We start from the raw sequence: 57671 nt of genomic DNA on the forward strand, positions 1-57671 counted from the left end.
AACAGGGAAAGGGCTTACACGTGCAGCACTCAACGCATTTCTCCCAACGCTCAAAAAAGCCGAAGATACAAAGTGGTTGGCTGATTGTTATAGCCAAGTTTTACAAGCTACCACACTGAATCTGACTACTGCGTACAAAAACTTTTTTGAGAAACGTGCAGGTTTTCCTTCCTTCAAATCCAAGCATGGTAAACAGTCAATTCAATATCCTCAACACGTCAAAATTGTTGATGGCAATATCAAATTACCAGGTAATATTGGGACAGTCAAAGCCAAAATACATAGGCTAATTGAGGGGAAAATCAAGACTGTAACTGTATGTAAAACTCCATCAGGTAAATACCTTGCATCTATTCTGACCGAGATAGAAGGTGAACACCCTACTATTACAGATGGCAAGATTTATGGTGTTGACTTAGGGATAAAACATTTCGCTGTTGTAACTGATGGTGAAAGAGTTTCTAAATACGACAATCCTAAACACCTTGCTAAACATGAGAAAAATCTCAAGCGTAAACAGAAGAAATTAGCCCGTAAACAAAAAGGGAGTAATTCAAGAAATAGATATAGAAAAGTTGTTGCCAAAGTGTACGAACGAGTTAGTAATTCCAGGCAAGATTTTCTACATAAACTTAGTTATAAGTTGGTCAGCGATAGCCAAGCTGTCATAGTAGAGAATCTTCATGTCAAGGGCATGGTTCGTAACCACAAATTAGCAAAATCAATCTCTGATGCAGGATGGGGAATGTTCACCAATTTTTTAGCCTATAAGCTAGAACGCAAGGGTGGAAAGTTGGTTGAGATTGATAGATGGTTTCCCAGTTCCAAACTCTGCTCTAATTGTTTCTATCAGATTGGTGAGATGCCGTTGGATGTCCGTGAATGGATTTGTCCTCATTGTGGCACTCATCATGACAGAGATGGAAATGCAGCGATAAATATTAGAGCCGAAGGCATCAGAATGATAAAGGCGGAAGGTTCAGCCGTCTCTGCTGTAGGAGGGGAGGTAAGTCCCACTCTTGGACGAAAGTCTAAGTTTAGGCACTCCCCTGTGATTACAGAAGCCGACACTGTACTTGGTACTCCAAGTCAGTGTGGGTAGTTCACCTAGCTAAGGCTGTAGTGATAGTCCAGCAATCAATCAACAATAACAACAGAGTAAATCCTAATAAAATCAAATACATCCACGGTTGAGCCAAAGGGCGAACATCTGTGGTATCTATACCTGTTTTAGCTTGAACTATATTTACTAAACGGGCAAATCCAGCTACTCGCATCGGTAGTAGATAAGCTTTGTCATCTTGACACAGAAAATAATAAACTAACCCACCTTGACCCGTAGAGCGCGGTTTAAGCTGTTTTATCTCTGACCAAGGTAAAGACCAACCTTTACGCCAGAACCGAGAAACCCAAGCTGGGTAAGTTACTTGAATTGCTTGGTCATCTACAATTACTCTTTCAGTCAAAACCGCATACAAGCCAAAGAAACCAATGCAAATTCCCACCCATAACAAAGCAGGGGGAGTGGGTGCATTTGTTGCTTGAGCTAAAAAAGGTAAGGGTAGAGTCAGTGCTATATAAAGACTCAACAGCGTGATCCGAATTAGCGGAGATAGACGAAAAATAGACGCTGAAGTATTAGCTGAGTTTACTGTCACGGCTCAATCATCAAATTATGGGCTTTTGATTTTAGTCTAACTAAAGATGGGCATGGGGCATTGGGATCAAATCTACCTTCTAGTCCCCAATCCCCAGTCCCCAACTAAGGTAAATATTTTTGCACCACACTCCAACCAGTGAGTGATACCCAAGTAAAACCAAAAAACAAAACAATATTCAGACTAATATGTAAAGGTCTAGCCCAAGGTCGTCGGTGACTGATTTGTGTGGCACTAAAAGCTGATATTAAAACTAATCCTACTACTATCAACCCAGCCCATAAGTGTGATGAGTGTCCCAAAGAACCGAAGTGACCGAAAGTGCCGACTATACCAATAGCCAAAAGTAACAGCACTAAACTAACCATGCTGATGCCCATTGTATAGTGGAGCGATCGCCACAAACGAGGGGTAGCCCAATTGAGCAACAAAAAATCAGGAACGTCCTGATAATTTCTCACTCGCCACATCCAAAAGCCTGTAACCGCTAAGAGTAAATACGCCAGTATCGATAATCCCATCGACCAAGCAGCTATTTTCCACAACCAGATAAAAGAAGGTAGGTGCATAAGGTTTATTTTATAGGTGACAGGGGACAGGTGACAGGTGACAGGTGACAGGTGACAGGTGACAGGTGACAGGTGACAGGTGACAGGTGACAGGCTTCCCTGCGGGACGCTAGCGCGAACGCCGTGAGCGTCAGCCGAACGGTGACAGGTGACAGGTGACAGGGTAAATCATACCCAATCCCCAATCCCCAGGAGTTATTTAATTTTGACTTTTGGCTTTTGACTTTTGACTTGATTTGTCCCCAATCCCCATTAACTAAAAATAAAAATAAAAAAGGCTGCTGACTTCAGCAACCCTCAGAGATTTAAAAATTATTTTTTTAATCAATTGATGCTTAACCAGCAACTGTTAAAGGTTTTGTTGTATCACTAGATTTTGTATTATTTGGCTGAACAATTGCTTTTGTACTAATAGGGTCTGCACCGACTGAGTTTGTATCTAATTCGCTACTGCTTGGCTCGCTAATCATCAGGCGATCGCACGGAATTGTATCAGACAAAATCGCACTTGCCATCATACCTGTATGAATCTCCATCTGGGCCTCTAGAGGAGCTTCAAACACGAGGCGTTGTCCAGGAAAAACCACCCTTTCAAAATACCAATTGGGAATATTGGAGATGCGAGCCACCTGGATTTTGCTCGTGGCATTAACGTAGCAGCAGAGAACTTTTCCCAATTGCTCAGGTGGTAGAGGATCTAATATTTGAGCCATAACTGCCGAGGAGCTTTACGCCACAATTTTACATTACACCAGCAAAATTAACACTTGCTGATCCCTCTATGTTGTAACTCCGACTACCAACTGAAATTTTCTACGTTATTTCTATCTAAAGGTATGTTCAAGTTATGAATTTTTAATAAAACTTTTTTATTCTATATAATTCTACACTATGCAAGAATTTTTGGGGATTTTTCACTAGATTAATTAACTTATTGCGCCAAATATCATAGATATTTACCATAGTTAATCATTACAATTCCTTTAATTTCTTACGTTGTGAATATTTTATGGCTTCCTCTATCGTAGGAAATAGCCGCAGGGATCATCGCTTAATGATTCACACTCCCCGTAGCTTAAGCCTAGTCTGTAGTTTTTATTCTCATTGCTCAAATCACAAGGTTTTGCAGCTACTTTCTTATAAACTCAATGTTATGGTAAAGATATATGAAAATTTTCTTCATAAAACCTTACTCATACTCCTCGATATTGAGCAAATCTAATTATCAAGAATCTGCTTCAATGTCAAGTATGATTGCCAATAAAGTGCTAAACCAACCAGCACATTAAAAATTGATACTTTCTTGGACTTTTCCCAAAAAACGGCAAGATGATGGAAAATCGAATTCTTTACGTTCGCCTTCCTTGTAACCCTATCTTCCCCATAGGGGTTGTTTATCTGAGTGATCATGTCCACAAGGTTTTTCCCAGCATCGAACAACGCATTTTTGATTTGGGAACTGTTCCACCTTTAGACTATGCTTCAGCTTTAGATCGTTGTATCGACGAATTCCAGCCAACACTACTTGTATTTTCGTGGCGGGATATTCAAATTTATGCCCCAGTCGGTGGGCGTGGTGGCAACCCGCTACAAAACGCTTTTGAATTCTACTACGCGAAAAATCCTTTCATTAAATTGCGTGGGGCTTTGGGCGGGTTGCGAATATTCATTGCTTACTATGTAGAGTTGTGGCGCAATCTGGGATTAATTAAACGGGGCTTAAAACGAGCCAAACAGTATCACCAACAAGCCCGTGCAGTTGTAGGTGGTGGTGCAGTCAGCGTATTTTACGAACAGTTGGGTAAAAGCTTACCCCCAGGAACAATTATTTCTGTGGGTGAAGGGGAAACCTTACTAGAAAAATTCCTCCATGGCCGAGAGTTCCGAGATGAACGCTGCTATGTAGTAGGAGAAGCGCAACCACGACAAAGACTAATTCACGAACAACCTACCCCCCTCGAAAAAACCGCCTGTAACTACGAATATATAGAAACTATTTGGCCAGAGTTTAACTATTACCTGCAAGAAGAAGACTTTTACATTGGTGTCCAAACTAAACGAGGTTGTCCCCACAACTGCTGTTACTGTGTCTACACCGTTGTCGAAGGTAAACAGGTACGGATAAACCCAGCCGATGAGGTGGTGGCAGAAATGCGCCAACTATATAATCGTGGTATTCGCAACTTCTGGTTTACTGATGCCCAATTTATTCCTGCACGGAAATTTATCGACGATGCTGTAGAACTATTACAGAAAATCGTAGATTCTGGGATGACAGATATTCATTGGGCAGCATACATCAGAGCCGACAACCTCACACCAGAGTTGTGTGATTTGATGGCGAAGACAGGGATGAATTACTTTGAAATCGGCATCACTAGCGGTTCTCAAGAACTCGTGCGGAAAATGCGGATGGGTTACAATCTGCGAACTGTTCTGCAAAACTGCCGTGACTTAAAAGCAGCTGGTTTCAATGATTTAGTATCCGTCAACTACTCCTTTAATGTGATTGACGAACGTCCCGAAACCATTCGCCAAACCATCGCTTACCATCGTGAACTAGAAAAGATTTTCGGTGCGGATAAAGTCGAACCAGCCATCTTTTTTATTGGCTTGCAACCCCATACCCACTTAGAAGAATATGCCTTCAAAGAAGGTATTCTTAAACCTGGGTATGATCCGATGAGTTTAATGCCGTGGACAGCCAAAAAACTCCTCTGGAATCCTGAACCTCTTGGTTCATTCTTTGGTGAAGTGTGCTTGCAAGCCTGGCGACGAAACCCCAATGATTTCGGTAGGGAAGTGATGAAAATCTTAGAAGAAAAGTTGGGTTGTGCCGATTTGGAAGAAGCACTTTCTGCACCGATTGAAAAGACAGATAAACAGTTAGCCAGTGTATTGTAGGGAGTAGGGAGTGCTAAGTGCTAAGTGCTGAGTGCTGAGTGCTGAGTGCTGTTAGCGGTAGCGGGGCGTTTAGCCCGTGCTGAGTAGTGAGTCAAAAGTAATTCTACCTTGTCTCCCTGGTGTCCCTTATCGTAAATTCAAGGGTTTAAGCCCCCTACGTCTACACGTAGTATCAGTTGAGTTGAGGTTTAAATCCCCAACTCCAACTGTCTTTAATTTTGAATTTTGAATTTTGAATTTTGAATTTTGAATTGTTAACCCGCTCTTCCTCCTCTGCCGTTCCTGCCCCCAAAGCCCTATGTTAGAAGGTTCAATTCTACAACTGCTGGAAACAGCCCATCGTCATAGTAGTAGACCGATTCACTTTGGAGTGTATTACAAAAATACACTTGTTGCTTTGTGTCATGCCTTAGAAGACCACATCTTAACTGATGAAAATAAACCCTTGGTAATTACTGCCTTTCAACGAGGTAAGTGGTATTTAGAAGAGGCGGAAAGATACGCAGACATTGCCAACCACAGCCGCCAAATTGTGATTATGGCCTCACCGGATACAGGCTTTGCTGAACATCCCACGAGCCAACTATCAAATGTAGACTTAGTAGCATTAGATGCAACTGACCCGGTAACTCAGGAATGGCACTTAATCATTCTGTCGCCTAAATACACAGCAATGGTACTTTGTCAAGAGTTATCAATTGCTGATTATGGTTCAGGGGGAATACCAACTTCTGATTTAGAGCGTAAATTCTATGGTTTGTGGACATTTGAGCCGACCTTGGTGAGAGAAACAGCAGAATTAGCGATCGCTCACATTCAAAAATACAACCCAGAATTAGCAGAAAACCTTTTGAGTGATCAACAGGCAATTCCACCTGCTGTCATTACTTCAGAAAACCTGTTAACAGTTGTCTCCCGTGTGGTCGATTACCTCAAAACAGGTCAAGAACAACTATCCATTCCTACTGCACTGCGTCAAAAAGCTCTAGATAGCAACTTGCTTTCTAACGAAGTGCAAGCATTTTTGCGGATGGCGCAACTGATGGATCTGGCTGATATTGACAACCCAATGGCTGCGGAAGAAGTCAGTGCGATCGCCGAAACAATGGGGCAACTTTTAGATTTACCTGCATGGCAAATCAAGAGATTAAAACTAGCAGCGTTATTACACCGCATAGATCCACTCCGCACAGCACAAAGCGTTCTGACTCCTGCTGCATCCACACAACCCCAAGAAATAGCCCCCAGTTGCCCTTTGAGTTGTCCTCTGATTCCAGGAGCGCAAGTATTACGAAAAATGTCAAGATTACGTGCAGTAGCGCAAATTATCACTCACCAGACCGAATACTGGGATGGAACAGGAGAACCAGCCGGGTTAGCAGGTGATGCAATTCCCCTAGAGTCGAGAATTTTGGCATTGGTTGCAGACTTTCAGTGGCGAGTCAATCAACTAAAATCCTCCCAGCAGAATCGGGCAGAGATATTTGCTCAAGCCTTGGTAGAATGCAGACAACAATGCGATCGCTTTGACCCTAAACTATTAGATGCCCTAACTTTGTTAGTTATGGGTTTACAACAGGGACTCGACTTACCCCTAATGACATCTAAAGTTAGTACAGGAATGTGGCTGATTGATTCCCGATGGGATAGCCAGAGCAAGACTAGTGAGGAAATTGGTAGTTACCCCCAATGAATATTGAAGCCATTAGACAAGGAAAACTCAAACAACTCCCAGGGGTAAATTTAGAAGATGAGGAACTCTCTCAACTAGATTTAAGCCACATAAATTTGGCAGGTGCTACCCTTGTTGGTACTAATTTCGCAGGTTCTAAGCTCGAAGGTGGGCATTTAGAAGGCGCAAATTTGATGGGTGCTAACCTCCAAGCAACCGACTTGCGGGCTAACCTCATGGGAGCTAATCTCATGCAAGCAGATTTAACTGGTGCAGACTTACGAGGCAGCAACTTGCGTGGTTCTAGCCTGATGGGGGCTATACTCAGCGACGTGTCATTGGCTGGTGCTTTTTTAAGTGGCGCGAATTTGATGAATGTTAACTTACAAGGTGTTGACTTACGTGGTGCTGACTTGCGTGGTGCTAATCTTACAGGTGCAAATCTCAAAGGTGCGGACTTAACTCGTACAGATTTGGAAGGAGCGTTATTAAGTGAAGCAAATTTAGAAGAAGCCGACTTACGTGGGGCGAATTTGGCAGGGGCGAATTTGACAGGGGCTAACTTGTTGTGTGCTGAGTTAATAGGGGCAAATTTGAATGGTGTGAATTTAGAGAAAGCTTGTTTGGTTGGTACAGTGCTGGAGAAAGGGTTATAAAAATTAAAAAAACATCCTATCTATTGATATTGCTAAACTTTTTATAGGTAAAGTAGGTAGAAATTTGTGACTCTACAGGAAGTTATTGATTTAGCAAAGCAACTCTCTACAGTGGACAAAGTACGCTTAATTCAGCAAATAGTGCCTGACATAGAACGAGAGTTAATTGATGAAATTCCTGCTCCACGTCAATCATTATGGGGTTTGTGTGCGGATTTGGGAAAAGCACCTTCCGCAGATGAAATTGATGCAGCTCGTGTTGAGGAATGGGCAACCTTTGCACGGGAGGATATTTGATGCTACGTGCTGTAGCCGACACCCATACAGTCATTTGGTATATTTTTAGCGATTTGCGACTTTCTACTCTAGCAAAAGATACGATTGAGCAAATAGCATCTGATGGCCATCAAGTGGCATTTTCCTCTATTACACTAGCTGAAATTGTGTATTTGAGCGAAAAAGGGCGGATTTCTCCCCTGACACTTGAACGTCTGTTAGCATCTGTTGATTCCAACAATGCTGTATTAGCTGAAGTTCCCTTTGAGCGTGATATTGCCCAAGCTTTGCGTTTAATAAATCGCGCGCAAATCCCAGATTTACCGGATCGCATTATTGCTGCCACAGCTTTATATTTACAAGTACCTGTAATTAGTAGAGATAGTAAAATACAACTATCTAAAGTCAACACTATTTGGTAAAGCTGAATCGAGCCTACTTGATGCCAAATTTGTCATAAAGCAATTGTCTTAGCGCATCGCTACCGCGTTTCACAAATTCGTCTTCAGATTCAGGATCTAATGGTTCACCAATCTGATTACTCAGTTCGGCTAGGAAAGATTCGTCCTTAACCAGATTAGAAACTTCTTCTGAGAACTTTTGTTGTTCATTGTGAGATATTAAAGATGGTAACAATAGTCCACTAACTGCTGCTGTTAACGCTACCTGAATGGCAGGAAGTGTTAAATCACACTCTGGCAATGATTGAGCAGATGAGTTTTCAATTTCATCCATAAAATCCTTAAAATTGCTCATTATTTATCCTCATTTTTATTACCGATTTTTCCACCATTTATAAAAAGAACGAAGTAACTCTTCAAAAGACTTAACGACTTCCTCTATAATTGCACGTTTCGTTTTCTCATCTAATCGTTCCCATAGCTTCCGAAACCAGTTAAAAATTTCAAATAACCAACTAAACATAGTTATTGTTGATTGTAATTTTTCAAATACGGCTAAATTTAGCACATCATATATTGATTACTCTAAATCTGGCAACAGAAATAATTATGATTACCTATTTCTTAAAAAAACTACAAATTATTTCACCAGGACTATTCTGAGTGAATTGAATTACAGTCCTATCTTTTTGAATTTTAAATTTACCCCGGCAATTGTAAACTTCCACAGGTGTTTTAACTCCATCAACACTTACAGCCGCCTGATATTCCCAATATTTTTTCGCACTACGTTGAATACTGAGAATGCAAATCTGATGCCCTTCATAATTGCGGCATACCATAGCCCAAGCAGGAGATGCTACAGACAAAGAAAATATCAATAATAGTAAAATGACACTATATTTAATCATAATTAACCTTTAACACTCCGCCTCCGCATCCACAACGCCAATATACCCATAAAAACAACCCCCATTAATCCTTGTAAGGGATTATTATTTACCCCAGTTATCCAGTCAGGAACTCGACCAGAGTATTCAATTAATCCCCCGACATTAATAATGTAGTAGCCCCAAACCAAACCACCATGTAAACCTATTGGTAAGCCCAATCTTCCCCGCCGCCAACGCTTACCCCATACCTGCGTTAACCCCAACAATACTAAAGCCGGAAACTGTGGTAATGTGTGAATAATTGCTGTAAGTGGCTTAATAAAGTGTAAAGCAGCAAAGACTAGTGCATCTATCCACAATGCGACAGGCTGACTGTAATCTCTTTCCAATTCGTCTAACAACCAGCCACGAAATAACAATTCTTCTGCAAAACCTACACCTAAACCAACAATAAAGCCTTCTAAAATTACTTTCAGGAGAAAAATCTTTGGTTGTTGCCACACTAGCCAACCCAAAAAACCTTGTATCCCAAATAAAATAAAAATATTAATGATTCCTAAGACTAAGCCACACAGAAGTTCTACACCATTGCGCCGCGTAAATTCCAAGCCATATAGCCTTAGTATTCGGGGTTGTTGGTAGACTTTTTGACCCCATAACCTCAGCAGAAAAATAAACTCTACATATAGTATTACCATTGTCAATATACTTACTAAATTAGAATCATCCACTAGTAAATATATTGGTGCAGCCAGGGGTAGCCACAGCAATAATAATGCCAAAATAAAACAACCCAGCCGGATAGGGGCAGGGCGTTGTGCTAAATTCAGGATTTTGGTTTTCATTTTAGGTACGCCAAAAGTCAGTAATCAAGATTTTGACATCCTCCCACCGCTAACCCTTGCGAGTGTAGCGGGGGATTCCTAAAACTCACGACTTAGGTTTCTGTTTCTTTCCATTACTGGATTTTTGCAACTGCCCTTTAGACTCATGCCTATCAGGTCTTATGTTCGCTCCACAGACTGTAACGGTGTGTCCCACCGCCAAAATATTTTTAGCCGCGTTGATATCTCTGTCATGGTGCGCCCCGCAGTTGGGACAGTCCCACTCTCTGATATTCAACGGCAATTTTTCAACAACGTGACCACAGTTCCCACAGCGTTTAGAACTGGGAAACCATCGGTCAATTTTCACTACTGTTCGACCATACCAAAGAGCTTTATATTCCAGTTGCCTCACCAACTCCGACCATGCAGCGTCACTAATAGCACGGGCGAGTTTGGGATTTCTGACCATGTTATTGACTGCCAAATCCTCAACTACTATCGTTTGGTTTTCACGAATCAGTCGAGTTGTCAGTTTGTGCAAGTGGTCTTTCCTAGAATCAGAAATTTTAGCTTGAAGACGAGCTACTTTGAGTCTTGCTTTATCTCGGTTGCGAGAGGCTTTTTGTTTACGACTCAAAGACTTCTGCGCCTTTCTCAGCTTTTGATAGTGCTTGTCAAACGCTTTGGGGTTAGCAATCTTTTCACCTGTACTCAGGGTTACAAGACTGCTCACTCCAACATCCAGTCCCACAGCAGTGTCAACGGGTTGCAAAGTTTCGTCAGTCAGATCGTTAATTCTCAAGCTGACAAACCAGCGTCCCGAAGGTTCAAGTTTAACTGTGATGGTACTAGGTTCACACACCTTGGGCAGTTGCCTAGACCATTTGATTGGCAATGGCTCAGAACACTTTGCCAAGTAGACCTGCCCGTCTTTCCACCGGAAAGCAGACTTGGTAAACTCTGCACTGCCACCACTGCGTTTCTTTTTGAAATTGGGGTATCTTGCCCTACCAGCAAAGAAATTAGTGAAAGCCGTTTGCAGATGTCTCAAGCCTTGTTGCAGTGGTACACAGCTAACCTCATTCAAAAACTGGAGGTCTTCAAGTTTTTTCCACTGCGTCAGCATAGCAGAAGACTGAACGTAATCAACCTTCTGTTGTCTCTCATACCAAGCTTCTGTTCGGGAAGCCAAAGCCTTGTTAAAAACCAACCGCACACAGCCAATTGTCCGGCGCAATATTTGTTCTTGCTCGGCAGTTGGATACAAACGGTAACGGTAGGCTTTTTCCATACCTCACATTTTACCATTAAATCTGTGAAATACCTACACCTCGCTATGCACCAAAGTTTAATTACTCGCTCATCGCTCAAAGAGTCACCTGTTGTTGCTCTGCAACAATTCGACTCAGGGGTGAAGCTCCTCACTTCCATTCCTCTCACCGCCAAACTTGCGTTGTGACGGGAGTCTCCTGGGGGTGTTAGATGACTAATGACAGACTATTTATTCATTCATAGTTCGCAATTGTAACTCTTAATTACGAATTACGTAAAGCCTGCGGCATAGCTGCGCTTAGAGCGTAGCGGGGCGCAGCACATTACAAATTATTCATCTGGTTCTATTGTGCTGCTGAGACCATGACTCTTGAGAGTTTCACAATAAAACTCTGCGTGTTCTTGAGCGCAGGTAATAACTAAAGCCAGCCCATTTGTATGGGCTTCCATCATGATACTAACAGCCTGGGGCTGACTAAGGCTTGGCACTGTAGTTAGTAGTGTTTGTACTACATGCTCCATAGAGTTGTAGTCGTCATTATGGAGCAAAACTCGATACCGAGGCGCAAGCTTGCGGGTTGTGGAAGGCTTCTCAATGGTTTCGACTGACACAGCTTTTGCTCTTTGATTTTCCAGTTACTACAACAGAGGTTCTGTACTTGCGATCGCTTAACAGTTATTCACTTATTTTATCGCATTTTCACCATAACTTCATGTCAGAAAAAAAATTTGCTGCTTTTAAGTTGGGATACTGGCAAGATAGCTTTACAGCAACGCCTCCTCCCACTCTTAAAATAAAGGTAGAGGAAACCCAGTGCGACTGCCCTACCTAGGTAATTATGGACATGAGTCTCGACTTTCAACCAGGACAAATTCTGTCTTTAGAGCATGGCGACAGGAATCTGTATGCAGAACTGATTCAAGTTGTGGTTTCCCGTCAGCTATGCTGGGTGCGCCCGTTGCTGCTAGTCACTCATACCCCAGAAATGCCTATAATTACTGACCTCCGGGATGGTTCTGACTTGTTGTGGCCTGGTGAGTTGTTTCGACCAGCCCTAGATACAGAAGTTATTACTTTTTTAAGTCAACTTTTGGCGAAAGAACCAAAATCTGAACTAGACAAATTAGCTAAACAGCAACTTCATCAGTTTATCCACCAACTCTGGCAAGCTTATCAAGAGGGAGTAATGAGTAATGAGTAATGAGTAATGAGTTGTGAGCCCAGTCGTTCTCTACGAGAGACTGCGCTAACGCGTAGCGTCCCGTTGCTATAGCCTTCGTAGAGAAGGGAAGGGTCAAAAAAAAGTCAAAAGTTTTGTATATCAAGGCTCTTGCTCTTTTTCGCAGTTATTTACGCCGTACTGAACTAAGTAATAAATAAATAGTAAACATCACTCAAAAGCACTAGCAGTCTTTACTAGATTATTGTCACAATTAAATTTTTCTAGAGAAAAATCCCAAATCCACTAATTTATTAAAATCCGAGACTGGAAACTAGCTGAATGCGCCCAGCATCCATCTCTGCCATCAATAATTCTAGGGCTTCGTAGTCAACATCAGAGATGTAGCCCTGTTCAGTCAGTTCCGAGTTTATTTCATTTTCGATCTCTGGAGTTAATTTTTTAATATCAAGAGCTTTTTCAACTAACTGACGAATTATGTATTTAGTTCTCATAGGTCATGAACCCACTGTACGGTGATACTAAATTATCCAAGATGAAGTTCAGTATAAAATGTGATGCAAATACTACTATTATAGTGATTTATGTCACAGTTAAACTAAGTAGATAGTTCGTGATTAAACTTAACGATTTCCATAAATAGAATGAGCTATCACTGCATCTCAAGCATTGCATTAAAATTGCTCAAGCTGTTGTATTTCATAGACTGATCAGACTTTTCAGCATAATTGTGGATGACGGTTTGGCTGTCTTCTGCTTTGTGGCTATCTATGTTGATTTTTTTTTGAACTCACAGGAAAAAAAGTATACAAGAATACATTTAACCCCAAAATTATGACAATCTTTAAATAGGCCAGGAAAAAAAATAAAGATTTAGCAAAGAGATTTAAGACATCTGGTCGATGTGGCAGCAAAAAGTTTATGTTCAAATAAATTCAAGCTTCATGGTTCAATAACTCTACTTAGGATGTCAATATGCAAGCACTACTAAAAAGTCCGAAAATGGCAGTTATTCGTCCTCACGGTTGCCTGAACGCAACCAATGCCTTGGAATTTGAACGCGAATTATCCACAACTTTGGTTCAAGATGATGTTTCTAGCTTGTTAGTAGACTTAGCAGCAGTAGAATCTTTTGATAGTTCTGGATTAATGTCCCTAGTATCTGCACTAAAATTAGCTCAGAGTCTAGACAAGGGTTTCCAACTTGATTCTTTATCCCCAGCCATCAGGATGATTTTGGAGTTAACCCAACTTGACGAGATTTTTGACCTATCTGAAGGATAATTTTTAGCAAAAGTAGCAACTGAACCTAACAGGCGCAATACTTTCGAGCAAGTGAATGTAAAAGAGTTGTAACTTGCCACCAGAAAAACTACTCAAAGAGCTAATCAATGCTAATGTTGGAGGGGAGTAGCTGTAATTGAAGTAGCTCAAAGTTGGCACAGTGGCTATTGCATTTGAAAAATTAATCACATCTGATATCTTAAAACCAGCCCGTTACTTAGGTAACGAACGGCTGGCAATACACAAGCCTTGGGATAAGGCAGTCATACGGTGGGTATTAACTTATCCAGAAGTATACGAAGTTGGATCATCGAATTTAGGGCATATCATTCTTTATAATATCTTGAATGCCCAACCTCGGCAGTTATGCGATCGCGCTTACTTACCAGGTACAGACCTAGCAGGCAAACTCAGAACAACAAACACCCCCTTGTTTGCTGTCGAGTCGAAGCGAGAACTACAAGAATTCGATATTTTAGGTTTTAGTCTCAGTTATGAACTAGGAGCAACCAACATTCTAGAAATGTTGGACTTGGCAGGAATTCCCCTCACATGGCAAGAAAGATCACAGGGGAATTATCCTCTGATATTCGCCGGGGGACAGACAGCAACATCAAATCCTGAACCCTACGCCGACTTTTTTGACTTTTTCGCCTTGGGAGATGGTGAAGAACTCTTACCAGAAGTCGGCTTGGTATTGGAAGAAGGCAAACAAGCTGGGTTAAGCCGGGAAAATCTGCTACTAGACTTGGCACAAATCCCAGGCGTGTATGTACCTCAGTTTTATGCCCCGGCAAAAGATGGTTCGGTAAAGCCTCTACGCCCAGATGTTCCTCAACGGATTCTGCGGCGAGTCGCTACCCCCATTCCCGCCTATTCCATTGGACTAGTTCCCTACGTAGAAACAGTACACGATCGCTTGACCATTGAAATTCGCCGTGGTTGCACCCGTGGCTGTCGGTTTTGTCAACCAGGGATGCTTACCAGGCCAGCCAGGGATGTAGAACCAGAGCAAGTGGTTGAAGCCATTGAAAAGGGCATGAGAGCCACTGGTTATAATGAATTTTCCCTCTTATCTTTGAGTTGTTCTGATTATTTGTCCCTACCAGCTGTAGGGATGGAAATTAAAAATCGGTTAAGAAATGAAAATATTTCCCTGACACTCCCCAGTCAACGCGTAGATAGATTTGATGAAAACATCGCTAATATCCTCGGTGGTACACGCCAAGGTGGGCTGACCTTCGCCCCCGAAGCCGGAACGCAAAGGATGCGGGATATCGTCAATAAGGGTTTAACCAACGAGGAATTATTACGAGGTGTCAAAACTGCCTGGGAACAAGGCTGGGATAAAATCAAGTTGTATTTCATGATCGGCTTACCCGGTGAGACGGATACCGATGTTTTAGGCATTGAGGAAACAGTTAGCTGGTTGCAAAGGGAATGTCGAGGTAAAGGCAGAAGACCACTCAACTTCAACCTAACAATTTCTAATTTCACTCCTAAACCCCATACACCATTTCAGTGGCACTCAGTTTCCACTGGAGAATTCCGGCGTAAACAAGACCTGTTGCGGCAAGCATTCCGGCGCAGCCGGGGAGTAAAAGTCAATTTTACCGATGTCCGTATTTCCGCAATGGAAGATTTTATTGGGCGGGGCGATCGCAGTTTGGGTAAAGTAGTCCGCCGAGCCTGGGAATTGGGTGCAGGCATGGATTCTTGGTATGACAACCTCAGTAAAGCTTTTGCCGCTTGGGAAGATGCAATCAGAGAAGCTGATTTAGATTGGAAATACCGCCTAGTCGAAAACGGTGAATGGAATTTGTTTGCTGCACAGCAGGAGAGTAGGGTAGCAGGGGAAGCAGGGGAAGCAGGGGGAGCAGGGGAAGCAGGGGAGCAGGGAGAATTACTTATTTTTTCCCATTCAGCACTCAGCACTCAGCACTCAGCACTCAGCACTCAGCACGGGCTAAACGCCCCGCTACCGCTAACAGCACTCACCACTCACCACTCAGCACTCACCACTCACTACTCAGAACTCACTACTCAGAACTCAGCACTCAGCACTCAGAACTCAGCACTCAGCACTCAGCACTCAGCACTCAGCACTCCCCTCCCCTGGGATCATATAGATACCGGCATTGACAAAAAATGGCTGATCGAGGACTTACAACGCGCTCTAGAGGCGGCGGTTGTTCCAGACTGTTCTTTTGAAAGCTGTTCTCACTGTGGGGTATGTGGTACAGATTTTGGTCATAATATTGTCATTGAGCCACCGGCTATCCCCGAATTTGCTGGTGATTTTGTCCCTAACATCACTAAAACCCAACGATTACGCGTTTGGTTTGGTAAACAAGGAGATATGGCGTTACTCAGTCACTTAGATATGATGCGCTTGTTTGACCGAGTAGTGCGACGGGCAAGTTTACCAGTGGCTTATACCAACGGCTTCCATCCCAGTCCCAAAATTGCTGTAGCCAGTGCCTTAGCTTTAGGAGCTACTAGTAGTGGTGAGATTGTCGATTTTGAGTTAACTGAGTCTGTAGAGGTGGACGTATTTCATCAAAAACTGGCTCAAGAATTGCCTCCAGATATCCCTATATATCGTGTCGAACAGGTAGACTTAAAAGCTCCAGCCGCTAATAAATTGTTGGAACAGGTAGAGTATCTGATTACCATAGCCGCCTCCAGCGAAGTCACACCAGCACAATGGCAAACTTGGATAGAAGCAATTAACATTCGAGACGAAATTTTATGGGAGCAAACCACCAAATCAGGCAAGACTCAGATCATAAATCTGCGCTCACGGTTGTTTGAGTTGGAATTAATATCAGCCAACAACAACGAAACGGAATCAACAGCTGTTCTGCGTTATGTGGGTAGCTGTCGCCAAGATGGGTTGTTGTTGCGTCCCGAACAAGTTCTGTCTATGCTAGAAATAGTAGCTGGTGAAGTTGCGGACACAGAGAACCTAGGCATCCTGAAAACAGACTGCACAAAATTTCATCTCTGGCAAATCCACCGCAATCAGCTAATTTTAGCAGTATAATCTCTACAGGGCATCTGGCTAGTAGTTGCCCTGAATAGCACATCATAGGAATTGATTTTTAGCAAGGTTGCGTTAGAATGAGAAGAAGAGAACTTTTCTGGCGCTGCATTGAACGAACTAGTTCACTACTACCCTGGTAATCAGGGAGCAAGAGCAAGATATTAGAGTGAAGCTTCTGGGGTTTTATCCCCGACAAACTAAGGCGGATTAAAGAACACTCTCTCTGTAGCTACCTTGTGAACTAGTAATGAACAGCAGGCTAAGTCAGCTTCTCTACCTATGCTTTTTAAAACAACTGCTGAATACCTAATCTCTAGAGGGTGAGGGTATCGCATAAAAAATCAACCACGGATGGTTGATTTATTTGCTTAAACAGTATGCAGCCGTTCTGGAATAATCAGGCGTGTGAACGCAATTCCTTAGCCAATAGCTCTTTAATTTTGAAGCTCGGCTTCACAATTTTTATTACTAACAGCGTCTTTGGAGGCTGGCAGGGGCGAGAGGCATAACAAACCTCCAAGTCCGTTGGCGCTGCCGATTTTTGAGGAAATTGAATGCCAAAACAAATTATTATCGCAGAGCAGCATCAGATTGCTGCCGTTTTTTCGGAAGATCAAATACAAGAGCTGGTTGTAGCCACAGGGCATCATCAAATCGGTGATATCTACTTAGGCGTAGTAGAAAACGTATTACCAGGAATTGACGCGGCTTTTGTCAATATCGGTGATCCAGAACGTAACGGTTTTATTCATGTAACTGATTTAGGCCCACTGAAGCTAAAGCGCACAGCAGCTGCAATTACAGAACTTTTAGCACCACAGCAAAAAGTTTTGGTGCAGGTGATGAAAGAGCCAACGGGTACAAAGGGTCCAAGGCTCACAGGTAATATCACTTTACCTGGACGGTATGTGGTATTGATGCCCTATGGTAGAGGCGTCAATCTATCACGGCGGATTAAAAGTGAAACTGAGCGTAACCGCTTACGTGCGCTAGCAATTTTAATTAAACCCGCAGGTATGGGTTTGTTGGTGCGTACAGAAGCAGAAGGAAAGCCAGAAGAAGCAATTATCGAAGATTTGGAAGTGCTGCAAAAGCAGTGGGAAGCAATTCAGCAAGAAGCTCAATCTACCCGTGCGCCAGCACTACTAAATAGAGACGATGATTTTATCCAGCGCGTATTGCGGGATATGTACGGTGGGGATGTCAACCGGATCGTAGTAGATTCCAGCACTGGGTTAAAGCGAGTCAAGCAGTATTTGCAAAACTGGAGTGGAGGTCAAACACCGCAGGGATTATTGATTGACCACCATCGCGATCGCTCTCCGATTTTAGAGTATTTCCGCATTAATGCCGCCATTCGCGAAGCCCTGAAACCAAGAGTAGACCTGCCTTCTGGTGGCTATATCATTATTGAGCCAACAGAAGCATTAACTGTAATAGATGTTAACTCTGGTTCTTTCACGCGATCGGCAACAGCCAGAGAAACCGTTTTGTGGACAAACTGCGAAGCAGCCACAGAAATTGCCCGTCAATTACGGTTAAGAAATATTGCTGGGGTAATCGTCGTTGACTTCATTGATATGGAATCACGGCGCGACCAATTGCAAGTTTTAGAACACTTTAACAAAGCCCTCAGAGCAGACAAAGCTCGTCCCCAGATTGCTCAACTCACCGAACTAGGTTTAGTAGAACTGACCCGTAAACGTCAAGGTCAAAATATTTACGAATTGTTTGGTGAAACTTGCTCCGCCTGTGGTGGTTTAGGGCATACAGTCAGGCTACCTGGAGAAAATGAAAGCCGCTTACCTATCCCAGTAGAATTACCAGATAGGTTTGTATCTCTGCCTCAAAGAGAATCCCAAAGAGAACCGCAAAGAGAACCGCGTTTACCCGTCACTCGTGTGACAGATATGCGGGAAACCTACGACGGATTTGGTGAAGGATTCGAGGGAGATTCTGACTCTGGAGCTTTAAATTTAATTAATCATCCCAGCTATCAAGAACTCAACGATCAAAACAAGCGTCGTACCCGCACTCGTCGTAGTCGGATTGGTATCAATGGAGCAAATGGCAAAGATGAAAGCCGCATCATTGCTAACAATCCTATAGGCTATATCAATGAATCAGACTTAGACCTAGATAACGACGTAGAAATCAGTACAACACCAGAAATTCCTTTACCTAATTTGGGTAAATCTGGTTGGGTGGAAAGGGCAGAGCGCACCAAAATCACGAAAGCAGAACCGATTAAACCCGTGGTAGAACCCCCGGAAATTCGGACTGTGGAAATGACACAACCAGAACAGGATATGTTCGCTTTGATGGGAATTTCTCCTCTAATTAAATTAGAACAGGAAGTAAAAAGTTCTAAATCTGTAATTATTAATATTGTTCAGCCAGGACAAGTATCGACAGCACCACCTGAAGAGACTTCTAGATCAACTGTTGCTGAAACAACAAATACAGAATTTAGCCCACCAAAACTGAAGTTAGAACCCAAATCATTCTCGATGCCAGTAACTGAGCCAACAGTAACGGCAGTCAGCACTGAAACTGAAGATAGAGCTAGCACTGAAGATAGAGTTAGCTTGGAAGATAGAGCTAGCATGGAAGATAGTGAAGCAAGCACTACTCCTAACCGTCGTCGTCGCCGTCGTTCTTCTGCCCTCGATTCCGACAGTGAAGATAGTTAACGTGTCTGTATGTTAGAGACGGAGCAAAGTGCTAATGTACCGCGATCGCCTCCGGTGGGCGGAACGCCATCGCCTATGGTGGGGCGTAGCCCATCTCTAGGAGAGGCTACGCCAACGTCCCCACCTTTAAAGGAAACTAATTGGCTAGAGTTTTCCTCGACATTTGCAAATATTCCGGGGTTGATAGCAGGAGTAGATGAAGTTGGGCGGGGCTGTTTGTTCGGCCCTGTCGTTGCAGCAGCCGTTATACTACCAGCCTCTGCTTTGCCAGAACTGACAGCAGCTGAAATTAAAGATAGTAAAAAACTATCTAGTATTCGCAGAATTAAACTGGCGCAACAAATTTATAGCCTAGCAACAGACTGGAAAATTGGTTATGCTTCCACGGCTGAAATTGACCAAATGAATATTTTGCAAGCAACTCTATTGGCTATGAGGCGGGCTGTACACAAGCTAAAAGTACAGCCTGTTCTCTGCTTGATAGATGGGAATCAGTTAGTTAAAGACTTACCTATGCCACAACAAACCATCATCAAGGGAGATGAGCGATCGCTCGCCATTGCTGCTGCTAGTATTGTGGCTAAAGTTTGGCGTGACGATTTAATCATGCGTTTAGCAACCAAATATCCCTTGTATGATTTAGCGAATAACAAGGGTTATGGCAGTAAAAAGCATTTGTTAGCACTGCAAAAATACGGGTCTTCCCAGCTACACCGCAAGTCTTTTCGTCCTTGTCAAATTAGGGGTATGGGGGTATAGGGGTATAGGGGTATGGGGGTATGGGGGTATAGGGGTATAGGTGTTCACAAAATTTAAACTCTTGCACCCTCACACCCTGACAAAAAAAATCACTCTAAATTGAGAAAGGGTAAATTAGCACCATCATTATTTAAACTTTGATTGTGAGTTTGTGATATTACCCATTGGCGATAATCTGCTAACAGTTGATGGGTTAATCGCTGCTTCACTGTTAACAAGACACTCTTGAGTAAACCATTCCCTGTTGTTTCTAAAATTGGTTTGGGAGTGAACGAAAATGGGGGTGGTAAATCCACCTGCACTTCTAAATCTGCTTGACCGTTCAGACGAGTGTCGCCGTTGTGTTGGTATGGAGACAAGTAACCGCGTAAATTTAGAGAGAAACGCTGATTAATATACTCGAAACCTAGAATTTCGCAGCCTAGCGATCGCAGATAAATTGTCCCATTTGACTCTGCCCAGACTCTCATGTCTACAGTAGGTTGAATACTCAGGGACATGAAAGTCAAAGGACGCATTTTGAGGCGGAAGACTTCATCAGAAAGTTGCTGAATGCGCCTTTGATCAACCAAAGCATTAACTAGACGTTGCGGCTGACGCAAGTAGTGCTGAATAGGAATAGTTTGCTGTGGAACAGCAATTTCTACCGATTGGGAGGCAGTAAACCTGGTAGCCATGAGTTAAGAACAGTAATTGTTTAATAACTTTATTATTGATTAATTTACGTTAATTAAGTAAAAGATTATTAAGAAAATTTCATTCAGGAGCAAAGATATATTTTTTTAGAGTTAACCCTAGATATTTCCATGCTTTGCTCGGTAATATCTAATTTCGGAAGAGTATAAATTATGATTTTATTGATGGGAAGTTTTGAGACTTATTTTGCCTAGGTACTATCTCTAAATTAAAAAATAACTGAGGAATCAACGCTGTGACTATATCGATCGCTCATTTAGGTCCTCCAGGTACTTACGCAGAACAAGCAACTATTTTTTATGTTAAATGGCTAACCCAAAATACAGGTATTGAAACTATCTTATGTCCCTATCCTAGTATTGCTCAGTCGTTAAAAGCTGTTGCTCAAGGGCAAACTGATTTGGCTGTTGTCCCGGTAGAAAATTCTATTGAGGGTAGCGTCACGATGACGATGGATACATTATGGCAGTTAGACAGTTTGCGAATTCAATCAGCTTTAGTTATGCCTATTGCCCATGCGTTGATTTCCTGTGCTACTAGTTTAGATGGGATTCAAACTGTTTATTCTCATCCCCAAGCATTAGCACAGTGTCAAAATTGGTTGGGAGAATTTCTTCACAATGTCAAGTTGATTCCCAGCAATTCTACTACTGAGGCACTAGAAGCTTTAGAGCAGGATATCACCACCGCCGCGATCGCTTCTACTAGAGCGGCACAAATTTATAACTTACCGATATTGGCTAATCAGATTAACGATTATCCAGAAAACTGTACACGCTTTTGGGTAATCAGTCAGGCTGCAACAGAGATTACGCACCAGTTACCCTTACAGACTCCCACTCATACATCTGTTGCTTTTAGTGTACCTGCTAATGTCCCTGGAGCATTAGTTAAAGCACTACACATATTTGCTCAATTAGATATTAACCTGAGTCGCATCGAATCTCGTCCGACAAAGCGATCGCTAGGAGAGTATTTATTTTTTATTGATTCAGAAGCTGCTGTCAACACACCACATATGCAATCAGCTTTAGCAGAACTCAATACCTACACAGAAGTTCTGAAAATATTTGGTAGTTACAATGTTCTGCCAGTTATTATGCAGGAGTCATGACTAGTAAAAGGCGGAAGTCAAAAGTCAAGCTGAATTGTTACCAATCTGTGCTATTAGCTGATGGCTTACAACTTGGGATTAAATGTATCTTTTAGCACAGAACGCGCTGCTAAGTGATTACGAGTAGTAGTCAAAATCTCTGCTTCTCGTTCTAAGCGAAGCGCAGTATCTTGCATTTCTAGTAATGATTGTTGCTCCGCCGCCACACCGTAAAGATTACTAGCCACCCAATAAGATAGCTCCGTGGGCAAATCAGGTAACTCTTCCGGGAGTTCGATATTTTGTTCTGTTAACTTAGCTGAAAGTCGAACCACATCACGCAGTAGTTGTTCAACTTCCGCCGCCAAAGGACGTAAATCTTTGCTTGGTGGATGATCTTCTAGCCATTCTACTAAGCCAACGCGATAAGGTTTTTCTCGAACGTATTCTAAAACACGAAACCTTTGCTGTCCCAGGGTCAGCATTTTCATGCGGTCATCTGGTAGACGCTGGTAGTGAATAACTTCTGCACAGCAACCAACATTAGCGATTTGGCCTGTAACTGGGTCAACCATCACTACACCAAACCTGCGATCGCTTGACAAAATCGTGTTCATCATGATTCGGTAGCGAAACTCAAAGATGTGCAGGGGTAATGGTCGAGTGGGAAACAGAACTACTTCGGGTAACGGGAACAGAGGTAGTTCACGAACTGCAATTCTAGAAGAAGATGTCATTGTCACCTGAGTATAAATTTAGCTGGCTGCAATTGGTGTCTGACCCTACAACCCCAAGCACTTCTAGGTGTAGGAGTTAGTCAAATTCTATCATCTGTTTTATGGTTAATAAAAAGCCCTGAAATAAATTTCTTCAGGGCTTTGTAAATATTCATACAATAGTGAATAAATTTTTCACTGTTGACTAATGAACCTTGAGTTTTAACTAATTACAGTTTTACTTCAATGTCTACACCTGATGGTAAGTCCAGTTTCATCAGAGCATCAATGGTTTTAGATGAGGGTTGGTAGATATCGATAATTCGGCGATGGGTGCGAGTTTCAAAGTGTTCGCGGGAATCTTTATCTACGTGGGGCGATCGCAACACGCAGTAGATTTTACGTTTTGTTGGTAAAGGGATAGGGCCTATAGCTGTAGCGTTAGTCCGGTTAGCTGTGTCTACAATCTTCTCGCAAGATGTATCTAATAATCGACGGTCAAAAGCTTTTAAACGAATTCTAATCTTTTGCTGCTGTAGAGTTGCCATCTTTAATTTTCCAGGTTCTGATTAATTTGGGGATTGGGGAATTCAGATAAAAGAGCAGAGAGGATTTTCTCATCTCTGCTCTTAGTTATTAGGGTAAAAGGGTACTATTTAACAATTTTGGAGACAACACCAGCACCGATGGTGCGACCACCTTCACGAATCGCAAAGCGCATACCTTGCTCAATTGCAATAGCGTTGATCAATTCTACTGTCATTTTGATGCGATCGCCTGGCATCACCATTTCCGCTTCGCTACCATCATCGGCGGTGAAAGCGGTGATTGTACCGGTTACATCAGTAGTCCGCACGTAGAACTGAGGACGGTAGCCAGAGAAGAAGGGTGTTTTCCGTCCACCTTCTTTTTCGGTGAGTACGTATACTTCACCTTCAAATTGGGTATGAGGAGTAATAGAACCGGGTTTAGCAATTACCATCCCCCGTTCAATATCAGCTTTTTGGATACCACGTAGTAGTACACCAGCGTTATCACCAGCCATACCTTCATCGAGGCTCTTCTTGAACATCTCGATCCCGGTGACGGTGGTGTTACGGGTGTCTCTAATACCTACTAATTCAACGTTATCGCCGACTTTAACCTTACCGCGTTCAATCCGACCAGTAGCGACAGTACCACGACCTGTGATCGAGAATACGTCTTCTACCGCCATCAAGAAAGGCTTGTCGATATCACGCTCAGGCGTGGGAATGTAGGAATCTACTGCGTCCATTAATTCGTAGATTTTATCTACCCACTTGTCTTCACCCCGTTTAGTTTTGGGGCTGGAGGTCATTTTTTCCAACGCTTGGAGTCCAGAACCTTTAATTACTGGAATATCATCGCCGGGGAAGTCGTAGCTAGAAAGCAATTCCCGAACTTCTAATTCCACCAATTCTAGTAGTTCATCGTCGTCTACCATGTCTTCTTTATTCAAAAAGACAACTAAGTGGGGAACACCTACCTGCTTGGCTAGCAGGATGTGTTCACGAGTTTGGGGCATGGGGCCATCAGCCGCAGAAACCACCAGGATACCGCCATCCATTTGTGCTGCACCAGTGATCATGTTCTTCACATAGTCAGCGTGGCCGGGACAGTCTACGTGAGCATAGTGGCGGTTTTCCGTTTCATACTCTACGTGGGCTGTATTAATTGTGATACCCCGTGCCTTTTCTTCTGGGGCGTTGTCGATTTGGTCATAGCCCTTAGCTTCAGCCTGACCAAGAGCAGATAAGGTCATGGTGATAGCTGCTGTTAACGTTGTTTTACCGTGGTCAACGTGTCCAACAGTACCGATATTGACGTGGGCTTTTTTCCTTTCAAACTTTGCGCGTGCCATGAATGCTCGTTTCCTTTTTTAATTAAGCGTTCCCTTTGCTTTTTGCGATGATAGTTTCAGCCACGCTGCGAGGCACTTCCTCATAGTGGCTAAACTCCATAGAGAAGATACCCCGCCCTTGGGTTTTCGACCGGATATCTGTAGCGTAGCCAAACATAGTCGCCAGTGGTACTTTTGATGCCACTTTAGCGAGTCCCTGTTCAGTGCTTTGGCTTTCAATCTGCCCCCGGCGGGAGATGAGGTCGCCAATGACGTTCCCGATATAGTCTTCAGGAACTTCCACCTCGACTTTCATCATAGGTTCTAACAGAACTGGTGAAGCTTTAAGCACAGCTTCTTTCAGTGCCATTGAACCGGCAATTTTGAAAGCCATTTCCGAAGAGTCCACATCGTGGTAAGAGCCATGAACTAGCGTTGCTTTCACGTCAATTAGTGGATATCCAGCTAAAATACCAGATTCACAGCTTTCTTTCATACCTTGCTCGGCGGGGCCTATGTACTCTTTAGGTACTACGCCGCCGACAATTTTAGAGACGAACTCAAAGCCTGTACCGGGTTCTCCTGGTTCTAAATTGATGACAACGTGACCGTATTGACCTTTACCACCACTTTGACGGATGAACTTACCTTCCACGTTGGTGACAGTTTTACGAATCGTTTCGCGGTAGGCTACTTGTGGCGCACCAACGTTCGCTTCCACTTTGAATTCACGTAACATCCGGTCTACGAGAATTTCTAGGTGGAGTTCTCCCATCCCGGCAATTACAGTTTGGTTGGTTTCTGGGTCAACGTTGACGCGGAAGGTTGGGTCTTCTTCGGAAAGAGATTGCAGAGCTTTGGATAATTTATCCATGTCGTTCTTGGTTTTGGGTTCAACCGCTACCGAGATCACAGGCTCTGGAATAAATAGGGATTCTAGAATTACTGGCGAGCCTTCTTCAGTAATAGTATCGCCTGTTAATGTGTCTTTTAATCCCAGCGCAGCCCCCAAGTCACCCGCTCTTAGTTCATCTACATCTTGACGGTCATCTGCCTTCATCAGAACTAAACGGGAAATCCGTTCTTTTTTGTTCTTAGTAGCATTTAAGACGTAGCTACCTTTTTTCAGCACGCCAGAATAAACACGAACAAAGGTGAGGCGACCGTAGGGGTCAGCCATAATCTTGAATGCCAGAGCCGCTAGGGGTTCGTTATCATCGGCATGACGCTCTACAGTGTCGCCATTGAGGAGTGTGCCTTGAATGGGGGGTACTTCTGTTGGTGCTGGTAGGTAATCTACAACTGCATCCAACATTAGCTGCACGCCTTTGTTTTTAAAGGCAGAACCGCAAAGTACAGGTACGATTGTGCCAGCGATTGTACCTTTCCGCAGGGCAGCCCGGATTTCCTCTTGTGTCAGTGCTTCGCCATCGAAGTACTTAGTCATCAGAGCGTCATCTGTTTCTGATACTGCTTCCACCAGCTTGGTGTAGTACTCTTCGACTTGCTCTTCTAAATCCGCCGGGATATCTGTTTCTTCAATATCTGTACCTTGGTCGTTGTTGTAAATGTATGCACGCTTACTCACCAAGTCTACAATGCCCTTGAAGTCGTTTTCGCTACCAATTGGCAACTGAATGGCAATGGCATTTGCCCGCAGGCGATCGCGCATTTGCTCGTGAACTCTATAGAAGTTCGCTCCTGTGCGATCCATCTTGTTGATGAAGGCAATCCGAGGCACTTTGTAACGGTCTGCTTGCCGCCATACTGTCTCTGATTGGGGTTGTACACCACCCACAGAGCAAAAAACCGCAATTACACCATCCAAAACCCGCATTGAACGTTCAACTTCAATTGTGAAGTCTACGTGACCTGGAGTATCGATAATGTTAATTTGATAATCTTTCCAACTGGTACTTATCGCCGCAGCAGTTATGGTAATTCCCCGCTCCCGCTCTTGATCCATCCAGTCGGTTACAGCAGTTCCTTCGTGAACCTCACCAATTTTATGAATTATTCCAGAGTAAAATAATATTCTCTCTGTCGTCGTGGTTTTGCCCGCATCTATATGCGCCGCAATACCAATATTGCGTACTTTCTCTAGCGGGTTAGTACGTGCCACAATAGCCTCCTATAGTTTTTGCCTCATGATATCTTGTATATTACTCTTTGTTAAGATTCTATACTTTTAGAGAAAACCGTCTTTTTTTTGTAAGGACGCGATATACCGCTTCTGAAGGCAAGATATACCGCTATTTCACTTAGTAACGATAGTGGGCAAAAGCTTTGTTTGCTTCCGCCATCCGGTGTGTTTCTTCCCGTTTGCGAATAGCATTCCCGCTTTCATTGGCTGCATCTAGTAATTCATTAGCTAATCTGCTAGCCATTGTCCGTCCGGGTCTAGACCGAGAAAATTGTACTAACCAGCGCAATGCTAGGGTAGTACCCCGTTCTGTACGCACTTCCATTGGTACTTGATAGGTTGCTCCACCTACTCGGCGAGCTTTAACTTCTACTAGAGGTGTTGCATTCCGCACAGCTCTTTCAAATACTTCTAGTGCATTAGCTCCTGTACGTTCCTCTACAGTTTTTAAGGCTTCATACACAATGCGGGCAGCAAGTGATTTTTTGCCATGACGCATTATCCGTCGGATGATCATACTTACAAGCCGACTGTTGTATACAGAGTCAGGCGGAACTGGCCGCCTTTGAATAACACCACGACGAGACATACTTTACCCTTAATTCGGATTTGGCAACGAAATTATATGCTATCAGACAGAGGCTTTTCTGAGCTTTGGTAGCTACAGATGCGACTCCGCAAAGCCTGGCTTTACGGTTGCAATGACCCTAATTTTATAGACTTGTATCCTAAAAAATTGGGACAACAAAGCGACAACATCTTCTAAATCTGGGTTTGTAATACAAACGCTACTGTCGCTTACAGCGTTTTTAATGTTAACTACACTTGCTCGCTGAGTGTAGATTTGGGGGAGAAGCTGGAGTAATTTCTGGAAACAGAGGCTTAATAAATAATTATTTCTGTTTCAGAACAAGCGAATAATCAGTTGTTATGCAATCTGGACGCTTTTGATTCAAGGGACTAATCGCAATGGATTACGATTAATCACTTGTTTTATTTTTTCGCTTCTTTTGGTCGCTTAGTTCCATATTTGGAACGACCTTGCTTGCGATCTTTCACTCCGGCTGTGTCCAAAGTGCCGCGAATGATGTGGTATCTCACACCAGGTAGATCCTTAACCCGACCACCACGAAGCATTACAACTGAGTGTTCTTGTAAATTGTGACCGATTCCGGGAATATAAGCTGTTACTTCAAACCCAGAGGTTAGTCTTACTCTTGCTACTTTCCGTAGAGCCGAGTTAGGTTTTTTAGGTGTGGTCGTGTATACTCTAGTACAAACACCCCGACGTTGAGGGCATTGTTTGAGAGCAGGAGACTTGGTTTTCTGACGCGCTTTTTCGCGTTCACTACGTATTAATTGCTGTATTGTTGGCATGAGTTACAGCGCGTGAAGCTGCTTGCTAGTCTAAGTTTTAACAAATCCTGATTATAGCTTTTTTTCTGTTTTTATGTCAAACTTTTCATATTATTTTTAATTTTTTTTGTTAAAACACAGATGGTGTAGTGGTGGAAAAGGAGTTACCACAGCCACAGGTAGCAACGGATTGAGGATTATGGAAGCGAAAACCACCCCCCATTAGATCCTCTGAATAGTCTATGACTAGACCATCAACGTAGTTACAACTTTCAGCATCTATGACCACTTGAAAACTGTCAATGTCAAAAAGGCGATCGCCTACTCCCATTTGTTTATCAAAAGACAGATCGTAAAACCAACCAGAACAGCCACCTGGTTTAACGGATAACCTAAAATGTGTGTTTGGTTGCTGTTTTGCCTGTAAGCGACTGATTTCACTGACTGCGGCTGGGCTTAAATGAATCATGAAACTAATAGAGGCAATTGAAAACACTATACCTAATTATTACAGATGACTGACCTGCAATCTTCAATAGTTCAAAAAGAAAATAGGAGTGCTGAGTGCTGAGTAATGAGTAATGAGTAATGAGTAATGAGTGGTGATTCAGCATCGGGGTAAAATCTACATTGTCCCCAGTCCCCAGGAGTTATTTAATTAATTTTGAATTTTGAATTTTGAATTAATTTGTCCCTACCGACAAATAGGTAGGGACTGAATATTGCAGGGTTGAATTTAGACGGGTTGCAAAATCATGCTGTTAACTTAAAGCCATAACAGCAATATGTAGCGATTAATTTGCAGTACGGGCATAATCATCTTGGTAGCGAATAATATCATCTTCGCCTAAGTATTCACCATTTTGGACTTCAATCAGCACCAAAGGAATGACTCCAGGATTTTCGAGACGGTGAGCTGTACACTGAGGTACGTATGTTGACTGATTATTACCAAGTAATATTTCTTGATCACCGCAAACTACCCTAGCAGTACCAGAAACAACAATCCAGTGTTCACTGCGGTGATGGTGCATTTGAAGGCTGAGGCGGTGTCCTGGCTTAACTTCAATTCGCTTAATTTTGTAGCCACGCCCTTCTTCTAAAACGGTGAAAGCACCCCAAGGACGTAGTTCAGTTGCAGCAATACTCCGGTTTGCGATCGCAGTAGGCAAGGACAAAGTGTTAGTCTTGGTATTTTCTTGATGTTGAACCATAGTTACCTCATTTGAAGACATATACAAACCGTCGTTACTTTTAAATAATTGATGGAAAACTCTTGGGCAATTTTACAACCGTAAAAATCGGCAATTTAGTTTCACCTTGCTAAACATACCAAAGTGAAACTGCTGTGGGTCAATAATCTCTACTCAAACTATATTCTCTACACCAATTCTTCATTAAGCATGATGGTTGCTTATTCTCAGCTTTAAATAGGGACTGGGGACAAATCAATTCAAAATTCAAAATTCAAAATTCAAAATTAATTAAATAACTCCTGGGGACTGGGAACTGGGGAAAGAAAAATCCAATGCCCCATACCCCATACCCCCATACCCCCATACCCCCATACCCCTATACCCCCATACCCCCATACCCCTATACCCCCATACCCCATTACCGAGACTGGAGAAAAATGCCGATTCCGTTGTGTACACGGGCAGCTGTATTAGGATAACGGTCGAGTAGTTGTCCTCCTAGGTAAAGACTTGTGGAACTTCCACCATCTAAGTTGAGGGCATTTACACAGCCTAATAGCTTCATTAATTGGGCGTGTTCTGCTAAAGTCGGGCCAGCACCATCGGCACGGTTATGTACAGCCGCAATTACTAGATTATTATTTGCAGTTGTGCAGATCGCACTACGACTAGCTTTTTGATTGATGAAGGCATTACTGAACTGTTCGCTTTTGGCATCAAGGACGATTTGCCCATTTTGTAACAACAGTGGCCCTGCTCCCATGATGTTGGGGTAACGGTTAAACTCAGGGGCAGTAGTAGCACTTGTAATCTGCACATTAGTACCAATGGGTAACTGTGCTGCTAGTGCGGTAGCAGTGCCACGTAACACTAGTAAGTAGCTACCTGGGGGAATGGGAAAGTTGGTTTGACCAGCTTTAGCCCCTGTAAACTGATTGCTAATTTTGTTGTTTTGGACGATGAAAACCCTTTCATTGTCTGTTAACGATGTGTAAGTCTGACCCCAAGCGGAAGTGTAACGGGCAATACCATTCTGTACATAGCCACTGTTGAGAAATAAAATTGGCGATCGCAAATTACTAGATGTAATTAAAGTTTCTTGTAAGGTGAGACGACCAAAGTAAAATTGTCCAGCATCATTCCAAGCGATCGCACCTCGGTTGAGAATGGGACTAGATAACCACTGACCGTCCCGCCGAATTGCACCTAGAGGTAATCTATTATTGCGGTTGAAATAACCAGCGTTAATTGCTGCTACAGCTAGGTTTGTTTGGGCTTTTTGAATTAAGGGGGCTGTACCAATTAGGGTATTAGGTGCTGCCCAAATTGGTTTGATTGCTAACCCCACACTCCGGGGATTAACTTCTAACCAAACTATGGGAAACCTGCCTTGACCTAACGTTACAAACTGCTGTCGCCAGCGTAATCCATTTGCCCAGTTAATATCTCGTGGTTTGAGGGAATCGGGGCGTAGATCAATGACTAGGCGATCGGGGTTATTGATAGTGGTAATTTGAGGAGATAAATCCAAGGGAACACTGAGAGTAATAATGGTTTGATTATTTACAACCTCTACTTTTTGAATTAATGCCTCAGACTTTGGCGTTGGTGGTGATTGTTTGAGCAGATTTGGTACTGATACGGATAAGGGAGTGTAGCGTTGAATTAAACTGGCATCTGCGATCGCATCTAAGGTAATTGTCCACTCCCTGTTAACTGGTGCAGAACTATTAGGCGTGGGCGCATTGGGGTCATCCAGGAGAGTTTTAATTGGTAGTCCTTGTTTGACTTGCCAGGGAGTGGAACGGTCTAAGTCCAAAACAATGCGAGATGTTTGTAGCGCGGTAACATTAGTAACGCCTGCTGGACGTAGACTTTGACGAATATTTTTTACTTGCGCTTTGGGTGTGGCAATTACTAGAGTGTTTCCTTGTGCTTGGATCTGCCATCCTGCTGTTTGAGAAAGATTTGTCACATCCAGATAGCGATATCCTCTCTGTAGATGGGTGGCTAGAACTAATGGACTGGTAGTTGAGGAAAACCACTCTATGGGCTGTCTTGCAGGGTTATTACTACTTAATAAGTCTACGCCTATGAGTTGGCTCAAAGCCGCATCACTAATATATGTTTTAACTGGATTTGTTCCTTCCCGTCTTTGCAACCAAGCACCTGATAAGTTACGACCATTCAGGGAAATTTGGCTACCAGCAGGTATTTTTCGATCTGTTGGAGGTAGGGGAGACTGTGAAGTTAATTGTGGGGACTTCTGAGCGTTGGTGATATTGGTAGCAGATAAACATAGTGCGATCGCCATAATTGGCGATAAAGTCGCCTGAAGTCGTCGGTATTTCAACTTTTTGGCAATAACATGATGATTGTGTTGTCGGCAATAATTTGGCATTTTTACCTTAAGTTATAGGTATTGTTGAAAATTATCACCCAACTTACAGATTAACTAATTGTCTGGAAACCTTAAAAAATAATGATTCATCTTTTGCCCAAACGTGATAGCCTATATTTTGGCTAGTCATCTCTTATAGATTACACTTAGCAATTTTGCCCCTAAAACCACTGTAACCAAAGGCTTTAACTAGCAGCAATGATAACCAAGCTATAGACAGTAGCCTTGGTAGTCAAATTTGGATTAGAATAGTAGATCCTTAAAAGGATATTCCCTGCTGTTACTACTTTAGTCAGTTCTAAACAGCAGATATATTTTAGTTTGCCGTCGGGCAGTCGGTGAACTTTAAACAGATGCTTGTGGAGGGGAATCTGGACGGGGTTTTGAGTCAGAGATGGTTCAAAACTAGACAAACCCATTGAAGCAAGAATCTCCCACTACAATGCAAAGCATTTATTGGTGAGAGTGTCAAAGTGTAATACGCTGATTTTGCTACTAAATCAGGATTATTTCTGTCTGTCAAGCACTGAAGTGTTTAATCAGAATTTTGTTCTTTGATCCAAAGATATTCTCTGTCTGAAAAGTATATTCCCTAGAGAACAAGAATTGAGAAAATACCTAGCTTAACAATAGAAATATTATGTCAAGATAAAAGTATTTTGTCTCACATTAGGATAAACACATAAACGATAATGTCAAAATTTTAACCTGGGTAATTTAAGAAACCAGAGTTAAAATTTTTTTCTCTAAATTTCGGTGGTTTTGATGTATCTATGCAGCACGAAATTTAGAAGCTTTGCTCACCAGCAGTGGCGAAGTTCGTGACTCAACATCTCAGGACATCTCAGGAATAGGCTATGAATGATCAACCGATGAATCTAAACCAAGAAATCACAGCAAATATGAAATCAGGGGATACCTACCAAGGGCAAAAGTGGTTAGTAGAAGAACGAGATGCCTGTGGTGTAGGTTTTATTGCTCATCGTCAAAATCAGGCCAGCCACGAAATTGTGGACAAGGCTTTAGTAGCATTAGCCTGTTTAGAACATCGGGGTGGTTGTAGTGCAGATCAAGACTCTGGTGACGGGGCGGGAATTTTAACGGCGATTCCTTGGCAATTATTCCAAACAGAATATTCTCAAGGAGAAATAGACTTTTCATCTCATAGCAATATGGCAGTGGGGATGATATTCTTACCCCAAGATGCAGAAGTCGCAAAAAAAGCTAAAGCCACTTTTGAGAAAATAGCCACTGAAGAAAAATTAACTGTACTGGGCTGGCGAGTAGTACCAATACAATCAGATTTACTGGGAGTACAAGCAAGAGCCAATCAACCGCAGATTGAACAGATTTTTCTGCAATCTGCACAAAGCGGAGATGAACTAGAAAGGCAACTGTACATTGCTCGGAAACGCATATTTAAAGCCGCTAAAAGTATCACAGAAGAACTGTACATCTGTTCCTTATCTAGCCGCACGATTGTTTATAAGGGCATGGTGCGTTCTGCGGTTTTGGGTGAATTTTATGAAGATTTGCAAAATCCCGCTTATCAAAGTGCGTTTGCGGTTTATCACCGCCGCTTTAGTACCAATACAATGCCGAAGTGGCCTCTAGCACAACCGATGCGGTTGTTGGGTCATAACGGTGAAATCAATACCTTGTTGGGTAACATCAATTGGATGATGGCGCGGGAATCTAGCCTTAATCATCCGATCTGGGGAAATCGCACGGAAGACCTCAAGCCTGTCGCTAATATTAATAGCAGTGACTCCGCCACCTTGGATAACGTCATGGAGTTAATGGTGCGTTCAGGACGATCGCCAGAAGAATCTTTGATGATTATGGTGCCTGAAGCTTATCAAAATCAACCATCTTTAGCTAACCATCCTGAGATTGTCGATTTTTACGAATATTACAGTGGTTTGCAAGAATCATGGGACGGGCCAGCACTGTTAGTATTCAGCGATGGACAAAAAGTTGGCGCAACCTTAGATCGTAATGGTTTAAGACCCGCCCGTTATGTCATTACCAAAGATGACTACATTGTAGTGGCTTCCGAAGCAGGTGTAGTAGACTTCCCTGAAGCCAACATAGTCGAAAAAGGCAGGCTAGGCCCTGGACAAATGATTGCGGTGGATTTAATCAACCACGAAGTCCTCAAAAATTGGGAAATTAAGCAGCGTGCAGCCAAGAAACATCCCTACGGCGAATGGCTGCAACAGTACCGCCAAGACCTTAAAAAAATTGTGGGAGAGTCTACAGCAGTCAATGGCAATGGTAACGGCAATGGTCATAAAACTGCCGAAAATGGACATCTGACTACCAACACCATTGATAAACAAACCCTGTTGCGTCAGCAACTCGCCTTTGGTTACAACACCGAAGACGTGGAAATGGTGATTCAACCAATGGCTAGCAATGGTGCAGAACCAACGTTCTGTATGGGGGATGATATTCCTCTAGCAGTGCTGTCAGACAAACCTCACCTGCTGTATGACTATTTCAAACAGCGTTTCGCCCAAGTCACTAACCCCGCAATTGACCCATTGCGAGAAAAGTTAGTGATGTCTTTGAAGGTCGAACTGGGTGAGAGGGGTAACTTATTAGAACCCAAGCCAGAATTTGCGAGAAGACTAAAACTAGAGTCGCCAGTCTTAACAGAAGCAGAATTAGACGCAATTAAGCTGTCGGGATTTGCCACGGCTGATTTATCTACACTGTTTGCGATCGCTAACGGCCCCACAGGATTGCAAGATGCAGTGCAGGCTTTACAAAAACAAGCGGCCGAATCAGTCCGAGCAGGTGCGAAGATTTTAATCTTAAGCGATCGCACTGGTGATGGCATTACTTCCGAATACAGTTATATTCCTCCCTTATTAGCCGTGGGTGCAGTGCATCATCACCTGATTCGGGAAGGGTTGCGGATGAAAACCTCCCTCATCGTAGATACCGCCCAGTGTTGGAGTACCCACCACTTTGCTTGTTTAATTGGCTATGGTGCTGGTGCTGTCTGTCCTTACATGGCTTTAGATACCGTGCGCGATTGGTGGTATGAACCCAAAACTCAAAGTTTCATGGAACGGGGTAAACTCAAAGCCATTAGCTTAGAACAAGCGATCGCCAACTATCGCAAAGCTGTAGAGTCGGGTTTGTTGAAAATTCTCTCGAAAATGGGAATTTCCCTCCTTTCTAGCTACCAAGCTGCACAAATCTTTGAAGCTATTGGGATTGGTGGAGATTTATTACAACTGGGATTCCAGGGTACAACCTCCCGCATTGGCGGCTTGAGTGTGAGTGAGTTAGCCCAAGAGGTGCTTACCTTCCACTGCAAGGCTTTCCCCGAACTGACAATTAAAAAGTTAGAAAATCTAGGGTTTGTCAACTACCGTCCTGGTGGCGAGTACCACATGAACAGCCCAGAACTAGCTAAAGCACTGCATAAAGCTGTAGATAGCAAGCTGTACGACCATTACGAAGTTTATAAGCAGCATCTCCAAGGTAGACCCATCACAGCACTGCGCGACTTGCTGGACTTTCAAAGCGATCGCACTCCCATCTCTGTAGAAGAAGTTGAGTCAGTTAGTGATATAGTCAAACGCTTCTGTACTGGTGGGATGTCCTTGGGCGCATTGTCACGGGAAGCCCATGAAGTTCTGGCGATCGCCATGAACCGCCTAGGTGGTAAATCTAATTCTGGCGAAGGTGGCGAAGATCCAGTACGTTACAACGTCCTTAACGATGTAGACCCATCTGGTCACTCACCGACCCTTCCCCACCTCAACGGTTTACGCAATGGTGACACCGCTTCTAGTGCCATCAAGCAAGTAGCATCAGGACGCTTTGGTGTCACACCAGGGTATTTAGCCAGTGCGAAGCAAATCGAAATTAAAATTGCCCAAGGTGCAAAACCAGGGGAAGGTGGACAACTACCAGGGCCAAAGGTGAGTCCTTACATTGCCATGTTGAGGCGTTCTAAGCCTGGTGTCACTTTGATTTCACCACCACCACACCATGATATCTACTCCATTGAAGACCTCGCACAGTTAATTTTTGACTTGCACCAAATTAACCCGAAAGCCCAGGTATCGGTGAAGCTAGTTGCAGAAATTGGGATTGGGACGATCGCAGCTGGTGTAGCTAAAGCCAACGCCGATATCATCCAAATTTCTGGACATGATGGCGGTACAGGTGCATCACCACTAAGTTCCATTAAGCACGCTGGTTCACCGTGGGAATTGGGATTGAGTGAAGTACATCGAGTCTTAATGGAAAATAGTTTACGCGATCGCGTCCTTTTACGGGTAGACGGCGGACTCAAAACTGGTTGGGATGTCTTGATGGCTGCATTGATGGGCGCAGAAGAATTCGGCTTCGGCTCAATCGCCATGATTGCTGAAGGTTGTATCATGGCGAGAATTTGCCACACTAACAACTGTCCTGTAGGTGTAGCTTCCCAAAAAGAAGAACTGCGGAAGCGGTTTACAGGTATCCCAGAACACGTAGTTAATTTCTTCTTCTTCATCGCTGAGGAAGTTAGGAGTTTATTAGCACGATTAGGCTATCGTTCTTTGTCAGAAATTACTGGACGCGCTGATTTACTGACAACACGGACAAGTGCAGCACTCACCAAAACCCAATCACTCAACCTCAATTGTTTGCTGCAACTACCAGATACCAAAACCAACCGTAGCTGGTTAGTGCATGAACAAGTCCACAGCAACGGACCAGTTGTGGATGACCAAATACTCGGCGATCCAACAATTCAAGCTGCGATTCATCACCAATCTACAGTTACTAAGACCTTAGCTATTGTCAATACTGACAGAACTGTAGGAGCAAGATTAGCAGGTGCGATCGCTTCCCAATACGGTGATAGTGGCTTTGAAGGGCAAATTAACCTCAACTTTAATGGTAGCGTGGGACAAAGCTTTGGTGCTTTTAACCTCCCTGGCATGATTTTGACCCTAGAGGGAGAAGCCAACGACTACGTAGGGAAAGGAATGCACGGTGGTGAAATTATCATTAAACCACCAGCCGATGCGACCTATGACCCATCACAAAACGTGATCGTAGGTAACACTTGCCTTTACGGTGCTACAGGTGGAGTGTTATTTGCCAATGGTTTAGGCGGAGAACGCTTTGCTGTCCGCAATTCCAAAGGCGTAGCCGTCATTGAAGGTGCTGGGGATCACTGCTGTGAATACATGACTGGTGGCGTAATTGTAGTTCTGGGTAAAGTAGGACGGAACGTAGCAGCCGGTATGACTGGTGGACTAGCCTATTTCTTAGATGAAGATGGCTTATTCCCTGAGTTAGTCAACAAAGAAATTGTCAAAATTCAACGGGTGATGACAGCAGCCGGAGAGAAGCAGCTAAAAGATTTAATCAAAGCCCATGTAGAACGTACAGGTTCAGCCAAAGCTGAATTCATCTTGCAAAATTGGTCAGAATTCTTACCTAGATTCTGGCAATTAGTACCACCTTCCGAGGCTGATAGTTCAGAAGCCAATCCTCAAGCTGTGCCAGAAAAACATCTGAGTTCAGTATAGTCAATAGTCAAAAGTCATTAGTTGATAATGACTTTTGATTAATACCAATACAATTTTAAATTGCCATAAATTTTTCTAGAGAGACGCGATATTTCGCATCTCTTGATAAAGATAAATTTGGCTCTCCTAGACTAGCTATAACAAATTAATACTTAATATCAGGTTAAATCCTTACATAGTCTGGGATTCAATAGTAATAAACTAAATTTTTATTAAATCCTTGATTTTATTTTAGCAAAACCTTGTTATATCAATCATTTTAGCCATTTTTTAGTGTTAATTTATCAACCCAAGTCTGGGAGAGCCATAAATTTTAGAACCGTTATACAATAGACCTCTTGCAAAAGTCATGATTCTATCGTGTTTTTTTGTGTCTTTGCGTCAGCTTTAATCGCAGCCGTGGGAAGTTCTTTTATTACAAATTACGAATTACGTAAAGCCTGCGGCATAGCTGCGCTTAGAGCGGAGCGGGGCTTTAGCCCATTACGAATTACAAATTACGAATTATTTTTTATTGGCAATCCTTTTTTGATCTTTCTCTTGCATTTCTAAAAGTTCTGGAACAGTTACAAAGCTATAACCTTGATTGCGAAACTTGGCAATGATTTCAGGTAAAGCTTGTACAGTTTGGGAACGATCCCCTCCACCATCGTGCATCAGCACAATTCCACCAGGTTTTGCAGTTCTGAAAACGTTATTAATTAAATTTGGGACTCTAGGCTGCGAATAATCAATTGAGTCAGAAGACCACATAATAATGGCGTATTTACTATTTCTTGCGTAATTAGCTACCCCATTGGTCATGATTCCTCCGGGTGGTCGAAACAAATTTGTTTTTACACCAGCGACTTTATAAATCAGGTCTGTTGTATTAGCTACTTCATAAGCAGCTACCTGGGCATTCATAAAATGATACCGATGATGCCAAGTATGATTACCAATTACATGACCTTCAGCAACTACACGCTTAAGTAGGTCTGGATAATTCTTGATATTTTGCCCAACAACAAAAAATGTGCCTTTGACATTGTTTTCTTTGAGGATATCTAGCACTTGTGCTGTAGATTCAGGCCAAGGCCCATCATCAAAAGTCAAAGCAATCACTTTTTGACCTTGACTGAGTTGTGCTGACTTAATAGTTGCTCCTTGAAAGCGTGGCGACAAAACATAAGAAAAACCCTTAACTTGTGCTTGTTGTTGCCAACTTGTCAGCATGATTTCTTTTAATCCTTCAATGCGCTCCTGAGTTCCTATCTTGGCAACAGGCACAGGTGTAGTATTGGAATTTAGGCTTTGTCTGATCTGAGCATCTGAAGTAGTTGGTTTAACTAACATCATCAAACCAACACTCAAACTTACACTTAAGGCAAACAGCGCAACCAATATTCCTTGCGGCCATAGCAACTGCTTGTTGTTTTCCACTTCCTAGCTCCTCCAAGGTTTTAACCATCAATCACCACTTTGAGGTGATTTTTAACACAATACAATAGCAGTATGTAGATACTCAGGTAATTTCGGATAATCCTGAAACTTTGAATACAGATTTACAGAAATTAAAAAATTAGATTCTAGCTTTCTTAGCCGCTAGTCTAGGGAATAGCATATGACTTTTAATACTTAATCCATATAGCCTCTTGAAAATATTTAAATCCTTGAAAAGTAGCTAGATTAACTTATGAGAAATAAAATCTTTAATTTTTGTACCTTGAGAGTTAAAAATAAATCTACGTATTTTAATAACTTTTTATACACTCAAGCCCCGAAGTAATTTTGTATAAGCAAAATAAGCATTATTTCTTATATATGCCTTGAATAGAATATGAAATATTCAAGATAATTATTCGAGTGAAATTAGTTTTTATGCTAGAACATCTAGTAAACTCCTAAGAATAACAAGCATTTTAATATTTAATACCATTGCTACCTATTTAAAAAAAAATTAAATTTTTATCAATCTGATGCAAAATTTAATTCCATATCAAAAAGATAGACTGCACTCTTATCAGGATAGTTTCTCATGGAAAAGACTTTTACATTAGTTAATCCATATACTTTTTTCATCCTTTTTGTAAAAGTATGTGATTAAATATTGAATTTTGTCTATGAGAATAGATAATTGAGATATTCAATATTCAGTCATTTGACAAATAATGATTGAAATCTCTAATTAATGTAAGCCCTTACATTATTAAATTAAAATTACATATATGTTGTTACAGTATATTTACTGAAATTCACTATTTGAGAGTTTAAACTTTTAATAATTATAGTCACAGGGAGAAACAAAAAAGTCTAATTTAAATTAGTAGTTTTTGTTACTTGGTTATTGTGGAAAATTCCGGCTCGCTATAGTCAAGCAGTGAAAAAATTACACTGTCATGGGCAAAGAATTTGGTAGATAGTACCTTACACCGTTATATAAAACAAGTTTATATACGCCGCGCGGTATTAGGTGGCAGCATTGAGTAGTCAAAGGAAGCGATCGCTATATGTAAGGGGACTATGGCTAATATCGTACATTATAAGAATTTTTGCCTATTGGTTAGATATTATAATTAATAATACGGAAATCTCTAAAAATACATAAAGTTCTCATAAAAACATTATCTGGACTTTTCGATATGCGTCCATTCCGAGAAAAAGAATGGCTGTTAAGCTTGTGCGTGTTATCTATGCTGTTGTGGCTAATATGCTTGGGTAACTCACCTTTACGTGATTGGGATGAGGCAACAATAGCACAAGTTGCCCGTGAAATTTGGCGATCGCCCCTTGGTTCTATGGGTTGGCTTTATCCAACTTTGGCAGGAGAACCGTATCATAACAAACCACCCTTGATGCACTTACTGATCGCTTGGGCTTATTCTTTAGGTGGTGTCAATGAATGGACAACACGTTTACCTGGCGCAGTATTAACGGCTTTAGGCGTACCTTTGCTTTTCTCAGTGGGAAGATTAATTTTTCCAGCTAAGTTACCAGCTTTATTTGCTGCCTTAGTTTACATGACAATGTTACCTGTGGTACGTCATGGCAGGTTAGCAATGTTGGATGGTGCGCTAGTTACTTTTTTCTTACTAGTGCTGTTTTGTCTATTCAAAGCACGTAAAAACCAACGCTATGCTTTAGGTGTGGGGTTTGGTTTAGGGCTGATTGCGCTCACTAAAGGGATGATGGTTTTGCTGTTGGGGGGAATTGTCTGTTTATTTCTCTTAATCAATAGACAATTAAGTTGGTTGAGAAATCCTTATTTATGGATAGGAATATTATTAGGAAATGCGCCTGCGATCGCTTGGTATCTTGCACAATGGCATCATTATGGCAATAGTTTTTTACAAATCAATTTGCAATCACAAACTTTTGACAGACTCACACAACCTGTAGATGGTAATACGGGACTTCCTTGGTACTATTTAATTGAAATACTCAAATATGGTTTTCCCTGGCTATTATTTTTACCTGGAGGGTTTTATCTAGCTGGGAAACAGCGTCATACTACTTGGGGGTGTTTGGTGCTTGTAGGCACAGTAGTATATTTAGCAACTATTTCTCTCATGAAAACAAAACTCCCCTGGTATGTGATACCTGTGTATCCATTTTTAGCTTTAGCAGTTGGCGCAAAACTCAGTGAAGTTTGGGAACATCGACATATTCAAAGCAGAATTTGGACGGTAATATTTGTTTTGTTGTCTATTGCAGGTGTAGGAGGTTGCGTTTACTTCGCTATAGCTGATCCTCAGCCTGTGTTAATAGTGATGAGTATTGTTATAGCTATCAGCATGGGTAGTGTAGCATGGTTGGTGAGTAGACGCGATCGCAATTTTATTCCAGTTTTATTCACTGGGATGTATCTAGTTTTAGCATTATTGATGAGTTCACAGTCTTGGATTTGGGAATTAAACGAAGCTTTCCCAGTTAAACCCGTGGCTGCATTAATTCGTGCCAATGTTTCACCACAAACAAAAATTTATACTTCTTTTGCTTATAGCCGCCCCAGTTTAGATTTTTACTGCGATTGCCAAGTTATTGCAGTATCTTCATCAACTCTAAAACAAATGTGGTTGGATAAATCTTATTTACTTTTAGATAACGCAACTTTGCAAACAATCAATTTACCTAATTCCCTCATTCTTGGTAATTCTGAAGAATTTGCCTTGATTTATCCTAAAAGCTGATCGATAGTTATTGCTTAATAAATAAGGACTTTATTAAAAGTAAAATCCTACACTGATATGGTCTAAAATCAGCAGTAAATTTTCTACAGGACTTACGCAAGTGTCACAATCGATCGTTGGTGCGTGACGCTATAAGTCTGATGACTACGTTCCAATACTTTCGCAGCGTCACACAACGGCAATAAAGCGGGAGGAAAATCCACACCGCTTTTTGCCTCCCCTACATAAAAAATATGCCAGTTGCGTAAGTCCTATTCTATATTGTCCATTTTGAACATTTTAAACAGTGATTCTTCTATATTTAGTGTTTTAATATACCTATAAAATGTTTTTTTGATAGTGAATTTACTTTCTAAAAAGCAGTATGGATTGTGGCGATCGCTGTTCTGAATGAGTCCCAAGCAATTTATAGTGAGAGTTATCTGTACATCCTTAAGCAATTGTGAAAGCTATAACTCTTGTTGGTTCTACCGGCTCAATTGGTACTCAGACTTTAGATATTGTCACTCAGTACCCAGATCAGTTTCGGATTGTGGGATTGGCGGCTGGGAGCAATGTAGAAATGCTAGCGGCTCAAATTCGGCAATTCCGACCAAGTATAGCGGCGATTTCTGCCGCAGAAAAACTGCCAGCACTCCAAGAAGCACTCAAAGACCTTGATCCCCAACCCATTTTACTTGGTGGCGAAGCGGGTGTCATTGAAGTCGCTCGCTATGGTGATGCTGAAACCGTGGTTACTGGCATTGTAGGTTGTGCGGGTTTACTACCAACGATCGCCGCTATTGAAGCTGGTAAAGATATTGCCTTAGCAAACAAAGAAACTCTCATCGCCGGTGGGCCAGTAGTCTTACCCCTAGTTGAAAAGCACGGTGTCAAATTACTCCCCGCCGATTCCGAGCATTCGGCTATCTTTCAGTGTCTCCAAGGTGTTCCTAAAGGTGGCTTACGGCGGATTCTACTCACCGCCTCTGGGGGAGCATTCCGGGATTGGGATGTAGCCAGGTTAGCAGAGGTGACAGTTGCTGATGCTCTCAAGCATCCTAACTGGTCAATGGGACGTAAAATCACCGTTGATTCTGCCACTTTGATGAATAAAGGGTTGGAAGTAATCGAGGCTCATTTTTTGTTTGGCTTAGATTACGAAGATATCGATATTGTCATCCATCCCCAAAGCATCATTCACTCACTAATTGAGCTGCAAGATACTTCGGTACTGGCACAATTAGGCTGGCCAGATATGCGTTTACCCCTACTGTATGCGATGTCTTGGCCAGAACGTATTTATACTAACTGGGAAAGACTAGATTTAGTCAAAGCGGGAAATCTTACTTTCCGCGAACCAGATCATCAAAAGTATCCCTGTATGCGGTTAGCTTACGCGGCTGGTAAGGCTGGCGGTTCTATGCCTGCTGTGTTAAATGCTGCTAATGAACAGGTAGTAGCTTTATTCCTAGAAGAGAAAATCACATTTTTAGATATTCCTCGGTGTATTGAATCAGTGTGCGATCGCCATCAAAATGATAACTGTGCAAATCCTGCTTTAGATGACATTTTGGCAGCAGATCAATGGGCAAGACAAGAAGTTTTAACAGCTACTAAAAATTTAGCAGCCCAACCACGTATAATTTCTGTCAGCTAAATAGCTAGTATACGGAAGTCAAACGTCAAAAATAAACTTTTTGCCGATTTGTAACTGTCTGGATATCGCGGCTATGTCGTATTAGATTTAACAAAAAAACATAGAGGATGGTGATTTAATCACACCACCCTCAAATTTCTTAATATTTGATCATTTTTTATATAATTACTAAAAAAGAAAAATATTTTAGTAATTGTGTCTAAAAAAGCTGCATTTATTCCGGAATTGCAGTGTCTGCTTAGTGTATAATTATTAGGCGATAATTTATTTAAATCTCACTTATTAAGTAATAAACACCATAGCTAAAAATAACACATTGTTGAAAATTTGTGCAAGTAATGGTGATAAATCAAGTTTGTAGTCAGTACTTTAGTCCTTAATTGATGAATTTAGTAAGCACTTAGGACTTACTAAAAATCTTGTAAAAACTTAAATCTACAGAATTAAACTGATATGATTCCTACCTTAATTTTAGCTTGGATCGTATTTATCATAGTTTGGAAGGTATTAAAAGCAACTATTAGTAATGCCTTAACTATTGCAGCAATACTCATTTTATTGAATATTGGTTTTGGTATTACACCCCAAGACATTTGGAATCAGATTATAAACTTTGCTCAAACGGTATCACAAATTAACCTCGGCAAATAGAGATGATAATTTGCACAATTGCTACTGCATAGTATACATTTTTTAACAAAGTTTAGGTGTTTAAGTCCCCTTCCTCTGCCTCTACAGGCAGAGGGTTTGGATGCCTAATTAAAATAGCCTTCACAAAACTTAATTGTTAATTGCGAAGAGCAAATTGCTTCAGTCTGCTATTATATGACTCAATGTCTGATTTTTGAAAAAAACTCAGTACACCTCAGAGATATTTTTCTGTTCCCTGTTATGTGTTCCGTGTTCTCTCCTTACATAAGTTATTCCAGAAATCAAAGCTTATTGCCATTAGTGTAAAAGCTCCAATAAACATCTCCAAAAAAGAAGAAGAAAGCCTTATTCTGTAAGGTTAAAATTTTTATTTACGGAAATATATAAATGCAAATAAATATATAGATAATGATACTTTCTTTACAGGAAGACTACTCCATTGAACCCCATAAAACATCTGTTTTAAAAGTTAAAATTGGTCTTGTAGGCTGTGGCTACTGGGGTCCAAAACTAGCAAGGAACTTTTCTGCACTCAATGAAGTTGAGTTAACAATGCTTTGTGATTTGGAAAAAGACCGACTGGAGCAAATGCAACTCCTTTATCCGAAGGCTCACGTTACTTGTAGTTTTGCAGAACTTCTCAATAGTGAAATCGATGCAATTGTCATTGCCACTCCAGTGAAAAGTCACTATTCTTTAGTTAAAGCAGCCCTGGAGGCAGGAAAACACGTTTTGGTTGAAAAGCCCATGACTTCATCCTTAGCCGCCGCTCAGGAGCTTGCAGATATAGCAAAACACAAAAATTTAGTTCTCTTGGTTGGTCATACATTTGAGTACAGCACGGCAGTACAGACTATTCAAAATATCTTGAATTCGGGAGAACTAGGCAAAATTAAATATATTAATTCTGTGCGGGGAAACCTGGGTATATTCCGGTCAGATGTGAATGTTGTTTGGGATTTAGCAATTCACGATATTTCAATTATTTATTACCTACTAAAGAAATCCCCAAAAGCGGTCAGTGCTTACGGTGAAAGCTGCATTTCCAGAAACAAAGATATTCAAGATGTTGCTGTTCTTACTCTTGATTTTGCAGATAATATTCTCTCGACAATTCATGTCAGTTGGTTAGAGCCTGTGAAAACTCGTCGCATGACGATTGTTGGTACTAAAAAAATACTAGTTTATGATGACACGGCTAGTAACCCAGTTTTAGTTTACGACCGAGGGATTACAGTTAACTCTAATATTTGTAATCCTTCACAAGCTGAATTCACCTATCGTTGCGGTGAAGTTCAGCCCTATTTGGTAAAAAAAGTTGAAGCCCTTCATTTAGAAGCTCAACATTTTATCGATTGTATCAAAGGTAGAACACATCCCCAAAGCAGCAGTAGCGTGGGGGTAGAAGTCGTCAGAATTTTAGAAGCGGCTCAGTATTCTTTGTCTCACAATGGGATCAAGAGTTACTTAAACGTGTAGAGGAGAACTTAATGGTAGCCACAAATGTAGAAACTTTGCAGCATCTTGGAGTTGTTGTTATTGGACGAAATGAGGGCGATCGCCTTCGCCTATCTTTACTCTCTGTAATTCAACCTCTAACTACCCGTCAAGGAATCATGCCAGAACATCAATACCCAATAGTGTACGTTGATTCTGGTTCAACGGATGGTAGCGTAGCTTTGGCAAAAAGTTTAGGCGTTGAAGTTGTAGAGCTAGATTCTCAGATTCCTTTCACCGCCGCCCGTGCCTATAATGCAGGTTGTGATCGGTTGTTAGCATTATATCCCCATACACAGTTTGTCCAGTTTGTAGACGGTGATTGCATAATTGTTGAAAGCTGGCTAGAGAAAGCTTATGCTAAACTCGTGTGCTGTCCTGATATTTTCCTGGTTTGTGGACGACGACGAGAAGAGTTTCCCACACTCACAGTTTTTCATCGTTTGTGCGATATGGAGTGGAACACGCCATTAGGTGAAACCACAGAGTGTGGTGGTGAATCAATGGTGCGAGTTAGCGACTTCCAATCTGTGGGAGGATTTGACACGACACTCATCGCCGGAGAAGAGCCGGAACTATGCTTGCGTCTACTCCGTGCAGGTGGGAAGATATTTCGCTTAGATGCAGAGACTTCCATTCATGATGTGCAAATGGTTCGCTGGGAACAATGGTGGAAGCGGACATTGCGCGGAGGCTATGCTTTTGCTGAAGGGGCTTGGCGATACCGTAGAACACCCGAACGCTTCTGTATACGGCAGAGCTTCAGGATTTGGTTTTGGGGCTTGTTATTACCCCTATTAAGCCTCGCTACAGTAGTCATGACAAGAGGTGTGAGCGTGCTAATTCTATTGCTTGCCTATGGGTTGCTTATTGCCCGCATTACCTTTAGTACGAGGCAACGCTTTGGTCTTGGCAATGCAATAATTTATGGATTATTTTGTGTTTTGGGTAAATTTCCAGAATTGCAGGGTCAATGGGAGTTTATATTTTATCAACTGCGACAACAACAGCGACTGATAGTTGAATATAAACTCGACCAGTGATTGAATTACAAGCTACTTTGGTACTGAGACAATTAAGTAAGTAGAGATGATTACTTGTGCCATCTCTACTGCATGGTATCTTATGATTGCTCAATTATTCTTCGGTGCGGCAATCTTGGCGAAGGCATCCTGAACACTTGCGGGTAACTGACGCATTATCTTCCCTCTTTCTCGATCTAAACCGACTAAGGTTACTTTGGCGGTAGCATATAACTGTTGCCCATCAGTGGAAACGATCGCATAATCCCAATTGATGCGGACACCAGTCACTTCCGCCATGCGAGTTTTGACCAACACCTCAATTCCTAACGGAATAGAACGGTGATAGCGGACAGAAAGTTCTACAACTGGTAAATCGCAACCCAAAGCTACTAAATCAGCATACTCAATACCTATAGAGCGCAAACATTCTATCCGTGCTTCTTCCATCCAGGTGATATAATTACCATGCCAAACAACACCAGCATAATCAGTGTGGTGGGGATGAACTTTTACAGGATATGTAAACCAAGTATTGAATTCACTAATTGAGGGGAGTTCAATCGCACTAGTGGGTGGGAGTTGTGCTTGGCTAGATTGTTCTTTAGACATCTTCAATTTTCTCAATCACTAGGTTTTTTCGATATCTGGAATAGCTTAACAATTCAAAATTCAAAATGACGCTCGCGGACTCGCTAACGCTGCGCTAACAAAATTCAAAACAGTTGGAGTCGGGGATTTAAGCCCTAACTCAACTGATACTACGTGTAGACGTAGGGGTCTTAAACCCTTGAATTTACGATAAAAAGGTATTGAATTATAAGGGGAATGCTGAAAACCCGTGAGAAGCAGGACACGCAGGTGTCCGAACTTCGTACTTCTCCCAAGGGGAGACGCTGCGCGAACAGGCACGGGATGAAAGCTTCTTTATTGCCTTTAGGCTTAAGTCAATTTTGTTGATGAACATGGTAAAATACTCTAATCAGTATAAGATTTAAAAACCTACCCCCGGACTGGGGGAAAGTCTACGCCCGAAAAACCTTGAGGAGATATCACTACGCCCTACTGGGCAAACGTGGTGAGCCTGGGAATCTGTGCAAACAGAATATTAAGGCTGTGAGGTCTTAAGAATCTCCGTACCTTTAGGTCGGAGAGTGTCAAAATATTAATTCCAATGATTAGCATTTACGCTCCCCAATCAAAGGAGTGTTTTTTTATGCGAACTAATCTCCAGTATTTTAAAATTGTAGCTTTACCGTTGCTTCTCCTGCTGAGTTGTGGGACATTAGAACCCAACAATCAACGGGTCACTATTAATGCTCAGGTAAAATCTAACGACCAAGACAAATATTTTATTGAGCAGTTAAATATACAAGCGATCGCCCAATCTCAGCAAGGCCAGTTTCCATCTGCGTTAGCAAAGCTACAGCAAGCTTTAAGTATCAGTAAAACCACAGCATTACCATTTTGGGAAGCTGTCACCTTCAATAACATCGGTAGAGTTCATCAACATCAAGGTGACTATTCCCTAGCACTGCAAGCTTATCTGCAAGCTGTAGTGATTAATCGAGAAATTGGCGATCGCGTAGAGTTAGGTAAAACTTACAGCAATATTGGTCAATTATTCAACATTCAAAAAAAACCAGCGTTAGCAATCTTTTTTTACAAGCATTGTCTGATTAACCGTGAATTAGCACGGTTGCAACCATCTGTTTTCTCTGTACCGCAACCAGATGCTTATAGTATCACTGTAGCTCAGACATACCGACTTTTGGGTGAAAAGTTGCTTAAACAAGGACGTATAGCCGAAGCACAAAGGGCAATTGATTTACTCAAAGTTGAGGAACTGCAAGGATATCTCCAGAATGTCCCCGGTAATCAACGCACTGCTAAAGGTATTGATATTGTCGCAGGCGAAAAACCCGTTAAACAAAAACTTGAGCAGACTTTAGATAATGCAGTAGCACTCGGCAAAGAATTAAACACATTAAGAAAAATACCACCCCAAGCGCGATCGCCACAACAAAAGCAACGTCTCCAGGAGTTGGTGACACAGCAACAGCAACTACTAGAAGCCTTTAATACATTTCTCACCAGTCCAGCTATCACCGCACAACTAGAACAAGTTAGCCGGACTGCTAGGCGGCAAAATTTAGATTTAGAAAGTATTAACGCCCTTAGAGATGATTTAGCCCGATTACCACAAAAATCTGCGATTATCTATCCCTTGGTTCTCAAAGATAGTTTGGAATTGGTACTAGTCACACCAGAATCACCGCCAATTCATCGCACAGTAGCAGTTAGTGATGAAAAACTCAATCAAACTATTACAGCTTTCCGTCAAGCCTTAACAAATCCTAGTCGGGATATTAAAACACCTGCACGCCAATTGCATGACTGGCTGATAAAACCCCTAGAAACAGAACTCAAACAGGCGGGAACGCAAACTATACTCTATGCACCCGATGGAAAGTTACGTTATATCCCATTATCGGCATTATATGATGGGAAACAGTGGTTAGTCGAACGTTTCGGTGTCAATCATATTACAGCAGCTAGTTTGACTAACTTGAACACGCCACGACAACAAGATTTAAGGATTTTAGCGGGTGCTTTTACTCAAGGTAGCTATCAAGTAGCCTTGGGTAATCGCCGCGTCGCTCTTTCGGGTTTACCATTTGCAGGTATAGAAGTAAAAACTTTAGCGTCTACTTTTCCCCAAACCAAAACACTTTTAGATCAGGCTTTTAGTCCTGAAGTTACAGTACCGCAAATGGATGATTACACAATTGTCCATTTGGCGACTCATGCGGCCTTTGTTGTGGGTAAGCCTGAAGATTCATTTATTTTATTTGGGAATGGCGATCGCGTAAATCTCACCAATATTGCTACATGGTCATTACCCAGGGTGGATTTAGTCGTGTTGAGTGCCTGCGAAACTGGTTTAGGTGGTCAGTTAGGCAACGGTCAGGAAATTTTAGGCTTCGGCTACCAAATCCAAAAAACGGGTGCTAAGTCCGCTATTGCATCACTCTGGACTGTAGATGATGGTGGTACTCAAGTCCTTATGAGTTCTTTTTATCACAAATTATCTTCGGGCAATCTCACGAAAGCTAGAGCCTTACAACTAGCCCAAATCGCCTTAATCACAGGAAATTTTCCGGCAAATAACAAAGCCATTTCAGCCCCTAATACTGATAGCTTAAGTCACCCATACTATTGGGCATCTTTTATTTTGATTGGTAATGGCTCATAAAATAATTCGTAATTCGTGACGATGCCGCTACGCTCTAAGTGCAGCTATGCGCAGGCTTTACGTAATTTGTAATTACGCTAGATTCTGCACTTAAAATTCAGACACAGCACAGCATTTAGCTTATTAATTGCTATCGAGCCATAACCAATAATTTTTCATCAAAATCTAATCGATTCTCAATGTGAGCATCGATTATTGGCGATGAGTTGCAATTACACCAACAGAACAAGTAAGTATTTTTAGCCTCTTTTTGCTAAAACCTTACTACCTCCAATAACTTGTGTAGGTTGCTTCACAATATCGGCTAGTTCTTGCAACTGGTTAATAGCTTCCGCACCTTCTAATTTCATCAATTCGCGATCGTCCCGCATCTCTGTCCAGGTGATCCCATAGTCGGATACTAAAAACCGAATCAGGTGATTATTTCCTAGGCTAACCATAAATGAAGCACTGTTCATTTGGTCGCCGCAGGTGTAACAAGATGCAGGATATCCCCGCCGTTCTAGTACAATTGCCAAGGCTTGTAGGTTCATTACCAAGTCTTGGACGAATTGCCGATGTTGATGTGCTAGTCTTAGAAACACTTTTGCCCTCCAGACACCACGGTCATTTGAGTCTCTTTTATATTTTCTTTAGATTTTCTCATCCATTGGTATTGTAAACTATTCATTACAATTACCAGATTAATCATAAGATAGTTAATTAGCTACCTTGGCTTAGGTTAAGAGAAAACTGCATCTGTTGCCGTATCAAACTATTCACTTTGCAAGTTAAGGTTAGCAGGCAGAATTGGTAAAATTAATACTATCTTTACAAAGCTCCGTCTGTTTAGTTTGTCACTGGCAGATTTCGCTCTAAGGTTAACCTAAGTTTGGCATTAGTCAACCACAGAAAAAGTACTGATTGCCACTCATTCGCTTTTTACACCCAATTCCAGTAATGATAACGTCAACAGAGCTATCATGACCTTTGGATGGTTGTAAACGTTACAAATCTCCTATAGATATGAGGCTAGAGAAAGTAGAAAACAGGAAAGATGTTTTTTTGTGTGATTGTTCACACGGCACTCTAGCTCTATCACCTCATGTTTACATCTGGCATGAAGTCCAACATCAGATTTATTTATACTTCCAAATTCCAGTAGGCAAATTTTCCATTAACTCTGTTAGCCAATCATATGGGAGAGTTGAAGTTAGTCACTCTAACGATGGTTATAAATAAATATCAGTTTCAATAGAGGGAGCTTGAAAAATCAAGTAAACCCCCCGATACACAGAGGTTTTAGCTAATTTAATAACTTAGACCAAATCAGTTATCAGTTACCAGGGGTATCGGCGTAGACTTAGACCCAAGGATTTAACTGATAACTGTTTACTGTTCACTGTTCACTGTTAAACTACTTGCCACCAGCCAAACGCCGGCCCGATAAAACGGATAGTCACCCAGATGAAAACTATAATGCCAATACAGAACCAAGTGCCGCGAGTCGTCCACTCCATAAATAGTTCTGCTTGCTTTTTGGTTATCGGGACCCAAGACAAGATACGAGCCTCTTGAGCATATTCTTCTTTTAGTGCTTCTTTGCGACGCTTTGCTTCACCCATAATCAGAAATCCACAATTCGGTGCAGGTTCTCAGTCAATATCAATAGGTATTTTACCTTTACTACGAAACAGATAAACTTCACATTGCTCAACAGTAACTATCTAAACAGAATTGTCTTCATTACCTTGAGCAAACAAACTTGGATCTAGATAGTTCAGACGTGCCAAAGGACTCAGAGCAGCGAGAATTTGAGAACCATAGCTACGGTTGACTACACGACTATCTAGTAAAGCCACAACCCCTTGGCTTTCGCGTACAGGCGCAACTGCCCGTTGTAATTCATTCAATGCGGTGGGTAAGAGGAATAACCGAAACCAATCTTGATGCGATCGCTTGTAGTAAGCTACCCTACCAGCCACGAGGGGATTTTCTAAAGATGGTAGGGGTAAAGTTGCAATAATTAACAATTGGGGTGCAGGCAACACAGCTTGATGTTCTCGCCAAAATTCCCAACCACTGACCAAAATACCATTATCATCCAAACAAGTTTTTTCTACCTGTACCCGTGAACCAAACTCGGCGGCGAGAATTGCTCCAGATTGCGCCTTGAGTGGTACATCTCCCACCAATAAAACTGTCAATCCTGGGGCTGTAGCACTCAAACACAAAAGTGTCCGCACTTTATGAATAAATGCTGCTTGAAATTCTGGTGTATTGGGGAGAGGTAGCTGATAGGGAATATGCAGTTGAATGGCTTCTGATTGGCTATCAGAGGCAAACTTCAAGCAAGTTACATCATCTAACCCCAAGCGTTGCCGAAACAGAGGTGCTTCGGTTTCTGGTTCTAAGGCACTACCAACTAATACCACGGGTTGTCTTTGCCAAATGGGGGCGAGAATACTGCCTAATTCCATTGGCGCGTAATGTAAAGAAAATAAACCTTGACGACGGGCAATAGTTGACCAAAAAAGCGGCGGGGGTGACGCAATGGGGAGATTGGCAGAATTATCGTTGAGTTTTGAGAACTGCTGACAAAATTCTTTCCAGATGGTTGGTATACCCTCAACAGATTCTAAAACTCCACAGAGACGGGTTAAGATATCCGCTTCTGATTGAGCAATCAAATAACATTCGTAGGGATTAGCCGGATGCTGGAATATTTCGTGGGTGAGTTCCGCCCATGCAGAACGAACTGCATCAACTTCACGAGGACAAGCAAGGATGAGTTGATCCCAGTCTTGGGGTTGAATTGTTTGGGTAAGCTGATGACGTACCCAATCTTCCAAATCATCGACACCATCAATAATGGTAGGAATGCCTGGGGGAAAATTATCACTAGATGTTAACTGACCCTTTAACCAAGCTTCTGGGGAGGTCAGAAGTAGCCCTTGGAACTCAGAATCAGGCCAAGCGTCACCTGTTCTGATTGGTTTGTTAACTTGTAGCCATTGCTGTAAGCGGGGAATTTCCACTCGCAGTAGACGTTGCTGTACTGCTTCTGTGGCAACAATAATTACAGACCCGTGCCACATTAAAGCAGAGGCAATAAAACTAGTGCGATACCGCCCTTGGTAGCCACAAACCGCCCCTACTTGAATTAAAGCACTCCTGCCTACGCGCAAGGCGCGTGCTACCAACCGAGCCATCGTTAAATGATGGGGCCAGGAAGGGAAACCCGCCTGCGATCGCAGGAAGTTATGTAATGACAAATGAACTTCTGCCTCAATCACACGCTTTTAATCCCATACAAAGTGACTGTTTGAGCCAATAGCCCCACTTCTATTATGTTGTCAGTTGTGGGTTGTTAGTTCTTCTGCCTGCTACTGACTGCTAACAATGGTTAATACTCACCGACTATCATCCTGAATTATGCCAACTTACACAGGAATTTCCAGCGAAGCCTTTAGGCATCCGCTAGATCGCCAAGCCGAGCAAGCTTTACGCAATTTACCAGGATTTGATTTAATTGCTCGTAAATTTGTGGAATTTGTTTACGAACGCCCTCAGTTAGTCTATCTAATGGGCAACACCATCCAAGTCGGGCCGCGTCAATATTCCACTATTTACCAGATGTTTCGTGAATGTGTGCGGGATTTAGATATTTATCCAGAACCAGCACTTTTTGTTGAACAAAATCCCCAAGCCAATAGCTATGCCTTGGGTCAAGAGCATCCTTACATAGTCATAAATACAGGGATACTAGACTTACTTAATGAAGCCGAAATTAGGGCGGTGTTAGCCCATGAACTGGGACATATTAAATGTGGTCATACTATTTTAATTCAAATGGCGATGTGGGCGATGAGTGCTGCGTCTGTTATCGGTGAATTAACCTTTGGTATTGGCAATTTTGTTACTCAAGCCTTAATTTACGCGTTTTTTGAATGGCGGCGTAAAGCTGAGTTATCAGCAGACCGAGCAGCATTGTTAGTGATTGATGATCTAGATACCGTGATGTCTTCCATGATGAAACTATCTGGCGGTAGTAACAAATATGCCAATGAATGTAGTTTAAAAGAGTTTATCAAACAGTCAGAGAACTATCAGGCACTGGATGAAGATGGACTAAATCAAGTGTATAAATTCTTAATATACAACGGCGCACAAGGGATGATGCTGACTCATCCTTTCCCAGTGGAGAGAGTGCAATATTTACGACAATGGGCAACATCATCAGAATATCAAGAAATTCGCCGAGGTAATTATCAGCGATCGCCTGCTGCTGGTGCAGTCAATGTCAATGCCCAAACCTCAGACACTGAAGCAGAAGCTTTACGCCGCAAAATTGAAGAATTACAACGAGAAATTGACAAACGGAAACAATCTGAGTGAGTAATGTTAGCGGTAGCGCGGCGTTTAGCCGGGGGTGAAAAATTCTCCCCAATCTCCAATCCCCAATCCCGACAAAAACGGTTGTCTAAGAGACTCCGTTTTTTTCGTATCAGGTGTAGCCTCAGCATTAGAGATGATTTTCAAACTGATGAAAACGAAAAATCAACAATTGGGCTAAGAGTGCAGGTATTTACTACCCGTATACCCTTACACCCTTTCACAACGAAAAGTTTTGTTGCATAAGTCTTGATACCTGCCAGAGTGGGAAAATCTCAAATGTGACTCCTAACAGCACAAGTTACACAACCAACATCCAAATTTTGCCTAGGAACTGCTAATCATGGCAATTAACACTCCCAAATGGCGGCTACCTTTATTCGCTATTATTCTCGTTGTTTTTCTCCTCATGCCGGGTATTGCTTCAGCAGCACCTTTTGGGTTTAATTATCCTGCTGCTAAGGCGATTATTGACCCTGCTGGTCATATCGTCACTGATTACCCTAACTTGTCGGAACTAGATTTAACTCCCATGCAGCGTCAACAACTCCAAGGGATGCTGCAACGACGTAATAAAGAAATGGCAGAAGTTTTAACTTCTTCTCAACGTACCGAACTCCAACATCAACTGCATTCTGGGCATAGTTTACTTCAAGCATTGCTCAAACTAGATTTGCAGCCAGAACAAGAACACCTAATTAAAGCTATAGAGCAATTTACCAACTTGAAAATCAAAGCAGCGTTAACGCGATATTCTCTAATTAATTAAAACCTGACACTGATTCAACAAAATAGCGATCGCTTTCTGTATGATGGAGGCGATCGCTTCACTTCATCAAATTAGGGAAATAACTGGCTAATCTCAACTTCCATCTCTGGAAAAGCAATCAAAGATAACGTTGCATTCTCCCCTAAGATAAATTCTTGCTTGTAAGTCCCCGCACTTGGTTCGCGGAAAACATAAACCTGAAATTTATTTACGTCTAAAATCCAGTATTCAGTAATGCCCGCTTGAGCATAAAGAGGTGTTTTTTGTCTACGATCTGTCTCTAGCGTTGTATCCGCTACCTCAACTAATAGAAATACTTCCTGTGATGTAGGGTGGTGGTCAATGTATTTTCGCGGATCGATGCGAACAATGGCAATATCCGGCTCAGGTTCAGAATATTGGCTTAACTGAATGGGATCTTGTACACGAACTAGGGCTACTTCCGCCAACAGCCGCTTGAGATAATCAGAAGCACACAGGGTAGTGGCTGCGTGGGGAGGATTTTTAGCACTCATCGGAATTACTTGCCCTGCAATCAGTTCTACCCGTTCATCGGCGGCAATAATACCCGTTGCCAACATCCGGTGATATTCGTCTACATTCCACAAGCGTACTTTGGTTTGTGTCATAGTATTTTAATTGTAGCGATCGCACTATCAAGGACAAAAATCTCTTACTGTCCACTTTTACAGCATCTATAATTAATCTTGCCCTCTGAATAGTTCGTTACCATGTCGGAAGAAGATATCCGTGCCGCTAGGCTGGAGAAAGTAGAACAACTCAAGCAGCTAGGGACAAATCCTTACGCTTACCGTTGGGAATCTACCCACCACGCCGCCCAATTGCAAGAAAAATTTGCCGATTTACCCAGTGGTGAAGAAGTTGATGTAGAAGTCGCCATTGCTGGACGCATTATGGCGCGTCGTGTTTTCGGTAAGTTGGCTTTCTTCACCTTGCAAGATGAAACAGGCACAATTCAAATTTACCTGGATAAAAATCGTATTCAAGAAAGCATGGCAGATGTTGATGCTGATGCTTTTAATCACCTCAAACAACTCACAGATGCAGGCGACATCCTAGGAGTCACAGGTACAATTAAACGGACTGAAAAGGGCGAGTTATCGGTCTACGTCAAACAATACACCATCCTCACCAAATCCCTCCTGCCCCTACCCGACAAGTGGCACGGATTAACGGATGTTGCTAAACGCTACCGTCAACGCTACGTTGATTTGATTGTTAACCCCGAAGTCCGGCAAACCTTCCGCCGTCGCGCCCAAATTACGGCAGGTATTCGCCGCTATTTAGAACAGAGGGATTTCCTAGAAATTGAAACCCCAGTATTGCAAAGTGAAGCCGGCGGTGCAGATGCCCGTCCCTTTGTCACCTATCACAACACCCTAGAAATGGAACTGTATCTGCGAATAGCTACAGAACTCCATTTAAAGCGGTTAATTGTTGGTGGTTTTGAAAAAGTCTTTGAATTGGGGCGCATTTTCCGCAACGAGGGAATTTCTACCCGCCATAACCCTGAATTTACCTCAATTGAAGTTTACCAAGCCTACGCTGACTACAACGATATGATGGCGTTGACGGAAGGCATTATTACCACCGTTGCCCAAGAAGTTCTCGGTACGTTGCAAATTACCTACCAAGGAGAAAGTATAGATTTAACACCACCTTGGCGACGGGTGACAATGCACGATGTAGTCAAAGAATATACAGGTTTAGATTTCAATTCTTTCTCAAGTTTGGAAGAAGCGAAAGCCGCAAGTAAAAATGCTGGAATTCCTGGTGTAGATGAAGCCCAAACTATAGGTAAAATACTGAATTTAGCCTTTGAAGAAAAGGTAGAAACCAACTTAATTCAGCCTACTTTTGTGATTGACTACCCCGTAGAAATTTCACCTCTAGCTAAACCTCACCGTTCTCAACCTGGCTTAGTAGAACGGTTTGAATTATTTATGGTCGGACGGGAGACGGCTAACAGTTTCTCAGAGTTAACAGACCCCATCGACCAAAGACAACGCCTAGAAGCCCAAGCTGAAAAAAAAGCAGCCGGTGACTTAGAAGCCCAAGGCGTAGATGAAGACTTCCTCACCGCTTTAGAATATGGTATGCCCCCCACAGGCGGTTTAGGTATTGGGATTGATCGATTGGTAATGTTATTAACCGATTCTGCCAGTATTCGGGATGTAATTGCATTTCCCTTACTCAAACCAGAAAAATCAGAAGCATCCCCAGAACCAGCAAGTTAAACCCCACAAAAAATCCCACTCCGCGTTCCTACCCTGCGGGAACGCCTAACGGCGCACGCGTAAACCTCCGCGCCACTTTGCATTTAAAAAACAAAATCCACCTAGTTTTAGGTGGATTTTTAGTTATTTTAGTGGATCCGAGCAGAGTCGAACTGCTGTCCAAATTGGGTATTGACCCCCCACTCGTTCACAGGTTTAGCCTTTCTGACCCTCAAGGCGGGAATCGTTCATTATCCCGAACGTAGGATACTCTGATTGAATCTTAGCTAGCAAGCTAACCAGAGAACACTTGCTAGAGCGTCCGTTGGGGGTTGGTCTCTAATCTTTAACGGAGTCAGACTAAAGACGCTCGAACCTTTGAGAGGTTTTTAGGCAACTGCTACTGTAGCAGGCTTACGAGCAAAGTTAACGATGTTATTCGCATTTACTTTTTTTTTGAGCCTTTGATTTGCGAGAGACGACTCACTCTCGACCTGAATCATAGAGTAGCGTTCGCCAACCTGTCGAAACCGTTACGGACCCATGTCTCTATACCTTAATTATAATACGCGATTTTACAGTTGTGGGTAAATAAGGTTGAAATTCTAGAGAAAAGCGATCGCCTCCAGAAATAAATATATTTTGGATTTGTTATACTTGTACAATAAACAGTACAAGAATCAAGCAAATGAAAATCGTCTCATTTAGCGAAGCGAGAAATAACCTCAAGGCTGTTTTAGATCGAGTGGTAGAAGATACCGACTATACAATCATCACCAGACGGGATGCGGAGGATACTGTGGTGATGTCACTAGAGTTATTTAATAGTTTGCTGGAAACTGTTCATTTGCTAAATTCTCCCGCTAATGCTGCCCATTTGGAGCGTTCTATTGCTCAGTTCAAGCAAGGGAAAGTAGTGGAGCGAGATTTGTTGGATGACTAGAAAGCTAGCATG

The 57671-nt window shown here is 42.2% G+C and carries 49 protein-coding genes and 1 other RNA gene (2 of these 50 only partly in view); 24 read left to right on the top strand and 26 right to left on the bottom strand.

Going from position 1 to position 57671, the window contains the following annotated elements:
- On the top strand, nt 1-1102 hold the 3' portion of the coding sequence (locus L6494_RS20605; protein WP_237989635.1) for an RNA-guided endonuclease InsQ/TnpB family protein. It extends 131 nt beyond the left edge of the window; 1102 of the gene's 1233 nt are visible here — the last part of the coding sequence; its start codon lies beyond the left edge, outside the window; it ends in the stop codon at nt 1100-1102.
- Nucleotide 1103: 1 nt separating this feature from the next.
- Here L6494_RS20605 and L6494_RS20610 read toward each other — a convergent pair whose 3' ends face one another.
- From L6494_RS20610 to L6494_RS20620, 3 genes are all read right to left on the bottom strand, one after another.
- A complete protein-coding gene (locus L6494_RS20610; RefSeq protein WP_237989636.1) occupies nt 1104-1658 on the bottom strand; it encodes a hypothetical protein in 555 nt (184 codons plus the stop codon).
- 104 nt (nt 1659-1762) lie between these two features.
- Nucleotides 1763-2227, bottom strand: coding sequence for a DUF4079 domain-containing protein (locus L6494_RS20615; protein ID WP_237989637.1), 465 nt, complete (start codon nt 2225-2227; stop codon nt 1763-1765).
- A 335-nt stretch (nt 2228-2562) separates the two neighbouring features.
- Nucleotides 2563-2940: a DUF1830 domain-containing protein gene (locus L6494_RS20620; RefSeq protein WP_237989638.1), complete on the bottom strand. Its 378-nt coding sequence runs from the start codon at nt 2938-2940 to the stop codon at nt 2563-2565.
- Nucleotides 2941-3556: 616 nt separating this feature from the next.
- Between L6494_RS20620 and L6494_RS20625 the strand changes: the two genes are divergently transcribed.
- From L6494_RS20625 to L6494_RS20645, 5 genes are all read left to right on the top strand, one after another.
- Nucleotides 3557-5131: a photosystem II high light acclimation radical SAM protein gene (locus L6494_RS20625; RefSeq protein ID WP_237989639.1), complete on the top strand. Its 1575-nt coding sequence runs from the start codon at nt 3557-3559 to the stop codon at nt 5129-5131.
- A gap of 298 nt (nt 5132-5429) precedes the next feature.
- On the top strand, nt 5430-6824 hold the full coding sequence (locus L6494_RS20630) for a DICT sensory domain-containing protein (protein WP_237989640.1): 1395 nt from the start codon (nt 5430-5432) through the stop codon (nt 6822-6824).
- A complete protein-coding gene (locus L6494_RS20635) occupies nt 6821-7459 on the top strand; it encodes a pentapeptide repeat-containing protein (RefSeq protein ID WP_237989641.1) in 639 nt (212 codons plus the stop codon). Before L6494_RS20630 ends, L6494_RS20635 begins: the two co-directional genes overlap by 4 nt.
- Before the next feature lie 66 nt (nt 7460-7525).
- Entirely contained in the window at nt 7526-7756 is a 231-nt protein-coding gene (locus L6494_RS20640) for a hypothetical protein (protein WP_237989642.1), read from the top strand.
- Entirely contained in the window at nt 7756-8157 is a 402-nt protein-coding gene (locus tag L6494_RS20645; protein ID WP_237989643.1) for a type II toxin-antitoxin system VapC family toxin, read from the top strand. Before L6494_RS20640 ends, L6494_RS20645 begins: the two co-directional genes overlap by 1 nt.
- 13 nt (nt 8158-8170) lie before the next feature.
- Here L6494_RS20645 and L6494_RS20650 read toward each other — a convergent pair whose 3' ends face one another.
- The 5 genes from L6494_RS20650 to clpS all read right to left on the bottom strand — a co-directional run bounded on the left by L6494_RS20650 (nt 8171) and on the right by clpS (nt 11740).
- Nucleotides 8171-8491 (bottom strand): hypothetical protein, encoded by a 321-nt coding sequence (locus L6494_RS20650; protein ID WP_237989644.1) that lies wholly within the window; start codon nt 8489-8491, stop codon nt 8171-8173.
- A 262-nt stretch (nt 8492-8753) separates the two neighbouring features.
- Nucleotides 8754-9047: a hypothetical protein gene (locus tag L6494_RS20655; RefSeq protein WP_237989645.1), complete on the bottom strand. Its 294-nt coding sequence runs from the start codon at nt 9045-9047 to the stop codon at nt 8754-8756.
- A 2-nt stretch (nt 9048-9049) separates the two neighbouring features.
- Nucleotides 9050-9874 carry a CPBP family intramembrane glutamic endopeptidase gene (locus tag L6494_RS20660; protein WP_237989646.1) on the bottom strand — a complete coding sequence of 275 codons (825 nt, stop codon included), beginning with the start codon at nt 9872-9874 and terminating at the stop codon, nt 9050-9052.
- 85 nt (nt 9875-9959) lie between these two features.
- Nucleotides 9960-11147, bottom strand: coding sequence for an RNA-guided endonuclease InsQ/TnpB family protein (locus tag L6494_RS20665; protein WP_237989647.1), 1188 nt, complete (start codon nt 11145-11147; stop codon nt 9960-9962).
- Between the two features lie 311 nt (nt 11148-11458).
- Nucleotides 11459-11740 carry an ATP-dependent Clp protease adapter ClpS gene (clpS, locus tag L6494_RS20670; RefSeq protein WP_237989648.1) on the bottom strand — a complete coding sequence of 94 codons (282 nt, stop codon included), beginning with the start codon at nt 11738-11740 and terminating at the stop codon, nt 11459-11461.
- A 227-nt stretch (nt 11741-11967) separates the two neighbouring features.
- Here clpS and L6494_RS20675 point away from each other — a divergent pair, with 227 nt between their 5' ends.
- On the top strand, nt 11968-12330 hold the full coding sequence (locus L6494_RS20675; protein WP_237989649.1) for a hypothetical protein: 363 nt from the start codon (nt 11968-11970) through the stop codon (nt 12328-12330).
- A gap of 272 nt (nt 12331-12602) precedes the next feature.
- Here the strand turns inward: L6494_RS20675 and L6494_RS20680 are convergent, their stop codons facing one another.
- Nucleotides 12603-12803, bottom strand: a complete 201-nt coding sequence (locus tag L6494_RS20680; protein WP_190701988.1) for a hypothetical protein — start codon at nt 12801-12803, stop codon at nt 12603-12605.
- Between the two features lie 481 nt (nt 12804-13284).
- On the opposite strand from L6494_RS20680, the gene L6494_RS20685 reads away from it, so the two are divergent.
- The 4 genes from L6494_RS20685 (at nt 13285) to L6494_RS20700 (ending at nt 20091) form a co-directional block, all read left to right on the top strand.
- Nucleotides 13285-13593 (top strand): STAS domain-containing protein, encoded by a 309-nt coding sequence (locus L6494_RS20685; protein ID WP_237989650.1) that lies wholly within the window; start codon nt 13285-13287, stop codon nt 13591-13593.
- A 160-nt stretch (nt 13594-13753) separates the two neighbouring features.
- Nucleotides 13754-16639, top strand: coding sequence for a TIGR03960 family B12-binding radical SAM protein (locus L6494_RS20690; RefSeq protein WP_237989651.1), 2886 nt, complete (start codon nt 13754-13756; stop codon nt 16637-16639).
- A 554-nt stretch (nt 16640-17193) separates the two neighbouring features.
- Nucleotides 17194-19332, top strand: a complete 2139-nt coding sequence (locus L6494_RS20695) for an Rne/Rng family ribonuclease (protein WP_237989652.1) — start codon at nt 17194-17196, stop codon at nt 19330-19332.
- 75 nt (nt 19333-19407) lie between these two features.
- Entirely contained in the window at nt 19408-20091 is a 684-nt protein-coding gene (locus tag L6494_RS20700; RefSeq protein WP_237996184.1) for a ribonuclease HII, read from the top strand.
- Between the two features lie 89 nt (nt 20092-20180).
- Here the strand turns inward: L6494_RS20700 and L6494_RS20705 are convergent, their stop codons facing one another.
- A complete protein-coding gene (locus L6494_RS20705; RefSeq protein ID WP_237989653.1) occupies nt 20181-20768 on the bottom strand; it encodes a DUF1997 domain-containing protein in 588 nt (195 codons plus the stop codon).
- Nucleotides 20769-21022: 254 nt separating this feature from the next.
- Between L6494_RS20705 and pheA the strand changes: the two genes are divergently transcribed.
- On the top strand, nt 21023-21901 hold the full coding sequence (gene pheA / locus L6494_RS20710; RefSeq protein WP_237989654.1) for a prephenate dehydratase: 879 nt from the start codon (nt 21023-21025) through the stop codon (nt 21899-21901).
- A 65-nt stretch (nt 21902-21966) separates the two neighbouring features.
- On the opposite strand, the gene L6494_RS20715 is transcribed toward pheA, so the two are convergent.
- From L6494_RS20715 to L6494_RS20755, 9 genes are all read right to left on the bottom strand, one after another.
- Nucleotides 21967-22617, bottom strand: coding sequence for an LON peptidase substrate-binding domain-containing protein (locus L6494_RS20715; RefSeq protein ID WP_237989655.1), 651 nt, complete (start codon nt 22615-22617; stop codon nt 21967-21969).
- 209 nt (nt 22618-22826) lie between these two features.
- Nucleotides 22827-23144 carry a 30S ribosomal protein S10 gene (gene rpsJ / locus L6494_RS20720; protein WP_015113498.1) on the bottom strand — a complete coding sequence of 106 codons (318 nt, stop codon included), beginning with the start codon at nt 23142-23144 and terminating at the stop codon, nt 22827-22829.
- A gap of 104 nt (nt 23145-23248) precedes the next feature.
- Nucleotides 23249-24478 (bottom strand): elongation factor Tu, encoded by a 1230-nt coding sequence (gene tuf / locus L6494_RS20725; RefSeq protein ID WP_237989656.1) that lies wholly within the window; start codon nt 24476-24478, stop codon nt 23249-23251.
- Between the two features lie 22 nt (nt 24479-24500).
- Nucleotides 24501-26579, bottom strand: coding sequence for an elongation factor G (gene fusA, locus L6494_RS20730; protein WP_237989657.1), 2079 nt, complete (start codon nt 26577-26579; stop codon nt 24501-24503).
- A gap of 139 nt (nt 26580-26718) precedes the next feature.
- Nucleotides 26719-27189 (bottom strand): 30S ribosomal protein S7, encoded by a 471-nt coding sequence (gene rpsG / locus L6494_RS20735; protein WP_237989658.1) that lies wholly within the window; start codon nt 27187-27189, stop codon nt 26719-26721.
- 404 nt (nt 27190-27593) lie between these two features.
- Nucleotides 27594-27977, bottom strand: a complete 384-nt coding sequence (rpsL, locus tag L6494_RS20740; protein ID WP_237989659.1) for a 30S ribosomal protein S12 — start codon at nt 27975-27977, stop codon at nt 27594-27596.
- Nucleotides 27978-28086: 109 nt separating this feature from the next.
- Nucleotides 28087-28425, bottom strand: coding sequence for a HesB/IscA family protein (locus tag L6494_RS20745; RefSeq protein WP_237989660.1), 339 nt, complete (start codon nt 28423-28425; stop codon nt 28087-28089).
- A gap of 325 nt (nt 28426-28750) precedes the next feature.
- On the bottom strand, nt 28751-29170 hold the full coding sequence (locus tag L6494_RS20750; RefSeq protein WP_237996186.1) for a cupin domain-containing protein: 420 nt from the start codon (nt 29168-29170) through the stop codon (nt 28751-28753).
- A gap of 400 nt (nt 29171-29570) precedes the next feature.
- Entirely contained in the window at nt 29571-31553 is a 1983-nt protein-coding gene (locus tag L6494_RS20755) for a phosphodiester glycosidase family protein (protein WP_237989661.1), read from the bottom strand.
- An 857-nt stretch (nt 31554-32410) separates the two neighbouring features.
- On the opposite strand from L6494_RS20755, the gene L6494_RS20760 reads away from it, so the two are divergent.
- The gene (locus L6494_RS20760) at nt 32411-37102 is read left to right on the top strand and encodes a glutamate synthase-related protein (RefSeq protein ID WP_237989662.1); all 4692 of its coding nucleotides are present in this window, start codon (nt 32411-32413) and stop codon (nt 37100-37102) included.
- Between the two features lie 504 nt (nt 37103-37606).
- On the opposite strand, the gene L6494_RS20765 is transcribed toward L6494_RS20760, so the two are convergent.
- Nucleotides 37607-38524, bottom strand: coding sequence for a polysaccharide deacetylase family protein (locus tag L6494_RS20765; RefSeq protein WP_237989663.1), 918 nt, complete (start codon nt 38522-38524; stop codon nt 37607-37609).
- 1199 nt (nt 38525-39723) lie between these two features.
- On the opposite strand from L6494_RS20765, the gene L6494_RS20770 reads away from it, so the two are divergent.
- The 5 genes from L6494_RS20770 to L6494_RS20790 all read left to right on the top strand — a co-directional run bounded on the left by L6494_RS20770 (nt 39724) and on the right by L6494_RS20790 (nt 46101).
- Nucleotides 39724-41271: an ArnT family glycosyltransferase gene (locus L6494_RS20770; RefSeq protein WP_237989664.1), complete on the top strand. Its 1548-nt coding sequence runs from the start codon at nt 39724-39726 to the stop codon at nt 41269-41271.
- Nucleotides 41272-41713: 442 nt separating this feature from the next.
- Nucleotides 41714-42910 carry a 1-deoxy-D-xylulose-5-phosphate reductoisomerase gene (gene dxr / locus L6494_RS20775; protein ID WP_237989665.1) on the top strand — a complete coding sequence of 399 codons (1197 nt, stop codon included), beginning with the start codon at nt 41714-41716 and terminating at the stop codon, nt 42908-42910.
- A gap of 453 nt (nt 42911-43363) precedes the next feature.
- Nucleotides 43364-43561, top strand: coding sequence for a hypothetical protein (locus tag L6494_RS20780; protein ID WP_237989666.1), 198 nt, complete (start codon nt 43364-43366; stop codon nt 43559-43561).
- Nucleotides 43562-43969: 408 nt separating this feature from the next.
- The gene (locus L6494_RS20785) at nt 43970-45040 is read left to right on the top strand and encodes a Gfo/Idh/MocA family protein (RefSeq protein ID WP_237989667.1); all 1071 of its coding nucleotides are present in this window, start codon (nt 43970-43972) and stop codon (nt 45038-45040) included.
- Between the two features lie 11 nt (nt 45041-45051).
- Entirely contained in the window at nt 45052-46101 is a 1050-nt protein-coding gene (locus L6494_RS20790; protein ID WP_442946966.1) for a glycosyltransferase family 2 protein, read from the top strand.
- A gap of 90 nt (nt 46102-46191) precedes the next feature.
- Here L6494_RS20790 and L6494_RS20795 read toward each other — a convergent pair whose 3' ends face one another.
- Nucleotides 46192-46692, bottom strand: coding sequence for an acyl-CoA thioesterase (locus L6494_RS20795; RefSeq protein WP_237989668.1), 501 nt, complete (start codon nt 46690-46692; stop codon nt 46192-46194).
- 604 nt (nt 46693-47296) lie between these two features.
- On the opposite strand from L6494_RS20795, the gene L6494_RS20800 reads away from it, so the two are divergent.
- On the top strand, nt 47297-49336 hold the full coding sequence (locus L6494_RS20800) for a CHAT domain-containing protein (protein ID WP_237989669.1): 2040 nt from the start codon (nt 47297-47299) through the stop codon (nt 49334-49336).
- Nucleotides 49337-49575: 239 nt separating this feature from the next.
- Here L6494_RS20800 and L6494_RS20805 read toward each other — a convergent pair whose 3' ends face one another.
- The 3 genes from L6494_RS20805 to L6494_RS20815 all read right to left on the bottom strand — a co-directional run bounded on the left by L6494_RS20805 (nt 49576) and on the right by L6494_RS20815 (nt 52611).
- Nucleotides 49576-49920: a DUF1815 family protein gene (locus L6494_RS20805; RefSeq protein ID WP_190702062.1), complete on the bottom strand. Its 345-nt coding sequence runs from the start codon at nt 49918-49920 to the stop codon at nt 49576-49578.
- Between the two features lie 807 nt (nt 49921-50727).
- Complete coding sequence (locus tag L6494_RS20810) at nt 50728-50940, bottom strand: DUF2839 domain-containing protein (protein WP_190702065.1); 213 nt, start codon at nt 50938-50940, stop codon at nt 50728-50730.
- A gap of 102 nt (nt 50941-51042) precedes the next feature.
- Nucleotides 51043-52611 carry a helicase C-terminal domain-containing protein gene (locus L6494_RS20815; RefSeq protein ID WP_237989670.1) on the bottom strand — a complete coding sequence of 523 codons (1569 nt, stop codon included), beginning with the start codon at nt 52609-52611 and terminating at the stop codon, nt 51043-51045.
- Nucleotides 52612-52750: 139 nt separating this feature from the next.
- On the opposite strand from L6494_RS20815, the gene L6494_RS20820 reads away from it, so the two are divergent.
- Together L6494_RS20820 and L6494_RS20825 are read left to right on the top strand one after the other, a co-directional pair.
- Nucleotides 52751-53713 carry a M48 family metallopeptidase gene (locus L6494_RS20820; protein ID WP_237989671.1) on the top strand — a complete coding sequence of 321 codons (963 nt, stop codon included), beginning with the start codon at nt 52751-52753 and terminating at the stop codon, nt 53711-53713.
- A gap of 340 nt (nt 53714-54053) precedes the next feature.
- On the top strand, nt 54054-54479 hold the full coding sequence (locus tag L6494_RS20825; protein ID WP_237989672.1) for a hypothetical protein: 426 nt from the start codon (nt 54054-54056) through the stop codon (nt 54477-54479).
- 71 nt (nt 54480-54550) lie between these two features.
- Here the strand turns inward: L6494_RS20825 and L6494_RS20830 are convergent, their stop codons facing one another.
- Entirely contained in the window at nt 54551-55108 is a 558-nt protein-coding gene (locus L6494_RS20830) for a Uma2 family endonuclease (protein WP_237989673.1), read from the bottom strand.
- A gap of 102 nt (nt 55109-55210) precedes the next feature.
- Between L6494_RS20830 and lysS the strand changes: the two genes are divergently transcribed.
- Nucleotides 55211-56737 (top strand): lysine--tRNA ligase, encoded by a 1527-nt coding sequence (lysS, locus tag L6494_RS20835; RefSeq protein WP_237989674.1) that lies wholly within the window; start codon nt 55211-55213, stop codon nt 56735-56737.
- Nucleotides 56738-56866: 129 nt separating this feature from the next.
- Here lysS and ssrA read toward each other — a convergent pair.
- Nucleotides 56867-57259: a transfer-messenger RNA gene (ssrA, locus tag L6494_RS20840) on the bottom strand.
- Between the two features lie 145 nt (nt 57260-57404).
- Here ssrA and L6494_RS20845 point away from each other — a divergent pair.
- Together L6494_RS20845 and L6494_RS20850 are read left to right on the top strand one after the other, a co-directional pair.
- On the top strand, nt 57405-57659 hold the full coding sequence (locus L6494_RS20845) for a type II toxin-antitoxin system Phd/YefM family antitoxin (RefSeq protein WP_237989675.1): 255 nt from the start codon (nt 57405-57407) through the stop codon (nt 57657-57659).
- Nucleotides 57652-57671 carry the start of a Txe/YoeB family addiction module toxin gene (locus L6494_RS20850; protein WP_237989676.1) on the top strand. The gene runs 247 nt beyond the window's last position, so only the first 20 of its 267 coding nucleotides appear in the window; the start codon lies at nt 57652-57654; its stop codon lies beyond the right edge, outside the window. The genes L6494_RS20845 and L6494_RS20850 overlap by 8 nt, the downstream gene beginning before the upstream one ends.

The organism is Nostoc sp. UHCC 0870 (assembly GCF_022063185.1).
In the GTDB taxonomy this organism is placed as follows: domain Bacteria; phylum Cyanobacteriota; class Cyanobacteriia; order Cyanobacteriales; family Nostocaceae; genus Trichormus.

What these genes read in the sequence shown, in the direction of transcription:
- L6494_RS20825 (WP_237989672.1), top strand. Translation starts at nt 54,054, where the DNA reads ATGGCAATTAACACTCCCAAATGGCGGCTACCTTTATTCGCTATTATT.
- L6494_RS20615 (WP_237989637.1), bottom strand. Translation starts at nt 2,227, where the DNA reads ATGCACCTACCTTCTTTTATCTGGTTGTGGAAAATAGCTGCTTGGTCG.
- L6494_RS20630 (WP_237989640.1), top strand. Translation starts at nt 5,430, where the DNA reads ATGTTAGAAGGTTCAATTCTACAACTGCTGGAAACAGCCCATCGTCAT.
- L6494_RS20695 (WP_237989652.1), top strand. Translation starts at nt 17,194, where the DNA reads ATGCCAAAACAAATTATTATCGCAGAGCAGCATCAGATTGCTGCCGTT.
- L6494_RS20795 (WP_237989668.1), bottom strand. Translation starts at nt 46,692, where the DNA reads ATGTCTAAAGAACAATCTAGCCAAGCACAACTCCCACCCACTAGTGCG.
- L6494_RS20785 (WP_237989667.1), top strand. Translation starts at nt 43,970, where the DNA reads ATGATACTTTCTTTACAGGAAGACTACTCCATTGAACCCCATAAAACA.
- L6494_RS20685 (WP_237989650.1), top strand. Translation starts at nt 13,285, where the DNA reads ATGCAAGCACTACTAAAAAGTCCGAAAATGGCAGTTATTCGTCCTCAC.
- tuf (WP_237989656.1), bottom strand. Translation starts at nt 24,478, where the DNA reads ATGGCACGCGCAAAGTTTGAAAGGAAAAAAGCCCACGTCAATATCGGT.
- lysS (WP_237989674.1), top strand. Translation starts at nt 55,211, where the DNA reads ATGTCGGAAGAAGATATCCGTGCCGCTAGGCTGGAGAAAGTAGAACAA.
- L6494_RS20650 (WP_237989644.1), bottom strand. Translation starts at nt 8,491, where the DNA reads ATGAGCAATTTTAAGGATTTTATGGATGAAATTGAAAACTCATCTGCT.
- L6494_RS20655 (WP_237989645.1), bottom strand. Translation starts at nt 9,047, where the DNA reads ATGATTAAATATAGTGTCATTTTACTATTATTGATATTTTCTTTGTCT.
- L6494_RS20635 (WP_237989641.1), top strand. Translation starts at nt 6,821, where the DNA reads ATGAATATTGAAGCCATTAGACAAGGAAAACTCAAACAACTCCCAGGG.
- L6494_RS20665 (WP_237989647.1), bottom strand. Translation starts at nt 11,147, where the DNA reads ATGGAAAAAGCCTACCGTTACCGTTTGTATCCAACTGCCGAGCAAGAA.
- rpsJ (WP_015113498.1), bottom strand. Translation starts at nt 23,144, where the DNA reads ATGGCAACTCTACAGCAGCAAAAGATTAGAATTCGTTTAAAAGCTTTT.
- L6494_RS20700 (WP_237996184.1), top strand. Translation starts at nt 19,408, where the DNA reads ATGGTGGGGCGTAGCCCATCTCTAGGAGAGGCTACGCCAACGTCCCCA.
- L6494_RS20810 (WP_190702065.1), bottom strand. Translation starts at nt 50,940, where the DNA reads ATGGGTGAAGCAAAGCGTCGCAAAGAAGCACTAAAAGAAGAATATGCT.
- L6494_RS20820 (WP_237989671.1), top strand. Translation starts at nt 52,751, where the DNA reads ATGCCAACTTACACAGGAATTTCCAGCGAAGCCTTTAGGCATCCGCTA.
- L6494_RS20780 (WP_237989666.1), top strand. Translation starts at nt 43,364, where the DNA reads ATGATTCCTACCTTAATTTTAGCTTGGATCGTATTTATCATAGTTTGG.
- L6494_RS20790 (WP_442946966.1), top strand. Translation starts at nt 45,052, where the DNA reads ATGGTAGCCACAAATGTAGAAACTTTGCAGCATCTTGGAGTTGTTGTT.
- rpsL (WP_237989659.1), bottom strand. Translation starts at nt 27,977, where the DNA reads ATGCCAACAATACAGCAATTAATACGTAGTGAACGCGAAAAAGCGCGT.
- L6494_RS20645 (WP_237989643.1), top strand. Translation starts at nt 7,756, where the DNA reads ATGCTACGTGCTGTAGCCGACACCCATACAGTCATTTGGTATATTTTT.
- L6494_RS20660 (WP_237989646.1), bottom strand. Translation starts at nt 9,874, where the DNA reads ATGAAAACCAAAATCCTGAATTTAGCACAACGCCCTGCCCCTATCCGG.
- L6494_RS20830 (WP_237989673.1), bottom strand. Translation starts at nt 55,108, where the DNA reads ATGACACAAACCAAAGTACGCTTGTGGAATGTAGACGAATATCACCGG.
- L6494_RS20745 (WP_237989660.1), bottom strand. Translation starts at nt 28,425, where the DNA reads ATGATTCATTTAAGCCCAGCCGCAGTCAGTGAAATCAGTCGCTTACAG.
- L6494_RS20620 (WP_237989638.1), bottom strand. Translation starts at nt 2,940, where the DNA reads ATGGCTCAAATATTAGATCCTCTACCACCTGAGCAATTGGGAAAAGTT.
- L6494_RS20845 (WP_237989675.1), top strand. Translation starts at nt 57,405, where the DNA reads ATGAAAATCGTCTCATTTAGCGAAGCGAGAAATAACCTCAAGGCTGTT.
- L6494_RS20715 (WP_237989655.1), bottom strand. Translation starts at nt 22,617, where the DNA reads ATGACATCTTCTTCTAGAATTGCAGTTCGTGAACTACCTCTGTTCCCG.
- L6494_RS20755 (WP_237989661.1), bottom strand. Translation starts at nt 31,553, where the DNA reads ATGCCAAATTATTGCCGACAACACAATCATCATGTTATTGCCAAAAAG.
- L6494_RS20625 (WP_237989639.1), top strand. Translation starts at nt 3,557, where the DNA reads ATGATGGAAAATCGAATTCTTTACGTTCGCCTTCCTTGTAACCCTATC.
- L6494_RS20770 (WP_237989664.1), top strand. Translation starts at nt 39,724, where the DNA reads ATGCGTCCATTCCGAGAAAAAGAATGGCTGTTAAGCTTGTGCGTGTTA.
- L6494_RS20750 (WP_237996186.1), bottom strand. Translation starts at nt 29,170, where the DNA reads ATGGTTCAACATCAAGAAAATACCAAGACTAACACTTTGTCCTTGCCT.
- L6494_RS20760 (WP_237989662.1), top strand. Translation starts at nt 32,411, where the DNA reads ATGAATGATCAACCGATGAATCTAAACCAAGAAATCACAGCAAATATG.
- rpsG (WP_237989658.1), bottom strand. Translation starts at nt 27,189, where the DNA reads ATGTCTCGTCGTGGTGTTATTCAAAGGCGGCCAGTTCCGCCTGACTCT.
- L6494_RS20675 (WP_237989649.1), top strand. Translation starts at nt 11,968, where the DNA reads ATGGACATGAGTCTCGACTTTCAACCAGGACAAATTCTGTCTTTAGAG.
- L6494_RS20680 (WP_190701988.1), bottom strand. Translation starts at nt 12,803, where the DNA reads ATGAGAACTAAATACATAATTCGTCAGTTAGTTGAAAAAGCTCTTGAT.
- L6494_RS20800 (WP_237989669.1), top strand. Translation starts at nt 47,297, where the DNA reads ATGCGAACTAATCTCCAGTATTTTAAAATTGTAGCTTTACCGTTGCTT.
- L6494_RS20705 (WP_237989653.1), bottom strand. Translation starts at nt 20,768, where the DNA reads ATGGCTACCAGGTTTACTGCCTCCCAATCGGTAGAAATTGCTGTTCCA.